The organism is Pseudomonas sp. (assembly GCF_050739775.1).
Classification (GTDB): Bacteria; Pseudomonadota; Gammaproteobacteria; order Pseudomonadales; family Pseudomonadaceae; genus Aquipseudomonas.
Genome location: NZ_JBOICA010000003.1, coordinates 1 through 57671, shown reverse-complemented (window position 1 = coordinate 57671; position 57671 = coordinate 1). Strand labels below are relative to the sequence as shown.

The 57671-nt window shown below is 59.9% G+C and carries 49 protein-coding genes, 1 tRNA gene and 4 pseudogenes (1 of these 54 running past the window's edge); 16 read left to right on the top strand and 38 right to left on the bottom strand.

The features are described from left to right. The 4 genes from ACRESH_RS02950 to ACRESH_RS02935 all read right to left on the bottom strand — a co-directional run. Positions 1 to 1411: the 5' portion of a putative 2-aminoethylphosphonate ABC transporter permease subunit gene (locus ACRESH_RS02950; protein ID WP_431740530.1), read on the bottom strand. Its footprint begins 314 nt before the window's first position; only the first 1411 of its 1725 coding nucleotides appear in the window; its start codon is at positions 1409 to 1411; the stop codon falls past the left edge of the window. 1 nt (position 1412) lies between these two features. After that, complete coding sequence (locus ACRESH_RS02945) at positions 1413 to 2477, bottom strand: putative 2-aminoethylphosphonate ABC transporter ATP-binding protein (RefSeq protein WP_431740529.1); 1065 nt, start codon at positions 2475 to 2477, stop codon at positions 1413 to 1415. Between the two features lie 109 nt (positions 2478 to 2586). Beyond that, the gene (locus tag ACRESH_RS02940; protein ID WP_431740528.1) at positions 2587 to 3456 is read right to left on the bottom strand and encodes a LysR family transcriptional regulator; all 870 of its coding nucleotides are present in this window, start codon (positions 3454 to 3456) and stop codon (positions 2587 to 2589) included. 7 nt (positions 3457 to 3463) lie between these two features. Continuing rightward, positions 3464 to 5707: a heavy metal translocating P-type ATPase gene (locus ACRESH_RS02935; RefSeq protein ID WP_431740527.1), complete on the bottom strand. Its 2244-nt coding sequence runs from the start codon at positions 5705 to 5707 to the stop codon at positions 3464 to 3466. 82 nt (positions 5708 to 5789) lie between these two features. Between ACRESH_RS02935 and cadR the strand changes: the two genes are divergently transcribed. After that, positions 5790 to 6233, top strand: a complete 444-nt coding sequence (gene cadR / locus ACRESH_RS02930) for a Cd(II)/Pb(II)-responsive transcriptional regulator (RefSeq protein ID WP_431740526.1) — start codon at positions 5790 to 5792, stop codon at positions 6231 to 6233. 21 nt (positions 6234 to 6254) lie between these two features. Here cadR and ACRESH_RS02925 read toward each other — a convergent pair whose 3' ends face one another. The 3 genes from ACRESH_RS02925 to ACRESH_RS02915 are packed head-to-tail and all read right to left on the bottom strand — an operon-like array spanning position 6255 to position 8880. After that, a complete protein-coding gene (locus ACRESH_RS02925) occupies positions 6255 to 7226 on the bottom strand; it encodes a thymidylate synthase (RefSeq protein WP_431740525.1) in 972 nt (323 codons plus the stop codon). A 47-nt stretch (positions 7227 to 7273) separates the two neighbouring features. Continuing rightward, positions 7274 to 8083 (bottom strand): prolipoprotein diacylglyceryl transferase, encoded by an 810-nt coding sequence (gene lgt, locus ACRESH_RS02920; RefSeq protein ID WP_431740524.1) that lies wholly within the window; start codon positions 8081 to 8083, stop codon positions 7274 to 7276. A gap of 14 nt (positions 8084 to 8097) precedes the next feature. Beyond that, positions 8098 to 8880, bottom strand: coding sequence for a sulfite exporter TauE/SafE family protein (locus ACRESH_RS02915; protein ID WP_431740523.1), 783 nt, complete (start codon positions 8878 to 8880; stop codon positions 8098 to 8100). 127 nt (positions 8881 to 9007) lie between these two features. On the opposite strand from ACRESH_RS02915, the gene ACRESH_RS02910 reads away from it, so the two are divergent. After that, entirely contained in the window at positions 9008 to 9754 is a 747-nt protein-coding gene (locus tag ACRESH_RS02910; protein ID WP_431740522.1) for an NRDE family protein, read from the top strand. Positions 9755 to 9824: 70 nt separating this feature from the next. Here ACRESH_RS02910 and ptsP read toward each other — a convergent pair whose 3' ends face one another. Further along, a complete protein-coding gene (ptsP, locus tag ACRESH_RS02905; protein ID WP_431740521.1) occupies positions 9825 to 12104 on the bottom strand; it encodes a phosphoenolpyruvate--protein phosphotransferase in 2280 nt (759 codons plus the stop codon). A 22-nt stretch (positions 12105 to 12126) separates the two neighbouring features. Next, positions 12127 to 12606 (bottom strand): RNA pyrophosphohydrolase, encoded by a 480-nt coding sequence (locus ACRESH_RS02900; RefSeq protein WP_431740520.1) that lies wholly within the window; start codon positions 12604 to 12606, stop codon positions 12127 to 12129. A 140-nt stretch (positions 12607 to 12746) separates the two neighbouring features. Between ACRESH_RS02900 and ACRESH_RS02895 the strand changes: the two genes are divergently transcribed. Beyond that, on the top strand, positions 12747 to 13403 hold the full coding sequence (locus ACRESH_RS02895; RefSeq protein WP_431740519.1) for an HAD family hydrolase: 657 nt from the start codon (positions 12747 to 12749) through the stop codon (positions 13401 to 13403). Positions 13404 to 13426: 23 nt separating this feature from the next. Here ACRESH_RS02895 and ACRESH_RS02890 read toward each other — a convergent pair whose 3' ends face one another. Both ACRESH_RS02890 and ilvA read right to left on the bottom strand, forming a co-directional pair. Further along, complete coding sequence (locus ACRESH_RS02890) at positions 13427 to 13855, bottom strand: DUF2269 family protein (RefSeq protein ID WP_431740518.1); 429 nt, start codon at positions 13853 to 13855, stop codon at positions 13427 to 13429. A gap of 38 nt (positions 13856 to 13893) precedes the next feature. Further along, a complete protein-coding gene (ilvA, locus tag ACRESH_RS02885) occupies positions 13894 to 15408 on the bottom strand; it encodes a threonine ammonia-lyase, biosynthetic (protein ID WP_431740517.1) in 1515 nt (504 codons plus the stop codon). A 136-nt stretch (positions 15409 to 15544) separates the two neighbouring features. Between ilvA and rpiA the strand changes: the two genes are divergently transcribed. Further along, the gene (gene rpiA / locus ACRESH_RS02880; protein ID WP_431740516.1) at positions 15545 to 16216 is read left to right on the top strand and encodes a ribose-5-phosphate isomerase RpiA; all 672 of its coding nucleotides are present in this window, start codon (positions 15545 to 15547) and stop codon (positions 16214 to 16216) included. A 31-nt stretch (positions 16217 to 16247) separates the two neighbouring features. Here rpiA and ACRESH_RS02875 read toward each other — a convergent pair whose 3' ends face one another. From ACRESH_RS02875 to ACRESH_RS02860, 4 genes are all read right to left on the bottom strand, one after another. Beyond that, positions 16248 to 17159, bottom strand: a complete 912-nt coding sequence (locus ACRESH_RS02875; protein ID WP_431740515.1) for an SdiA-regulated domain-containing protein — start codon at positions 17157 to 17159, stop codon at positions 16248 to 16250. A 68-nt stretch (positions 17160 to 17227) separates the two neighbouring features. Continuing rightward, the gene (locus ACRESH_RS02870; RefSeq protein ID WP_431740514.1) at positions 17228 to 18160 is read right to left on the bottom strand and encodes an SdiA-regulated domain-containing protein; all 933 of its coding nucleotides are present in this window, start codon (positions 18158 to 18160) and stop codon (positions 17228 to 17230) included. A gap of 149 nt (positions 18161 to 18309) precedes the next feature. Continuing rightward, positions 18310 to 18975 carry a fumarylacetoacetate hydrolase family protein gene (locus ACRESH_RS02865; RefSeq protein WP_431740513.1) on the bottom strand — a complete coding sequence of 222 codons (666 nt, stop codon included), beginning with the start codon at positions 18973 to 18975 and terminating at the stop codon, positions 18310 to 18312. Positions 18976 to 19016: 41 nt separating this feature from the next. Beyond that, positions 19017 to 20414 (bottom strand): FAD-binding oxidoreductase, encoded by a 1398-nt coding sequence (locus tag ACRESH_RS02860; protein WP_431740512.1) that lies wholly within the window; start codon positions 20412 to 20414, stop codon positions 19017 to 19019. Positions 20415 to 20586: 172 nt separating this feature from the next. On the opposite strand from ACRESH_RS02860, the gene serA reads away from it, so the two are divergent. After that, a complete protein-coding gene (gene serA, locus ACRESH_RS02855; protein ID WP_431740511.1) occupies positions 20587 to 21816 on the top strand; it encodes a phosphoglycerate dehydrogenase in 1230 nt (409 codons plus the stop codon). A gap of 59 nt (positions 21817 to 21875) precedes the next feature. Here the strand turns inward: serA and ACRESH_RS02850 are convergent, their stop codons facing one another. Next, on the bottom strand, positions 21876 to 22265 hold the full coding sequence (locus ACRESH_RS02850) for a DUF4399 domain-containing protein (protein ID WP_431740510.1): 390 nt from the start codon (positions 22263 to 22265) through the stop codon (positions 21876 to 21878). A gap of 245 nt (positions 22266 to 22510) precedes the next feature. Here ACRESH_RS02850 and ACRESH_RS02845 point away from each other — a divergent pair, with 245 nt between their 5' ends. Then, on the top strand, positions 22511 to 23278 hold the full coding sequence (locus ACRESH_RS02845; protein ID WP_431740509.1) for a transporter substrate-binding domain-containing protein: 768 nt from the start codon (positions 22511 to 22513) through the stop codon (positions 23276 to 23278). Positions 23279 to 23301: 23 nt separating this feature from the next. On the opposite strand, the gene ACRESH_RS02840 is transcribed toward ACRESH_RS02845, so the two are convergent. After that, positions 23302 to 23808 carry a DUF523 domain-containing protein gene (locus ACRESH_RS02840; RefSeq protein ID WP_431740508.1) on the bottom strand — a complete coding sequence of 169 codons (507 nt, stop codon included), beginning with the start codon at positions 23806 to 23808 and terminating at the stop codon, positions 23302 to 23304. Then, complete coding sequence (locus tag ACRESH_RS02835) at positions 23789 to 24421, bottom strand: 2OG-Fe(II) oxygenase (protein ID WP_431740507.1); 633 nt, start codon at positions 24419 to 24421, stop codon at positions 23789 to 23791. Before ACRESH_RS02835 ends, ACRESH_RS02840 begins: the two co-directional genes overlap by 20 nt. A 113-nt stretch (positions 24422 to 24534) precedes the next feature. Here ACRESH_RS02835 and ACRESH_RS02830 point away from each other — a divergent pair, with 113 nt between their 5' ends. Then, entirely contained in the window at positions 24535 to 25284 is a 750-nt protein-coding gene (locus ACRESH_RS02830) for a DUF2059 domain-containing protein (RefSeq protein ID WP_431740506.1), read from the top strand. On the opposite strand, the gene ACRESH_RS02825 is transcribed toward ACRESH_RS02830, so the two are convergent. Continuing rightward, complete coding sequence (locus ACRESH_RS02825; protein WP_431740505.1) at positions 25285 to 26226, bottom strand: alpha/beta hydrolase; 942 nt, start codon at positions 26224 to 26226, stop codon at positions 25285 to 25287. Between the two features lie 100 nt (positions 26227 to 26326). On the opposite strand from ACRESH_RS02825, the gene ACRESH_RS02820 reads away from it, so the two are divergent. Together ACRESH_RS02820 and ACRESH_RS02815 are read left to right on the top strand one after the other, a co-directional pair. Beyond that, positions 26327 to 26896: a DUF6436 domain-containing protein gene (locus ACRESH_RS02820; protein ID WP_431740504.1), complete on the top strand. Its 570-nt coding sequence runs from the start codon at positions 26327 to 26329 to the stop codon at positions 26894 to 26896. A gap of 83 nt (positions 26897 to 26979) precedes the next feature. Next, positions 26980 to 29349: a penicillin acylase family protein gene (locus ACRESH_RS02815; protein ID WP_431740503.1), complete on the top strand. Its 2370-nt coding sequence runs from the start codon at positions 26980 to 26982 to the stop codon at positions 29347 to 29349. A gap of 123 nt (positions 29350 to 29472) precedes the next feature. On the opposite strand, the pseudogene ACRESH_RS02810 reads toward ACRESH_RS02815, so the two are convergent. From ACRESH_RS02810 to dibA, 15 genes and pseudogenes are all read right to left on the bottom strand, one after another. Then, positions 29473 to 29691, bottom strand: a pseudogene (locus ACRESH_RS02810) (glutamine ABC transporter substrate-binding protein); the annotation flags it as partial. A gap of 5 nt (positions 29692 to 29696) precedes the next feature. Next, a pseudogene (locus ACRESH_RS02805) lies at positions 29697 to 29840 on the bottom strand (amino acid ABC transporter permease); the annotation flags it as partial. Positions 29841 to 30077: 237 nt separating this feature from the next. Beyond that, positions 30078 to 30863 carry a MetQ/NlpA family ABC transporter substrate-binding protein gene (locus tag ACRESH_RS02800; protein ID WP_431740502.1) on the bottom strand — a complete coding sequence of 262 codons (786 nt, stop codon included), beginning with the start codon at positions 30861 to 30863 and terminating at the stop codon, positions 30078 to 30080. 161 nt (positions 30864 to 31024) lie between these two features. Continuing rightward, on the bottom strand, positions 31025 to 31966 hold the full coding sequence (locus ACRESH_RS02795) for a sigma 54-interacting transcriptional regulator (RefSeq protein ID WP_431740501.1): 942 nt from the start codon (positions 31964 to 31966) through the stop codon (positions 31025 to 31027). Between the two features lie 65 nt (positions 31967 to 32031). Further along, on the bottom strand, positions 32032 to 32613 hold the full coding sequence (locus ACRESH_RS02790; RefSeq protein ID WP_431740500.1) for an alpha/beta hydrolase: 582 nt from the start codon (positions 32611 to 32613) through the stop codon (positions 32032 to 32034). A 182-nt stretch (positions 32614 to 32795) separates the two neighbouring features. Beyond that, the gene (locus ACRESH_RS02785) at positions 32796 to 33197 is read right to left on the bottom strand and encodes an ExbD/TolR family protein (protein ID WP_431740499.1); all 402 of its coding nucleotides are present in this window, start codon (positions 33195 to 33197) and stop codon (positions 32796 to 32798) included. A gap of 1 nt (position 33198) precedes the next feature. Continuing rightward, positions 33199 to 33921 (bottom strand): MotA/TolQ/ExbB proton channel family protein, encoded by a 723-nt coding sequence (locus ACRESH_RS02780; RefSeq protein ID WP_431740498.1) that lies wholly within the window; start codon positions 33919 to 33921, stop codon positions 33199 to 33201. Positions 33922 to 33948: 27 nt separating this feature from the next. Next, positions 33949 to 34730, bottom strand: a pseudogene (locus ACRESH_RS02775) (energy transducer TonB). Between the two features lie 245 nt (positions 34731 to 34975). Further along, positions 34976 to 37318, bottom strand: a complete 2343-nt coding sequence (locus ACRESH_RS02770) for a TonB-dependent receptor (protein WP_431740497.1) — start codon at positions 37316 to 37318, stop codon at positions 34976 to 34978. A gap of 301 nt (positions 37319 to 37619) precedes the next feature. Next, on the bottom strand, positions 37620 to 38609 hold the full coding sequence (locus ACRESH_RS02765) for a sulfate/molybdate ABC transporter ATP-binding protein (RefSeq protein ID WP_431740496.1): 990 nt from the start codon (positions 38607 to 38609) through the stop codon (positions 37620 to 37622). A gap of 3 nt (positions 38610 to 38612) precedes the next feature. Then, a complete protein-coding gene (cysW, locus tag ACRESH_RS02760) occupies positions 38613 to 39485 on the bottom strand; it encodes a sulfate ABC transporter permease subunit CysW (protein ID WP_431740495.1) in 873 nt (290 codons plus the stop codon). Positions 39486 to 39499: 14 nt separating this feature from the next. Further along, positions 39500 to 40318 (bottom strand): sulfate ABC transporter permease subunit CysT, encoded by an 819-nt coding sequence (gene cysT / locus ACRESH_RS02755; RefSeq protein ID WP_431740494.1) that lies wholly within the window; start codon positions 40316 to 40318, stop codon positions 39500 to 39502. 87 nt (positions 40319 to 40405) lie between these two features. Next, the gene (locus ACRESH_RS02750) at positions 40406 to 41413 is read right to left on the bottom strand and encodes a sulfate ABC transporter substrate-binding protein (protein WP_431740493.1); all 1008 of its coding nucleotides are present in this window, start codon (positions 41411 to 41413) and stop codon (positions 40406 to 40408) included. A 40-nt stretch (positions 41414 to 41453) separates the two neighbouring features. Beyond that, on the bottom strand, positions 41454 to 41636 hold the full coding sequence (gene oscA / locus ACRESH_RS02745; protein ID WP_007899630.1) for a sulfur starvation response protein OscA: 183 nt from the start codon (positions 41634 to 41636) through the stop codon (positions 41454 to 41456). Between the two features lie 135 nt (positions 41637 to 41771). Next, entirely contained in the window at positions 41772 to 43682 is a 1911-nt protein-coding gene (dibA, locus tag ACRESH_RS02740; protein ID WP_431740492.1) for a phosphodiesterase DibA, read from the bottom strand. 149 nt (positions 43683 to 43831) lie between these two features. On the opposite strand from dibA, the gene desA reads away from it, so the two are divergent. Both desA and ACRESH_RS02730 read left to right on the top strand, forming a co-directional pair. Beyond that, complete coding sequence (gene desA, locus ACRESH_RS02735) at positions 43832 to 45016, top strand: delta-9 fatty acid desaturase DesA (protein WP_431740491.1); 1185 nt, start codon at positions 43832 to 43834, stop codon at positions 45014 to 45016. Positions 45017 to 45151: 135 nt separating this feature from the next. Next, a complete protein-coding gene (locus ACRESH_RS02730; RefSeq protein WP_431740490.1) occupies positions 45152 to 46141 on the top strand; it encodes a GGDEF domain-containing protein in 990 nt (329 codons plus the stop codon). Positions 46142 to 46168: 27 nt separating this feature from the next. Here ACRESH_RS02730 and ACRESH_RS02725 read toward each other — a convergent pair. The 3 genes and pseudogenes from ACRESH_RS02725 to gabD form a co-directional block, all read right to left on the bottom strand. Continuing rightward, positions 46169 to 47378, bottom strand: a pseudogene (locus ACRESH_RS02725) (HDOD domain-containing protein). 139 nt (positions 47379 to 47517) lie between these two features. Further along, a complete protein-coding gene (gene gabT / locus ACRESH_RS02720) occupies positions 47518 to 48798 on the bottom strand; it encodes a 4-aminobutyrate--2-oxoglutarate transaminase (protein WP_431740489.1) in 1281 nt (426 codons plus the stop codon). A 183-nt stretch (positions 48799 to 48981) separates the two neighbouring features. Then, a complete protein-coding gene (gene gabD, locus ACRESH_RS02715) occupies positions 48982 to 50424 on the bottom strand; it encodes an NADP-dependent succinate-semialdehyde dehydrogenase (protein ID WP_431740488.1) in 1443 nt (480 codons plus the stop codon). 260 nt (positions 50425 to 50684) lie between these two features. Between gabD and ACRESH_RS02710 the strand changes: the two genes are divergently transcribed. Then, positions 50685 to 50761, top strand: a tRNA-Arg gene (locus ACRESH_RS02710). Continuing rightward, positions 50734 to 51948 (top strand): site-specific integrase, encoded by a 1215-nt coding sequence (locus tag ACRESH_RS02705; RefSeq protein WP_431740487.1) that lies wholly within the window; start codon positions 50734 to 50736, stop codon positions 51946 to 51948. Before ACRESH_RS02710 ends, ACRESH_RS02705 begins: the two co-directional genes overlap by 28 nt. A 1730-nt stretch (positions 51949 to 53678) precedes the next feature. Here ACRESH_RS02705 and ACRESH_RS02700 read toward each other — a convergent pair. Beyond that, entirely contained in the window at positions 53679 to 54314 is a 636-nt protein-coding gene (locus tag ACRESH_RS02700; RefSeq protein WP_431740486.1) for a DUF262 domain-containing protein, read from the bottom strand. Positions 54315 to 54749: 435 nt separating this feature from the next. Here ACRESH_RS02700 and ACRESH_RS02695 point away from each other — a divergent pair, with 435 nt between their 5' ends. The 3 genes from ACRESH_RS02695 (at position 54750) to ACRESH_RS02685 (ending at position 57499) form a co-directional block, all read left to right on the top strand. Further along, a complete protein-coding gene (locus tag ACRESH_RS02695; protein ID WP_431740485.1) occupies positions 54750 to 55322 on the top strand; it encodes a recombinase family protein in 573 nt (190 codons plus the stop codon). Between the two features lie 133 nt (positions 55323 to 55455). Next, on the top strand, positions 55456 to 56085 hold the full coding sequence (locus tag ACRESH_RS02690; RefSeq protein ID WP_431740484.1) for a helix-turn-helix domain-containing protein: 630 nt from the start codon (positions 55456 to 55458) through the stop codon (positions 56083 to 56085). A 142-nt stretch (positions 56086 to 56227) separates the two neighbouring features. Beyond that, positions 56228 to 57499 (top strand): hypothetical protein, encoded by a 1272-nt coding sequence (locus ACRESH_RS02685; RefSeq protein WP_431740483.1) that lies wholly within the window; start codon positions 56228 to 56230, stop codon positions 57497 to 57499. Positions 57500 to 57671: the final 172 nt, after the last annotated feature.

Sequence of the window (57671 nt, the reverse complement as noted above, 5' to 3'; positions counted from 1 at the left end):
TGAGCGACAGCGCAGCGGCTTCGAACTCGCCGTCGAGCTGGCGCAAGGCGGTGGTTGCAGTCATTTGCGCAGTGGTCAGATAGTGAGCAATGGTGCACACCACCAGCAACGCCATGCTGCCGTAGAACACATGCAGGGGGTTGCTGGTCAGGTTGAAGAAGAACACGTAGCCCAGGCCCAGGACCAGACCAGGTACCGCCATCGGCACAAAGCTGAGCAGGCGCAACACCAGGTTGAGTGCGCGCTGGCCCTTGGTTTTTTCCATCAGGTAGGCGCCGGTGAAGATCACTGCACTGCCGATCAACGCAGTGCCCAGGGCCATGGTCAGGCTGTTGCGGTAGGCCAGCCAACCACCACCGGCGGTTTCATCGAACTGATAGTGCTTGAGCGACAAGGTCATGTTGTAGGGCCAGAACGTCACCAGCGACGAGTACACCGCCATACCCACCACCAGCAACAGCACCGCGCAGACCATCAGCACCAAGGCCAGGAACCAGGCATCACGACGGCGTGACGGCTGCGGCAGGAACACTTGGGCACGGCCACTCATGGCATCGCCCTGGCGACGACGCAACCAGGCATCGACAGCAAAACTGAGCAAAGCTGGCACCAGCAGGACCATGCCGATCAATGCACCGCGACCGAACTGCTGCTGGCCGACCACGGCCTTGTAGGCTTCCAGTGCCAACACCTGATAGTCGCCACCCACCACCACGGGCACACCGAAATCGGTGATGGTCAGGGTGAACACCAGGCAGAACGCGGCGAACACAGCCTGACGAGTGGCCGGCCAGGTAATGCTGTGGAAGGCGCGCCATGAACCGGCACCCATGCTCGAAGCGGCATCGAACAAGCGTGCGTCGGCCAACGATAGCGCCGAGAGGAGGATCATCAGGGCATGGGGAAAGGTGTAGATGGCTTCACCGAGGACAATGCCCCAGAAACCATAGATATTGTCGCTCAGCAGACCGCGCAGCAGCCCCTGGTTGCCGACCAGGTAGACCAGGGCAATGGCTGGCAGCATCGAAGGTGCCAGCAACGGGAGCAGTGAGATACCGCGCCAGATACGCTTGGCGGGGATCAGCGTGCGCTGCAAGGCGTAGGCGAACAGGTAGGCCAGGGGCACGACAATCGCGGCGACGCTGAGCGAAACTTTGAGGCTATTGCCTAGCAGCCAGTGAAAGTTGGCGCTGGCAAACAACTCACGTGCGGCGACCAGCCCACCGCCCTGCCCGGCATCACTGCTGAAACCACGCCAGAAGATCGCCAACAGAGGCATCAACACCGCAGCAGTCAGCAGGAGCAGCAGCAACCATTTACCGCCGACCACGAACAGTCGATCACCCAGTGACACGCCGGAGCGCTGTGCTGCCTTCGCGTGCGCGATCGGCATGGTCATTGGCGCGGCCATCTCAGGCAAACACCTGCAGGCTGCGCGGTGGCAGGGCTACCCAGATGTCCTGGGAGCCCAGGCGCGGCATCGACTCGGGCGCGACTTCAGCCAACAGGGCGTGGCCGGGCAGCGCGTTGAACTCGAAACTCATCCGGCAGCGGTTGCCGAGGAAGGTAATCTCGCGCACCCGCGCCGGGAACAGGTTTTCTTCATGCACCGGCGGGTTGACACTGATCGCTTCAGGGCGACAAAACAAACGACCGCTGCGAGCCTGGCCAGCACCGTCGGCCAAGCGCATGTTCAGGGCACCGACCTGAGCATGGCTGTCAGTGTGACGCTGGAACGGCAGCCAGTTGCCCTGGCCGACGAACTCGGCCACGAACGGCGTGGCCGGTTTGTCGTAGATTTCCTGGGGCGTGGCGTATTGCTCGACCTGACCGTTATTCATCACCGCGATGCGGTCGGCCATGAGCATCGCCTCGTCCTGGTTGTGGGTCACCATCAGGGTGGTAATGCCCAGCTGGCGTTGCAGCTGGCGCAGCTCGGTACACAGGTGTTCGCGAACCCGGGCATCGAGGGCCGACATCGGCTCATCGAGCAGCAGCAACGAAGGTGCCGGGGCCAAGGCGCGAGCCAGGGCTACCCGCTGCTGCTGACCACCGGAAAGCTGGCCGGGGTACTTTTTCTCGCTGCCGGTCAGACCGACCAGCTCAAGCATCTGCGCCACGCGCTGGCGTACCTCGTCACGACCGCTGCCGGCCAGGCCGTAGGCGATGTTGGCCTCGACGGTCAGGTTCGGAAACAGCGCATAGGACTGAAACAGGATGCCGTAGTCACGGGCCTGGGGCGGCAACTCGGAGATGTCACGATCGCCGATGTACAGGCTGCCACGGTCCTGGCGTTCGAGGCCGGCGATGCAGCGCAGCAACGTGGTCTTGCCACAGCCGGACGGGCCCAGCAGACACACCAGCTCACCGGCGGCGATGTCCAGGGAGACATCCTGCAGGGCGGTAAAGGCGCCGAAGCGCTTGTGGATACCGCGCACTTTCATCTGTGCGCCCGGGTTTGCGACTGGCGTGTTCATGGCAGGACCTCATCGAACGAATGAGGGCCATGCTAGGGGGGTAATGCGAAGGTTCTGTGGCTGGGAGGCAAAAGATGGCGATAGTGATATAGGCAGATTTGGGTGTCAGCTAGATCTCCAGCGCCGACACTTCCTGCACCAACCCCAGGAAAGCCGCAGGCAAGCGCGCCTGCTTCCGCTCTTTCAGGCAATACAGGTACTCATGCATCACCGGTGCATTCTCCAGGCTCAACACCCGCAACTCGGGGTTATGCGGCACCTCATGACGGGCGATGAGGCTGATGCCGATGTTGCGCAACACCGCTTCACGGATCGACTCGCGGCTGCCGATTTCCAGGATCGAACCCACCTTGACCCCAGCCTCTTCAAGCATCTGCTCGGTCAATTTGCGGGTTGTCGAACCTTGCTCACGTACCAGCAGGCAGTGCCCAGCCAGTGCCGACAGCGGCAGTGATTCGCGACTGGCCAGTGGATGATTGCGATGCACCGCCACCACCAACGGATCGGTACCCAGCACCCGCCGCACCAGTCGCGCGTCTTCAAGCAACTGCGACGAAGCCGCAAGGTCCACACGATAGTCCTCTAACAACTCCAGCACCTGTTGGGAGTTGCCAATTTCCACCGAGACTTCAACCTGAGGCAAACGCTCGCGAAAGATCTTCACCAGATCGAGGATGTAGTACGGCGCGGTCGCCGCAATGCGCAAACTGCCCTGGGCCTGGCCACTGTTGCGCAGGAAGAACTCGATATCGGCCTCCTGCTGCAACAGGGTCTTGACCATCGGCAGCAGCCGCGCGCCGTCATCGCTGAGAGTCAGGCGCCGGCCGCCACGGTAGAACAGCTCCACCGCGTACTGGCTTTCCAGGTTGCGGATCTGCGTGGTCACCGTCGGTTGGCTGAGCCCGAGTTTCTTCGCCGCCAGGGTAATGCTGCCCAGGCGGGCAACCATGTAGAAGGCTTTCAACTCGGAACTCAACATACATCCTCTATTTTCGCAGCAGGCGCAGGCCGTTGAAGACCACCAACAAGCTCACGCCCATATCGGCGAACACCGCCATCCACATGGTTGCCATACCGGCGAAAGTGATCGCCAGAAAGATCGCCTTGATGCCCAGCGCCAGCACGATGTTCTGGGTCAGGATCGTCGCGGTCTGACGCGAGAGCCTGACGAAGGCCGGGATTTTGCGCAAGTCATCATCCATCAGCGCCACGTCGGCGGTCTCGATCGCCGTGTCAGTACCGGCCGCAGCCATGGCAAAGCCGATCTCCGAACGTGCCAGCGCCGGGGCGTCATTGATACCGTCACCCACCATGCCGACCCGATGCCCTTGGGCGTACAGATCCTCGATGGTCTTGAGCTTGTCGGCCGGCAGCAGGTTGCCATGGGCCTGGTCGATACCCACCTGGACGGCAATGGCTTGAGCGGTGTGAGGATTGTCGCCGGTGAGCATGACAGTCTTGATACCCAACTCATGCAGTTCGGCAATCGCCTTGCGGCTGCTGTCCTTGACCGTGTCAGCCACCGCAAACAGCGCCAGCGGGCCGGACTTGTCGAGCAGCAACACCACGGTCTTGCCCTGACTTTCCAGAGCGTCGAGCTGTGCCTCAAGCTGTGGTGAGCACAGGCCCAGCTCTTCGACCAGGCGATGGTTGCCCAGATGATACAGCTCACCGTCGACTTCGCCGCGCACGCCCCGCCCCGCCAGGGCTTCGAACGCCGAGACGTCACTCAGGCCCAGGTGCTGCTCTGCGGCAAATACGGCAATGGCACGGGACACCGGGTGGTCGGAACGCTCGGCGAGGCTTGCCGCCAGCGCCTGGGCGCGACCTTCGAACAGCGGATCGAGAACGACATGATCGGTCTGAACCGGCTTGCCGTGGGTGATGGTGCCGGTCTTGTCCAGGGCCAGGAAATCGAGTTTGCGCCCGCCTTCCAGGTACACCCCACCCTTGACCAGAATGCCTTTGCGCGCCGCAGCCGCCAGGCCGCTGACGATGGTCACCGGAGTGGAAATCACCAGGGCGCAAGGGCAGGCAACCACCAGCAACACCAAGGCCCGGTAGATCCAGTCGAACCAGGCACCGGCCATGAACAGCGGTGGAATCACCGCTACCGCCAAGGCAAAGGCGAACACCGCCGGGGTATAAATCCGCGAGAACTGGTCAACGAAGCGCTGGGTTGGCGCGCGAGCGCCCTGGGCTTCTTCCACGGCCTTGATGATCCGTGCCAGGGTCGATTGTCCGGCAGCCGCCGTCACCCGGTATTCCAGGGCGCCGGCCTGGTTGATGGTACCGGCGAAGACCTTGTCGCCCGGGCCTTTTTCCACCGGCAGGCTCTCACCGGTAATCGGCGCCTGGTCGATGCTTGACTGGCCACTGACCACCTCGCCATCCAGGCCGATGCGCTCACCAGGGCGCACCCGTACCAGAGCACCCAACGCCACCTGCTTGACCTCGACCTCACGCCACTGGCCATCGGCCTGTTGCACCGTGGCCATGTCCGGACTCAACTGCATCAGCCCACCAATCGCATTGCGCGCACGGTCCAGCGAGCGCGCTTCGATCAATTCGGCGACAGTAAAGAGGAACATGACCATGGCCGCTTCCGGCCACTGGCCGATCAGCACGGCGCCGGTCACGGCGATGCTCATCAGCGCATTGATGTTCAGGTTGCGGTTCTTCAGGGCGATCCAGCCCTTCTTGTAGGTGCCCAAACCACAGCTGAGGATCGACACTAAAGCAACCAGGGCGACGACCCAGGCAGGCGCCAACTCTGCAAAGTGGATGCCCTCGGCGGCAAGGGCAGCAACCCCCGACAGCGCCAACGGCCACCAATGCTTTTTCCCCGGTGCCGCTGGGGAGGCAGGCTCTTCGCTGGCCTCTGTCAGCGGCTCGGCCTGCATTCCCAGCGAGGCCACGGCCTGCTCGATGGCCAAGGTATCGGCATGGGTATGCCAAACGCCGAGGACACGGTTGATCAGGTTGAACTCCAACTGCTCGACACCCGCCAGCTTGCCCAGTTTGTTCTGGATCAAGGTCTGTTCGGTCGGGCAATCCATGGCCTCGATGCGGAAACGACTGAGGCGCGCATCGCTGCTGGCAGCCTCACTCAGCTGCACCAGCGCTGGTGCGGCATCGTGGGAGCAGCAGCTATGGGCATGCTCGGCGTGGTCATGGCTGGCGTGATCATGGGTGTCTTTACCCGGGGTATGGCTAACAGGCTGGTTCATGGGCTCATCCCTAAATGTCCTGTTGCCAAGTGAACACCCTGTAGCCACTATAGGGTCAAGCAACCTGCCGAGGTATTTTCAGATGAAGATCGGAGAACTGGCCAAAGCCACTGACTGCGCGGTGGAAACCATCCGTTATTACGAGCGGGAAAACCTGCTGCCGGAGCCTGCGCGTAGCGAGGGCAACTACCGGATGTACACCCAGGCCCATGTCGAGCGCCTGACCTTCATCCGCAACTGCCGCACCCTCGACATGACCCTGGAAGAGATCCGCAGCCTGCTGCGCCTGCGCGACAGCCCGGACGACCAGTGTGAAAGCGTCAACGCCCTGATCGATGAGCATATCCAGCACGTCAATGCGCGAATCGATGGATTGCAGGCCTTGCAGGCGCAACTGCTGGAGCTGCGTCAACATTGCCATTCCAAGGAGGTACAGTGCTCGATCCTCCAGCACCTGGAGATCAATGGTGCGGTGACTACGCCAGAGGCGGAGCATTCGCATGTAGGTAGAAGCCACGGGCACTGAAGGCCCGTGGCGAGGTGACACTCAGACTGCCATCGGCGCGGTCATTGGCGCATGGTGCTCGTAACCTTCAAGGCTGAAGTCACTCGGTTCGACCTTCTCCAGCCACTCCGGCTCATACACGCCGGTCTTGGCATACTCAGGTACGCGATCATTGATCACCAGCTTGGGCGCCGCCAGCGGCTTGCGCTTGAGCTGCTCGTTGAGCATGTCCAGGTGGTTCTCATACACATGCGCATCACCGATGAAGTAGGTGAACCAGCGCGGCGTGTAACCGGTCAGGCGACCTACCAGCGACAGCAGTGCGGCGCCTTCGGTGAGGTTGAACGGTGTACCCAGGCCCAGGTCGTTGGAGCGGATGTAGAGGGTCAGGGAGATTTCCCTGGTCTCGACATTCGGGTGGAACTGGTACAGCAGGTGGCACGGCGGCAGGGCCATTTCGTCGAGCTGGGCACAGTTCCAGCCGTGGAACAGGATGCGGCGGCTGCCCGGGTCCTTGTGGATGGTGTCGATGCACTGGCGGATCTGGTCGATGGCCTTGTACAGCACCACAAAGGCTTCGCCGTCTTCTTCGGCTTCGGCAATCTTCTGGAAGCCCTGGCTCTGCGCCAGTTCGATCGCAGCCGGGTTGCTCAGCGGGATGCGCTTGTAGGCCGGCCACTGGCGCCATTGCACGCCGTAGATCTCGCCGAGGTCGTCATGCCCCTGGCGGAACGGGTTGGCCAGCCACTGGGCGTTTTCGTTGGCGTTCTGGTCCCAGACCTTGCAGCCCAGTTCACGGAACTCGCCGGCATTCTTCACACCACGCAGGAAGCCGACCATTTCACCAATGGCCGACTTGAACGCCAGCTTGCGGGTGGTGATGGCCGGAAAGCCTTTCTGCAGGTCGAAGCGCAGCATGGCGCCGGGCAGGCTGATGGTGCGGATACCGGTACGGTTGCCCTGCAGGGTGCCGTTTTCGATCACGTCGCGGACCAGATCTAGATACTGTTTCATGGCTTACCTGTAGCAAAGACGGCAGGGGATCACCCTGCCGTGGAAAATCAAACGGCGGCCTTGGCCGTGGGTTTGCGGTTGTAGGCCCACCAGATCAGGCCGATGCCACCGACGATCATCGGCACGCAAAGCAACTGACCCATGGTCAACCAGCCAAAGGCAATGTAGCCAAGCTGGGCATCGGGTACCCGCACGAATTCCACGATGAAGCGGAAGATCCCGTAGAACAGCGCGAACATGCCGGAAACGGCCATGGTCGGGCGCGGCTTGCGCGAGTACAGCCAGAGAATCAGGAATAATGCCACACCTTCCAGGGCGAACTGGTACAGCTGCGACGGGTGACGTGGCAACTGGGCCGGATCACTGAATGGCGGAAAGACCATGGCCCACGGCACATCAGTGGCCTTGCCCCACAGCTCGGCGTTGATGAAGTTGCCGATGCGTCCGGCACCCAGGCCGATCGGCACCAGCGGCGCGACGAAGTCCATCAACTCGAAGAACGACTTGTTGTTGCGCTTGCCGAACCACAGAGCCGCCAGCATCACACCGATAAAGCCGCCGTGGAACGACATGCCGCCCTTCCAGACCTCGAAGATCAGCGCCGGGTTGGCGAGATAGGCATGCAGATCATAGAACAGCACATAGCCCAGGCGTCCGCCGACGATCACGCCCATGGACAGCCAGAACACCAGGTCCGAGAGCTTTTCGCGGCTCCAGGTCGGATCGAAGCGGTTCAACCGCCGCGAGGCCAGCAGCCAGGCGCCACCGATGCCGATCAGGTACATCAGACCGTACCAATGGATTTTCAGCGGTCCCAGGGCAATGGCCACGGGATCTATCTGCGGGTAAGGCAGCATGGTGACTCCTCTCGTTAAAGCAAAAAGCTTAAGCCCACACAAAACAGCAGCGCGGCGAACAGCCGCTTGAGCAGGCGTGGCGACAGTTTATGCGCCAGACGCGCGCCAAAGCGGGCAAAAAACATACTGGTCAGGGCAATCCCCAGCAGTGCGGGCAGGTAGACAAAACCCAAGCTATGCGCGGGCAAGTGCGGGTCGTGCCAGCCGAGCCAGATGAAACTCAGGGCGCTGGCCAGCGCAATCGGAAAGCCACAAGCCGAGGACGTCGCCACGGCCTGCTGCATGGGCAGGCTGCGCCAGGTCAGGAATGGCACGGTCAACGAGCCGCCACCGATGCCGAAGATCGCCGACGCCCAACCGATCACACTGCCTGCCGCAGTCAATCCTGGCTTGCCGGGAATGTCACGGCTGGCCTTGGGCCTGAGGTCCAGGGCCATCTGCGCGGCAATCACCAGGGCAAATACGCCGATGATTTTCTGCAGCATCGGCCCCTGGATGGCCGAAGCGGTCTTGGCACCGATGCCGGCACCGACCAGGATTCCCAGGGTCATCCAGACAAAGATCGGCCACTGCACCGCCCCCCTGCGATGGTGCTCGCGAATGGCATTGATCGAGGTGAAGACAATGGTCGCCAGGGACGTCCCCACGGCCAGGTGGGTCAGCACCGAGGCATCGAAGCCCTGCAAGGTGAAACTGAACACCAGCACCGGCACGATGATAATGCCACCGCCAACGCCGAACAGCCCAGCCAGCACGCCTGCACAGGCGCCCAACAGCAAATAGAGCACGAATTCCATTGTCGCCCCCGTAAATTCAGTCCGGCATGGTAACGGAAGGTAGGCCTGCGGCTCTAGTGAAGACACATTAAGTCGCTGGATCGTGTCAGACGCTTTGGTAAAGTGGGCAAAAACACAGAGGCATCCTATGTGTCTGATCGTCTTCGCCTGGCGGCCCGGGCATGCCCAGCCGCTGATCGTCGCGGCCAACCGTGATGAGTTCTATGCCCGCCCCAGCCGCATGCTGGGCGCCTGGGACGATGCCTCCGGCGTCTACGCCGGGCGCGACCTGGAAGCAGGCGGCACCTGGCTGGGCGTCGGCCCGGCGGGGCGATTTGCCGCGCTGACCAACATCCGCGACCCACAACAAGCCCAAGGCGCGCGCTCACGAGGCGAGCTGGTGGCGGACTTCCTGCGGGGTGAGGTGGGCGTCGAAGCTTATCTGGACCAGGTCGCCAGCCACAGCCAGCAGTATTCGGGGTTCAACCTGCTGGTGGGCGATAGCGCCACGCTCGGTTACCTGAATGCCCGTGAGGCTCAGGTACAGCGGCTGGGCGAAGGGGTCTACGGCCTGTCCAATGCTGGGCTGGACACACCCTGGCCGAAGCTGCTCAAGGCCCGTACCGGGCTGTCACAGCATCTGGCCGACCCGCAACCCGAAACGTTGCTGGCATTGCTTGGAGACAACCAGCAAGCGGCAGACAGCGAGCTACCGGAAACCGGCGTCGGCTTGAGTACCGAGCGCTTGCTGTCGAGCGTGTTCATTGCCAGCCAGAACTATGGGACACGGGCCAGTACAGTGCTGATTGTTGAAGCGGATGGTCGGCGACGGCTGGTAGAGCGCAGTTTCGGGCCGTTTGGGGGGCATTTGGGGGAAGTGGACCTGCTGGTCTGACGTCATCGCGGGGCACGCCCGCACAGGTTCCAAGCAAACCTGTGGGCGCGGGCGTGCCCCGCGATAAGGCTCACAAATTCTTCGCCGACCCCGGATTGATCATCCGCGCCAGCCCCAGGTTCTTCAGGGCCAGCTGCAGCGAACTGTGGATAACTTGCGGGTTGTCGATGCCCATGGCCTGGGCCAGCAGTTCCTTGGACTTGCTCAGGCTCACCTGACGCAGCATCCATTTCACCTTGGGCAAGTTGGTGGCGTTCATCGACAGGCTGTCAAAACCCATGGCCATCAGCAACACCGCCGCCGCCGGATCACCGGCCATCTCGCCACAGATACTCACCGGCTTGCCTTCGGCATGGGCGTCGCGCACCACGTTCTGCAGGGCTTGCAACACGGCTGGATGCAGGTAGTCGTAGAGGTCGGCTACGCGCGGGTTGTTGCGGTCGACCGCCAACAGGTACTGGGTCAGGTCGTTGGAGCCGACCGAAAGGAAGTCCACCTGGCGGGCCAGCTCGCGCGTCTGGTACACCGCTGCCGGGATCTCGACCATAACGCCCACCGGCGGCATCGGCACGTCAGTGCCTTCATCACGCACTTCACCCCAGGCCCGGTGGATCAGGTGCAGGGCTTCTTCGAGCTCGTGGATACCGGAAATCATCGGCAGCAGAATGCGCAGGTTGTTCAGGCCTTCGCTGGCCTTGAGCATGGCCCGGGTCTGCACCAGGAAGATTTCCGGGTGGTCGAGGGTCACGCGGATACCGCGCCAGCCAAGGAAGGGGTTGTCTTCCTTGATCGGGAAATACGACAGCGCCTTGTCGCCCCCGATGTCCAGGCTACGCATGGTTACCGGCAAGGGGTGGAAGGCCGCCAGTTGCTCGCGGTAAATCGCCAGCTGCTCCTTTTCGCTAGGGAAGCGCTGGTTGATCATGAACGGCACTTCGGTGCGGTACAGCCCGACCCCCTCGGCGCCACGCTGCTGGGCGCGGGCTACATCGGCGAGCAGGCCGGTGTTGACCCACAGCGGCATGCGGTGGCCATCAAGCGTAATGCACGGCAGCTCGCGCAAGGCATCAAGGCCCTGGGCAAGCTGGCGTTCTTCTTCGACCACTTCGGCATACTGCTTGCGCAGCACTTCACTGGGGTTGGTGTAGACATCGCCCTTGTAGCCATCGACGATCATGTCGATGCCGTCGACCTTCGAATACGGCAGGTCGACCAGGCCCATCACGGTCGGAATACCCATGGCCCGGGCCAGGATCGCCACGTGGGAGTTGCCCGAACCCAGTACCGAAACCAGGCCGACCAGCTTGCCTTCCGGCACTTCGCCGAGCATCGCCGGGGTCAGTTCTTCACTGATCAGAATGGAGTTATCGGGATAGACCAGCGTCTGCTGCCTTGCCTCCTGCAGGTAGGCCAGCAGACGCCGGCCCAGATCCTTCACGTCCGATGCCCTCTCACGCAGGTAGGCGTCGTCCATCAGCTCGAAGCGATTGACGTGCTCACCCACCACCTGGCGCAAGGCGCCCTGGGCCCACTGGCCGGTTTTGATCACCTGCACCACTTCGCCGCCCAGGGCCGCGTCTTCGAGCATCATCAGGTAGACGTCGAACAACGCGCGCTCTTCCGGGCGCAGCTGGGTGGCGAGTTTGGCGGACAGGCTGCGCATGTCGGCGCGCACGCCTTCCAGCGCATTGTTGAAAAGTGTCAGCTCGGCGTCGATGTCATCAACAGTCTTGTCCGGCACCACGTCAAGGTCGGCCGGTGGCAGCATGACCACCGCCTTGCCCACAGCCGCGCCAGGCGAACCCGGCACGCCGACGAACTTGGCCTCCTGAATGCCTTTGCCCTGGCGACCCAGACCACGGATCGAGCCGGTGGCTTCGGCATGCGCGATGACCCCGGCCAGCTGCGCGCTCATGGTCACCAGGAAGGCTTCTTCGCCCTCATCGAACTGGCGCCGCTCTTTTTGCTGGATGACCAGCACCCCGACTACCCGCCGATGGTGAATGATCGGCGCACCGAGAAACGAGGCGAAACGCTCTTCACCGGTTTCAGCGAAGTAACGGTAGCGCGGGTGGCCGGCGGCATTTTCCAGGTTAAGCGGCTCTTCACGGGTGCCGACCAGACCGACCAGGCCCTCGTTGGGCGCCATGCTGACCTTGCCGATCGAGCGCTTGTTCAAGCCTTCGGTGGCCATCAGGACGAAGCGGTTGGTCTCGGGGTCAAGCAGGTAGACCGAACAGACCTGACTGCCCATGGCCTCTTTGACGCGCAACACAATGATCCCCAACGCCGTCTTGAGATCCTTGGCGGAGTTAACTTCCTGGACGATCTTGCGCAGCGTATTGAGCATGGCTCGGGGTCGAACTCCGTCGTCAGTCGCGCGCCAGCAGGCGCGGGGCAAGCTCTTTGAGAGCGCGGCGGTAAACCTCGCGCTTGAATGTCACCACCTGGCCCAGCGGATACCAATAACTGACCCAGCGCCAGCCATCGAATTCCGGTTTCCCGGTCAAATCCATCCGCACCCGCTGCTCGTTTGAAACCAGGCGCAGGAGAAACCATTTCTGTTTCTGGCCGATGCACAGCGGTTGGCTGTGGGTCCGGACCAGACGTTGGGGTAAACGATAACGCAACCAGCCGCGGGTGCAGGCAAGAATTTCAACATCATCGCGCTCCAGCCCCACTTCTTCGTTCAGCTCGCGGTACAGGGCATCTTCCGGCGACTCTTCAGGATTGATACCACCCTGGGGAAACTGCCAGGCATCCTGGTTGATCCGCCGAGCCCATAGCACCTGCCCAAGATCATTCGTCAGAATGATCCCGACATTGGGGCGAAAACCATCGGGGTCGATCACGGCAGCAACCTCGCAAACGCATGTCACGGCATTGTTCCACAAAGGTCACAAGGCCAGCAACGCGCCTGTTTACCTTATGTGCACCGATGTGAAAAGTCCGTATTCTGTGGGACTTTTCAGATGTTATGCGAGTGACTTCAATGCGCCTGGCTTTATTCGATCTGGACAACACCCTCCTTGGTGGCGACAGCGACCACGCGTGGGGTGACTACCTCTGCGCTCGCGGGATTCTCGACCCGGTGGCGTATCAGAACCGCAACGACGCTTTCTACCAGGATTACCTGGCCGGCAAGCTGGACCTGGCTGCCTACCTGAACTTCAGCCTGGAAATTCTCGCCGCCACCGAAATGGCGCAACTCGACGAATGGCATCGCGACTTCATGCGCGACTGCGTCGAACCGATCATCCTGCCCAAGTCTCTGGCACTGCTGAAGAAGCACCGCGACGCCGGCGACAAGCTGGTGATCATCACCGCCACCAACCGTTTCATTACCGGACCGATTGCCAAGCGTCTGGAAGTCGACACCCTGCTGGCCACCGAATGCGAAATGGTCGACGGCCGCTACACCGGCCACAGTACCGACGTGCCCTGCTTCCGGGAAGGCAAGGTGACGCGCTTGAATCGCTGGCTGGAAGAAAACGGCTTCAACCTGGAAGGTAGCTATTTTTATAGCGACTCGATGAATGACTTGCCGCTGCTGGAGCAAGTGGCTAATCCGGTCGCCGTCGACCCGGACCCTAACCTGCGCGCCGAAGCCGAGAAACGCGGCTGGCCGGTGATCAGCCTGCGCGACTGATATATATCCCATCGCGGGGCCCGTCAGACCGGCTTGGCGCCCATCAGTCCGGCAATGGCGATGAAACACACACCACTGAACAGCGCCAGCGCCAGGGTGAACTTCGGATTACCCACAGTCGGTGCCGTACGCAGACGATTGACCCGCGCCAGCAGCCAGAACCAGCTGAACGCAGCGAAGGTGTAGATCACGCTGGAGCCCAGCACCCAGGTCTGGCCCAACGGCCAGCCGATCAGGTGCACCAGCCACCAGCCGGTGAATGGCATGCTCACAAGGCTTATGCCCATCAACAGCCAGACGAACACCAGCGGCCGCTGCATCAAACGGCCAGGCGCCGCCGTGTCGCCTTTACGGCGCGCCAACCAGGTCCAGATCGCCAGGCCCAGGGCACTGCCGAGCAACAGTACAGTGGCCGAGATGTGCAGGGCTTTGAGAGTAGTCAGGTATTCCATGTCATTGCTTCCTTGTGAGCTGTCCTGAGCTTAGCTGCTCAGCCCAGGAACAGCCGATACGCTGGATTATCGGTTTCGTCCCAGTACGGATAGCCGATCTTGGCCAGGGCGGCTGGTATCAGGTGGCGCTCATCATCCGGGACTTGCAGGCCGGCCACCACGCGACCATCGGCCGCGCCGTGGTTGCGGTAATGGAACATCGAAATGTTCCAGCGCCCACCGAGCTTGTTGAGGAAGTTGAACAATGCCCCCGGACGCTCCGGGAACTCAAAGCGCAGCACCATCTCGTGACTGACCCGCGCCGCATGGCCACCGACCATGTGACGGATATGCAACTTGGCCAGTTCGTTGTCGGTCAGGTCGAGTACCGGAAAACCTTGCTCGGTCAGGCTCTGGATCAAGGCGCTGCGCGGATCGGTGTCCGGATGGGTCTGCACGCCGACGAAGATATGCGCCTCACCATCGGCATGGTAACGGTAGTTGAACTCGGTGATCTGGCGTTTGCCGATGGCCTCGCAGAAGGCCTTGAAACTGCCCGGTTGCTCGGGGATGGTCACTGCGATGATTGCTTCGCGGCCTTCACCCAGCTCGGCACGCTCGGCAACATGGCGCAGGCGATCAAAGTTGACGTTGGCACCGGAGTCGATCGCCACCAGGGTCTGGCCGCTGACACCGTTCAGTTCGACGTACTTCTTGATCCCGGCGACACCCAACGCGCCGGCAGGTTCGGTGATCGAGCGGGTATCGTCGTAAATATCCTTGATAGCTGCGCAGATCTCGTCAGTGCTGACGGTCACCACCTCATCGACATAGGTCTTGCAGATGTCGAAGGTGTGCTGGCCAATCTGCGCCACCGCCACGCCGTCGGCGAACAACCCGACCTGCGCCAACACCACACGCTCACCCGCGGCCATGGCGGCCTGCAGGCAATTGGAGTCGTCTGGCTCGACGCCGATCACCTTGATCTCCGGGCGCAGGTATTTCACGTAGGCGGCAATGCCTGCGATCAGGCCACCGCCACCCACTGGAACGAAGATCGCGTCCAACTGCCCCGGATGCTGGCGCAGGATCTCCATGGCCACTGTACCCTGACCGGCAATGGTGTGCGGATCGTCGTAAGGGTGGATATAAACAAAGCCCTTTTCGTCCACAAGTTTGAGCGAATAGGCCAGCGCTTCCGGGAACGAGTCACCGTGCAGTACGACCTTGCCACCGCGCGAACGCACGCCTTCGACCTTGATCTCCGGGGTGGTCTTGGGCATGACGATAGTCGCCTTGATCCCCAGCTTCCGCGCCGCCAGGGCCACGCCCTGGGCATGGTTGCCGGCCGAAGCGGTAACCACGCCACGGGCCAGTTCTTCAGGGGTCAGCTGAGCCAGCTTGTTGTAAGCACCGCGAATCTTGAAAGAGAACACCGGCTGCAAGTCTTCGCGCTTGAGCAGGATGTTGTTGCCCAGGCGCTTGCTCAGTTGGCCGGCGGTCTGCAACGGGGTTTCGACGGCAACGTCGTAAACGCGCGAGGTGAGGATCTTCTTGACGTACTGTTCGAGCATCGGGAAAGCATCACTGAGCGGTTGGGCGGGGTTTGCGAGTCTACCCCAGCGCCCTGTCGGGCGACCACAGCAAGTCCGGGGTTTTAGCCGCTATACTACGCGCCTTCACGATACTCCTCCCCGCTTCGGAGCCCGCATGACCCAGGACCAACTCAAACAGGCTGTCGCCCAGGCCGCTGTCGATTTCATTCTGCCCAAGCTCGACGACAAGAGCATTGTCGGCGTCGGCACCGGCTCGACCGCCAACTGCTTCATCGACGCCCTGGCCAAGCACAAGACCGCCTTCGACGGCGCCGTGGCCAGCTCCGAAGCGACCGCCGCACGCCTGAAGGGTCATGGTATTGCGGTGTATGAGCTGAACACCGTCAGCGACCTGGAGTTCTATGTCGACGGCGCCGATGAAAGCGACGAGCACCTGAACCTGATCAAAGGCGGTGGCGCTGCCCTGACCCGCGAGAAAATCGTTGCCGCCGTGGCCAAGACCTTCATCTGCATCGCCGACGCCAGCAAGCTGGTACCGGTACTGGGCGCCTTCCCGCTACCGGTCGAAGTGATCCCGATGGCCCGCAGCCATGTGGCGCGCCAGTTGGTAAAGCTGGGGGGCGACCCGGTTTATCGTGAAGGCGTAATCACCGACAACGGCAACATCATCCTTGATGTGCATAACCTGCAGATCACCAACCCGGTGGAGCTGGAAAGCCAGATCAACGCCATTGTTGGCGTGGTCACCAACGGCTTGTTCGCGGCACGGCCGGCGGATCTGCTGTTGCTCGGCACTTCTGAAGGGGTGAAGAGCCTCAAGGCCTGATAGTTGGGCTGCTTTGCAGCCCCAAGACTTACTACTCGGCCGGTTTCTTGAACACATAAAACAGGTTCGGCTCGCTGACCAGGTAAATGGTCCCGGCATCGTCCATGGCGATGCCTTCAGCCTGGGGCACGCTCTGCTTCAGGCCCTGAAACCCCTTACGTAGCGACAGGCTGCTCAGCGGTTTACCCTTCACATCCAGCTCCAGCACCAATTGCGACTCATCCGACAACGCCAGCAGATGTCCGCTGCGCTCATCGAACTGCAGGCTCGACAGATCACGCACAAACAGCCGCGAATCACGCTTCTGGTCCTGCACCACATGCACCGCATAAGGCTGCTCAGGGTTGTCATGAGGAAAGCCATGCACCTCGTAGATCAGCATCGGATCACGCTCTTTGGCGACGAACAAGCGTTTGCCCGCCGAGTCATAGGCCAAACCTTCGAAACCCTTGTTGCCGTTCAGGCCAATACCCAAGGTCAGTTGCTCGGCATCCTTGGCGTCAAGCAATAGCGTGTTGTTGTTGAGCTGCACACGAATCAGGCGCTGTTCACGTTCATCGGTGATGACATAGCTGCCGGGGCCAACGTACTCAACCGCCTCAGGATCGCCAAAACCGGTGAGCGGTACACGCCGCAGGATGCGCCCGTCCAGTGACAGTTCAATCAACTCCGAACGCTGATTGGTCACGGTGAACAGGCTGTTGCGGTCAGGATCGAAGGTGAGTGCGGAAATATCGTCATCCAGACCTTCGAGGGGCTGCGCCTCGATTATCACCCGGTACTGGCCCAGACCAATACTCTGCTCGGAGGGCTGCCACCATGTCTTGAAATTGAACCAGCCACGCTCGAACAAGCGGTAATGCTGCCCCGCCGCTGCAAGCACAAGTACGGCCAACAGGCTGACAACCAGGAAAATCAGAGGCAGGCGGATATAGCGACGCATTCAGGAGAACTCTATAGATGACAGCCTGAATCTAACCAAACTCAACTGAAGCCAAGCTTAAATCCTGGTCAGGGCTTTTTGAAACGATAGAACAGGTCTGGTTCACTGACGATATACAGGGTGCCCTGCTCGTCCATAGCCACGCCTTCGGCCCGAGGAACACGCTTGTTCAAGCCGTTGAAGCCGCCCAGCAGGGTCATGAAGCTGACCTGCTCGCCGGTCTCATTCAGTTCCAGAAGCATGTTGGAGTCGGCGGACAGCACCAGCATGTGCCCGGTACGTGGGTCGATACCCAGGGCCGAGAGGTTGCGCAGGTCCAGTTCTTTGCTTGGCAACGGCTTTTTGTCACCGGTCAACGGGCTCTGGCCATCGCTGCTCCAGGTAAACAATGCCGGAGGGCGCTCTTCGCCAAGGACAATGCGCTGCTGCCGAGGATCCCAGGCAATCGCTTCGAAAGCCTTGTTCTGGTTCTGCGACGGACCGAGGTCGTATTGCGGGAAGTCAGCAATATTCAGTGAGCGGGTGTCGGCATTCAGGGTGACGATGGTCATTTTGTGATCACGCTCGTCGACAATCGCCAGACGCCCGCCCTCAAGCGCTGCCACACCTTCAGGGTTGCTCCAGCCCAGCAGAGGTATTTTGCGCAGGACATCGCCATCGAGGTTCAGCTCGACCAGGAAGGGGTTCTTGCCCATGACTGCGAACAGCGTTTTGCTGACCGGGCTGTAGGTCAGATCGGAAGCTTCATCATCTTCCATACCCGGCAATACCTTCGCATCGATATCGACCTGGTAGTCCGGCAGCCAGATGCTGGCTTGTTGCTCGACCGGGCTTTGAAAGCGCTCCTGCAACCACAACAGCCCGCGATCATCCCAGTGCATGGCAATCGCCACGCCATAGCCAATGATCGCTGCCGCAGCCAACCAGGTCGACCAACGCAAGGCAAGCCCACGTTTTCGCGCAGACGGCACAGATTTACTGGAAGGAACGGGAGTGGCCATGGGACTGGTGCTCTTTTTTGCCAGTTGATAACACATTACCGGCACGTTCGCAGAGCCAGATCCGCGAGCATTATCCGGATTGATTGTGAAAAAAATGACAAAAGCCGACAGCGCGCAGGGCAGCCAGCGTGACTGGCTGCCCTGGCCGGTTACAACACTGTGCTTTCGAAGCGGCTGACGCCCGGCAGCTCCAGCACCAGCTCATCGCCCGGATTGAGTGGGCCGACACCCACAGGCGTGCCGGTGAGGATTACATCACCAGCCAGCAGCGAGAACTGCGTGGCCATGTGCTGGATCATCGGCACAATCGGGTTGAGCATCAGCGCACTGTTGCCATCCTGACGCACTTCGCCGTTGATGGTCAGGCGAATGCCGATATCGGCGAGGTCCTCGAAAGTGCTACCGGCGACAAAGGGCGGCAGCACGCAAGCGCCATCGAAACACTTGGCGCGCTCCCACGGCAGGCCCTTTTCCTTCAGTTGCGTCTGCAGGTCGCGCAGGGTCAGGTCCAGGGCCGGGGCGAAGCCGGAAATGGCGTCGAGCACTTCTTCTTCGCTGGGCTCGGGCGACAGCGACTTGCCCAACAGCACCGCGATTTCCGCCTCATAGTGCACCGAACCGCGCTCGGCCGGGATCTTGAAGCCGCTGTCCAGCGGCACCACACAGCTGCCCGGCTTGATAAACAGCAGGGGCTCGGTGGGGATCGGGTTGTCCAGTTCCTTGGCGTGCTCGGCATAGTTGCGCCCGATGCACACCACCTTGCCCAGGGGAAAGTGAATACGCGTGCCGTCTACATACTGGTGCTGATAGCTCATTACCGACTCCTGGCGCTATTGGAAGCTCTTATGCCTTTGACTTACTCGATAGCGAAGATCTTGCCCGGGTTCATGATCCCGTTCGGATCGAACACCGCCTTCACCGCTTTCATGTACTGGATTTCCACCGGCGAACGGCTGTAAGTGAGGTAATCACGCTTGGTCATGCCCACCCCGTGTTCGGCAGAAATCGAGCCGTTGTACTGCTGCACGATCTCGAACACCCACTTGTTCACCGTAGCGCACTTGGCAAAGAACTCGTCCTTGCTCAGGGCATCGGGCTTGAGGATGTTCAGGTGCAGGTTGCCGTCACCGATGTGGCCATACCAGACCACCTCGAAATCCGGGTAGTTTTCTTCGACGATCGCATCGATATCGCGCAGAAATGCCGGGACTTTCGATACGGTGACCGAGATATCGTTTTTGTAGGGTGTCCAGTGCGAGATGGTTTCGGAGATGTACTCGCGCAGTTTCCACAGGTTCTGCAGCTGCTGCTCACTCTGGCTCATCACCCCGTCCAGTACCCAACCCTGCTCCACGCAGTGCTCAAAGGTGGCCAGGGCCGCGTTGGCCACCTCTTCGGTGCTGGCTTCGAACTCCAGCAGGGCATAGAACGGGCACGGGGTATCGAATGGTGCGGGAACATCGCCACGGCCCATGATCTTGGCCAGGGCCTTGTCGGAAAAGAACTCGAAGGCGGTCAGGTCGAGCTTGTCGCGAAAGGCGTGCAGCACCGGCATGATCGAGTCGAAATCCGGGGTGCCGAGCACCATGGCGGTGAGGTTGTTCGGCGCGCGATCCAGGCGCATGGTCGCCTCGACCACGAAACCCAGGGTGCCCTCGGCGCCGATGAACAGCTGACGCAGGTCGTAGCCCGTGGCGTTCTTGATCAGGTCCTTGTTCAGCTCCAGCAGGTCGCCCGTACCGGTGACGACCTTCAGGCCAGCCACCCAATTACGGGTCATACCGTAGCGAATGACCTTGATACCACCGGCATTGGTGCCGATATTGCCGCCGATCTGGCTGGAACCTGCAGAGGCGAAGTCGACCGGATAATACAGGCCCTTGTCTTCGGCAAAGTTCTGCAGTTGCTCGGTGATCACACCCGGCTGGCAGACTACGGTACGGTCGAATTCATCGAAAGCCAGGATCTGGTTCATGTAGTCGAAGGACACGACCACTTCGCCATTGGCCGCCACCGCTGCCGCCGAGAGACCTGTACGCCCGCCCGAAGGGACCAGAGCAACCTTGTGCAGGTTGGCCCAGCGGACAATGGCCTGGACCTGCTCGGTGCTCTTGGGAAATACGATGGCCAGCGGCGCCGGGGTAAAATGCTTGGTCCAATCCTTGCCGTAAGTCTCGAGGGAAACCGCATCGGTCAGCATCTTGCCAGGCTCAACCAGGGTCATCAGCTCATCAAGCAACGCAGAATTGGTCATCGACAGAACTCTCGAACTATTCATAGTCACCCTGAGCACTCTTCACGTGCCAGGGATGGGCGTATCAGGGGGTACTCATGCTAGCATACGCCCCCCGCTGATCGAGCTTTAAGCCGATGCTGCGAGAGCTTCACTTCCCTGCCATTTTTCTCCGGGACACAGGTTTACGCAGATGAGCAAGACTTCTCTCGATAAGAGCAAGATCAAGTTCCTTCTTCTCGAAGGCGTCCACCAATCCGCCGTGGACGTCCTCAAGGCCGCCGGGTATACCAACATCGAGTACCTCACCGGTTCTCTGCCCGACGCTGAGTTGAAAGAAAAGATCGCCGACGCCCACTTCATCGGCATCCGCTCGCGCACTCAACTGACCGAAGAGGTTTTCGACTGCGCCAAGAAACTGGTCGCTGTCGGCTGTTTCTGCATCGGTACCAACCAGGTCGACCTGAACGCGGCTCGCGAGCGCGGTATCGCCGTGTTCAACGCGCCGTACTCCAACACCCGTTCGGTAGCCGAGCTGGTGCTGGCCGAAGCAATCCTGCTGCTGCGCGGCATCCCGGAGAAAAACGCTTCCTGCCACCGTGGTGGCTGGATCAAGAGCGCAGCCAACTCCTTCGAGATTCGCGGCAAGAAGCTGGGTATCGTCGGTTACGGCTCGATCGGCACCCAACTGTCGGTCCTGGCCGAAAGCCTTGGTATGCAGGTGTTCTTCTTCGACCCGCTGACCAAGCTGCCACTGGGCAACGCTACCCAGGTCACCAGCCTGAACGAGCTGTTGGGTCTGGCCGACATCGTCTCTCTGCACGTGCCTGAGCTGCCGTCCACCCAATGGATGATCGGCGAGAAAGAAATCCGCGCGATGAAGAAAGGCTCGATCCTGATCAACGCCGCCCGCGGTACCGTGGTCGAGCTGGATCACCTGGCTGCTGCGATCAAGGACAAGCACCTGATCGGTGCCGCTATCGACGTGTTCCCGGTCGAGCCGCGCTCCAACGACGAAGAGTTCGAAAGCCCGCTGCGTGGCCTGGACAACGTGATCCTGACCCCGCACATCGGTGGTTCCACCGCCGAAGCCCAGGCCAACATCGGTTTGGAAGTGGCGGAGAAACTGGTCAAGTACAGCGACAACGGTACTTCGGTTTCGTCGGTCAACTTCCCTGAAGTGGCCTTGCCGGCTCACCCGGGCAAACACCGTCTGCTGCATATTCACGAAAACATTCCAGGCGTACTCAGCGAGATCAACAAAGTCTTCGCCGAAAACGCGATCAACATCTCCGGTCAGTTCCTGCAGACCAACGAGAAAGTCGGTTATGTAGTGATCGACGTTGATGCCGAGTACTCGGATCTGGCGCAAGAAAAACTGCAACAGGTCAAGGGCACTATCCGTTCCCGCGTACTGTTCTAAGTTTTTCCGGTGAAAAACAAGGGAGGCCCTGGTGGCCTCCCTTTTTTATGCTGCGCCGATTACTTCACGTCTACGGTGATTTTCTTCGATTCAACGCTTGGCTTGAACGGCACGTGGAACTTGTCGCCCAATACCAGTTGCAGGGTGTGCTTGCCTGGGGTCAAGCTCAGTTCAACTTCGGTCTGGGCCTTGCCGAAGTGCAGTATTTGCGGACCGGCAGGCAGTGGCGCCTTGTTTTCCGGCAACTGGCTGGCTGGCAACACCTGATCGGCGGCCGGCTCCTTGTCGACATCTACCAGCAAGTGGTGGTGAGCGGTGTGCGGGGTCTGGTCACCCGCTGGCTTGAGCTCCATGCCCTCGATACCGAATTTGACGGTGAGGGGCTTGTCGACCGTCGCGCCATCAGCCGGGGAAACGATGAAAACCTTGGCGTCTTTCGGCGGCTGCACGCGAAACTAGGCTTTTCATTCACTTCTCCGGTGATTTGCTTCTATAACCTTGCCGGTGAAACGAAAGGCAATGGTTTTTCACCATAGATCAATTGGACCAGAACATATCCGAATTTTCTCACAGAAAATATTTCTCCCTGTGGCTAACATCCTTCAACTGATGTTGTCCTAAGTTGCGCTCGACCGTGGCATCATCAGAACGCTACGGCGAACTTTTTCACTGCCAATGATTTCAAGGGACTTCGATGCGTTTGACCATAGGGATACTACTTGCCGCCCTGCTCAGCCCATGGGCACATGCCGAACTGATCGATGATATAAACGACCGTGGCGAGTTGCGCATTGCCGTCGAAGCCAACATGCCACCGTTCAACTTCAAAGATGACGGCAAGCTGACGGGCTTTGAAGTCGAGCTCGGCCAGGCCCTGGCCAACGAACTGGATGTACGCGCCGAGTTCGTGGTGACTACCCGCGACGACTTGCTGCCGGGCGTTGAAAGTGGCAAATACGACATTGCCCTGAACCAGGTTGCTGCCACTCCCGAACTCAAGGAACGCCTGGGTTTCAGCGAGCCCTACAGCTATTCCAGCGCCCAGCTGATCGTGCGCAAGGAAGACAAACGCCCACTGGGCACCCTTGAAGCGCTCAAGGGTCACAGCCTCGGCGTGGTCCAGGGGAGTCAGTTCGCCGAACAAGCGCGTGGGGTTGAAGGCGTCAACCTGCACAGCTATCCAAACGCCACCCAGCCGATCAAGGACGTGGCCAGCGACCAGATCGACGCAGCTATCAGCGACCGTCTGCTGGTGCCCTATGCCATTCGTGACAGCCAGCAGCCGGTGACCGAAGGCGCCACCGTCGGACCGACCCTGAGCCTGGCGATTCCGTTTCAGAAAGGTAACCCGGCGTTCCAAAGCGCTGTGGATAACGCCCTGCAACGCATCAAGGCCGATGGCCGGCTCGAAGCCCTGTCGCAGAAATGGTTCGGGCTGGACGCCAGCAAGCCGCCGAAGTAACCAGAGCATTGCGGGGCCCGCTCCTACAGAAGCTGTTTCAAGGCTTGCTCCGCCGCCTCAAGCTCCAGCTCACTGAACACCTGCACCCCTTCCCGGCGCAGTAATGCCGTGGTCACGCCTTCGCCAGTTACCCTGGTGCCACTGAACGTGCCGTCATAAGTCAGCAGGTTGCCGCACGAAGGGCTACCCGATTTGAGTACTGCGATACGGATGCCATGACGCCGGACCAGTTCCAGCGCCAGCTGCGCACCAAGCAGAAACTGCGCACTGACATCCTCGCCAGCGACCGTCACAACCTTTACTTGGCCATTGAGTACATCACTGCCCTGCCCACCGGGGATCTCGGCCGGTGGCCGTGGTGTTGGCAACCCACCCGCCACTTCCGGGCACAAAGGCACGATCCGGCCTGCGCTTTGCCAACGCTGCAGCAGATCGGGGTGTCCACTGGCGCGCCCGTCATAGCGCACCGGCTGACCCAGCAAGCAGGCACTGACCAGCACTTTGTGCTGCTTAGAACGGCTCGTTGCCACGACGGCGGAACCAACCGGTGACCGACAAACGCTCTCGCCGGGCCGGCAGCACTTCATGGGGAACATCACCGGAAAGGAACACCACCAGGCAGCCACCGACAGGCTGCACGTCGTGCTCCGTGCCATTCTTCAGGCTCATGCGCAACTGCCCGCCGTCGTCGGGCAACCAATCCGGGTTGAGGTAGATCACCGCCGAGACCGTGCGCCGGTCGTTGTCGCGAAAACGGTCGAGGTGCTTGCGATAAAAGGCCCCCGGCGGGTACAGGGCAAAGTGACACTCGAAATCTTCGAGCCCCAGGAACAACCCACGGTTGAGTGCTTCGCGCAGGCCGTCCATCAACTCAAGGTATTGGTCGCAGCACTCGGCCTGGCCGGGCTCCAGCCATTGGATATGGTCGCCGCGAATCCCCTCACGAACCTCTTGGGTCGCTCCCCGTCCTACCGCCGCAGGTGCCAGCTCGCCCTCGGCCGCGCGGGCACGACACTCGGCCGCCAGCGCCAGGGTCAGAGACGCTGGAAGAAAGATGTCCTGCTGTGACCAGCCATGGGTGGCCAGGTCGTCGACAATGCGCAACAGCAGTGGGTGATCAGGAGATAGGGGCATGACGCGCATAGTATCGATCTGCTGCGCAAACCGACAGCGCCACTTGGCCGAGAGTATGCAATGGCTTCTCGACAAAGCCCTGCCAGGCCAAGACAATAGCGCCCTGCCGACAGGAGTCCTGAATGCGCCGTTTGTTTTTTCTGCTGATGATGATCTGCACCACGCCTGTCTGGGCAGACAGCCTCGACCAACTCTACAAGGTCGCCGGCTGGCCCGAGCAGAGCGCCCACTTTACCGATGCCCTCGATGCCGCCCAGCAGCGCTATCGCAACAGCCTGCCGCCCGCCGTTTACCAGGCGCTGGTCAATAACAGCAACCAGCGCTTTCAAGCCCAGGCCATGGACAAGCGTGCGCGGGCACAATTGCGCGCCAACCTGAGCAATCCCAACCCCGCGCTGGCCTTCTTCCAGTCTGCGCTGGGACGCAAGATCGTCGCCGCCGAACTGCTGGCCACCCGTCGCGACCAGTTGGCCAAGAACGCCAAGGGCTTGCCCAAGATCGAGGCCAGCGACAACCGCCTGCTGATTATCGGTCACCTGGCCCAGGCCCTGCCCGCCCGCGAAGCCGGTGCCGAAGTCAGCCTGGCGATTGCCGGGGTCGCGGCCGACAGCCTCAGCCAGATGATCCCTGGCCTGCTCGGCGGTAGCCAGGCCCAGAGCCTGCTTGACGGTCAGCGTCAACGATTGATGCAGCAGATTGGCAGCGAACTGAACAACACCCTGCTCTACGTGTATCGCGACCTGTCTGATGAAGAGCTGGATGAGTTCGCCACCTTTGCCGAATCTGCAGAGGGGCAGACTTACTACAAGGCCGCCCTGGCCGCCATCCGCGCAGGCCTGGCCGTCGGGCAGAACACTTCGGACCTGAAGTGATCAGTCCAGGCGCTGGTCGATGAAATCGAAGTAGCGCTGCCGGATCGCCGGCAGCTCGTTGGCCAGGTGGTGGCGCGCCTCGGGAAGCAGCAGAATGTCGGGCGCAGCGAATTTCTCCTGGAGCACCCTGAGGTTGTGCGGCCAGTCCACAGTCATGTCGGACTCACCCTGAATAATCAGCGGCCGCCGCGCACTGACCGGTGCCGCCTCGATGCGCTTGATCCAGTCCACCAGCGCCCCGACCCAGGCCGTTGGCAATCGTCGCGACTGCAGCGGATCCGCCTGCAGGAACGGCAGGAAGGTCGGATCGTTGCTGTTTTCACTGAAGCGCCGTTCGATGCCTTTTACAAACGGGCGCAACAGGCAATAGCTGAATTTCGACCAACGCCACGAACGTGGCCGCACCAATGGCGCCAGCAGAATCACCTGGCCCTGGGCCGGGCTTTGCGCGCCACCGTGTAGCAAGTGATCAATGACAATCGCACCACCCGTGCTCTGCCCACATAGATGCCAGGGTTGTGGCAGGTCAAGGGCACGGGCCTGCTCGAACAACGCCTGCAACACCTGCTGGTAGGCACCGAAATCGTCGATGCTGGCCCGCTCGCCGCTGGACAAGCCATGCCCCGGCAAGTCGCAGGCGATCACTGCGTAATCCTGGTCCAGCGCCCAGTCGACCACATGACGGTACAAGCCCATGTGGTCATAGAAACCATGCAACAATACCAGTGTCGCCACCGGGGCCGCTGGCACCCAGGCCTGCCCGACCAATTCGAATCCCGCCGCCTCGAAACGCCCCAGCCAGCGCTGCGGCGCGACCTTGCGCGCCGGCAGGTCCAGCCCGTAGTAACGCTGATAGGCCTGGGCCTGGGTCGACAACGGCTGGCGCGCAGTCATTGGGGGCAGGCTGGCGCGTAACGAGTCGGGCTGAAATGACGCAGGCATAGAGGATTTCCACACAGCAAAAGCAGGATATTGACCTGTGATATTCAGCTGTTGCCAGCAGCATGGCAAGCTAGGCGACTTTTTTCCGGATATTGCCCTCATGCTCACGCCTTCCACCCGCACCCTGCTTGGCCTGCTGATCGCTGCCCTTTGCGTTGCCGGCTTGTGGTGGGCCTACGACAGTTTCCAGAGTCGCTATCTTCGCCCCTTCGACAACCAGACCGCGCTGTTTTCCGGTGACCGTCTGCAGCTACCCACCGCCATCGCCGGTCCCGGGCCGATTCGCCTGGTGCACTTCTGGGACCCGGCCTGCCCATGTAACGTTGGCAATCAGCAGCACTTGGCTGAGCTGATCGGGCATTTCGCAGCGCAGGGTGTGGAGTTCTATGTCGTACAAAAACCTGGCAGCCGTGGACAGTTGCCAAGCACGCTCAGCGCACTCAAGCCGCTGACTGAGCTGCCCGGAGCCGAACACCTGCCGGCCAGCCCTGGCGTAGCAATCTGGGACCGCCAGGGCAAGCTGGCCTATTTCGGCCCCTACAGCGAAGGGGCGACCTGCAATTCGAGCAACAGCTTTATCGAGCCGATTCTGCTGGCCTTGAGTCAGGGCCGGGCGGTCAGCGCTACCCACACCATGGCAGTGGGCTGCTATTGTCCCTGGCAGCCCTAGCGCACCCACGCCAGAGCGGCCTCCACGATTCACGGCCCCGGCTTTGGGGCTATGCTATTGGCAAAAAAGCACAAGGAGTCCTGATGAAGCGCAGCCTGACCTTCCTCGCTGTGGTCATTGCCGCAGCAGCCGGCGGCGGCTACTGGTATGTGCAAGGCAAGTTGCCGCAGCGCGAGGGCGAGGTAGTTCTGGCCAGCCTGCAAGCCCCGGTCAGTGTGCGTTATGACGCCCGTGGCGTACCGCACATCCAGGCCCGCAACGAGATCGACCTGTACCACGCCTTGGGCTACGTACATGCCCAGGACCGATTATTCCAGATGGAGACCATCCGCCGCCTGGCCCGTGGCGAGCTGGCCGAAGTACTCGGCAGCAAGCTGGTGCCCACCGATACCCTGTTCCGCAGCCTGCGTATTCGTGAGCAGGCCGAGCGTTACGTCGAGCGCCAGGACAAACAAGCACCCGCCTGGCTTGCCCTGCAGGCTTACCTCGATGGCGTCAATGCCTGGCAGGACAGCCACCCCAAACCCATGGAGTTCGATGTGCTCGGCATCACGCCGCGGCCTTTCACTGCCCAGGACACGCTGAGCATTGCCGGTTACATGGCCTACAGCTTTGCCGCCGCCTTTCGCACCGAGCCGGCATTGACCTATGTGCGCGACCAGCTGGGTAGCGAGTACCTGAAGATCTTCGACCTCGACTGGAACCCTGAGGGTGCGTTGCACAGCAGCCCGCCGCTGACCGCCGCTGACTGGAAAAGCCTGGAACACCTGGCCCGAGTCAGCCAGCACGCCCTGAGCGAGGCTGGCATTCCCCAGTACGAAGGTAGCAACGCCTGGGCCGTATCCGGCAGCCGTACACGCAGTGGCAAGCCGCTGCTGGCCGGAGACCCGCATATCAGCTTTGCCGTGCCCGCCGTCTGGTACGAGGCCGAGCTGTCGTCACCCGGCTTCAACCTCTATGGCTATCATCAGGCGCTCAACCCCTTTGCTTCACTGGGGCACAACCGCGCCTTCGGCTGGAGCCTGACCATGTTCCAGAACGACGATGTCGACTTGATCGCAGAACAGGTCAATCCCGACAATCCCGATCAGGTACGCATCAACGGCCAGTGGCGCTCCTTGACCGTCACCCAGGACACCATCGCCGTGAAGGGCAAGGAGCCGTTGACCATCACCCTGCGCCGCTCGCCTCACGGCCCGATCGTCAACAAGGTGATCGGCGCTAACGCCGGGCCCACACCGATTGCCATGTGGTGGGCGTTCCTGGAAACCGAGAACCCGATCCTCGAGGGTTTCTACCAGATCAATCGCGCCGACACTCTGGACAAGATGCGCAGCGCCGCAGCGAAGATCCAGGCGCCCGGACTCAACCTGGTATGGGCCAATGCCCGCGGCGATATCGGCTGGTGGGCGGCGGCGCAGTTGCCGATTCGCCCAGACGGGGTAAACCCGGCGTTTATCCTCGACGGCAGCACTGCCCAGGCTGACAAGCTCGGCTTCTACCCCTTCAGCGCCAACCCGCAGCAGGAAAACCCGGCCAGCGGCTACATCGTCTCGGCCAACCATCAGCCGCCCGCGGCCATGCCGATTCCGGGCTACTACAACCTCCCCGACCGCGGCAAGCAGCTGGACCGCCATCTAGCCGCCTCGCAGCCCAAATGGGATACGCAAAACAGCCAAGCACTGCAGCTCGACACCGCCACCGACTATGGCCCACGCACCCTGGCGCCGTTACTGGGGATCCTGCGAGAAGTGGCCACGGGCGACCAGGAGAAGGAGCTGGTCGAACAGTTGGCGAGCTGGAATGGCGACTACCCGCTGGACTCGGTCAGTGCCACGCTGTTCAACCAGTTCCTCTACGACCTGGCTTACGCGGCCATGCATGACGAGCTGGGCGATGCCTGGTTCCGGACCCTGATCAACACCCGGGTCATCGATGCGGCCTTGCCGCGCCTGGCCGCCGACGCCGAGTCCCCTTGGTGGGACCAGCATGGCAGCAGCGAGCATGGCAGCCGCAGCAAGGCGGTAAAACGGGCCTGGCAGGCCAGCCTGGCACACCTGCGCAAGACGTTGGGCAATGACCCCGCCGCCTGGCAATGGGGCAAGGCGCATACCCTGACCCACAATCATCCGCTGGGGCTACAGAAGCCGCTGAACCTACTGTTCAATGTCGGCGCATTCGCAGCGCCGGGCGCTCATGAGGTGCCGAACAACCTGTCGGCGAAGATCGGTCCGGCCCCTTGGCCGGTCACCTATGGTCCTTCGACCCGGCGCCTGATCGATTTCGCCGATGCCGGGCAGGCCCTGACCATCAACCCGGTCGGACAAAGTGGTGTGCTGTTCGACCGGCACTATGCCGATCAGTCCAAGGACTACATCGAGGGGCAGTATCACAAGGCACAGATGGGGGTGATTCCGGCGCAGAGTACCTTGAGGCTGGTGCCTGCAGACTAGCATTGGGATGCAGCTCGTGAGAGCGGATTTATCCGCGAAGGACTGCATAGCAGTCCCATCTTTGGGGCGTGTTGCGCCCCTTCGCGGATAAATCCTCTACACAAGTGGTTGCGATGGGGCCTGTCAGCCTTGCCACTTACCGCCTTCGACAATCACGCTCTCAGGCTTGGTGTCATCGCTCAGCTCTTTACGGACGTACTGGTCATACAGTTTGAGCAGGTATTTCTGCTCACCCAGACGTGCCAGCTCGGCGTTGACCCAGTCACGCAACTCGATATTGCCCTTCTTCACTGCCGGCGCAATCGGTGCTTCCTCGCCCAGTTTTTCTTCCAGCACGCGATAGGCATCGTACGGAACACCAGGATCGCCGCGTTGATCAGTGCCACCAGCAGTGAGGTGGCAATCGCGATCAGGCCTACCTGCAAGGTGACCCCGACGGCCTTCAGGAAAGCCGGTAGTGCGCCAAGGATAAAAGCGACATCAAAGCTCATTGCAGAATCTAGGATTGGCCCGAGGGTAAACAGGCCGCTCTACACAGGGTTGTCAGTGCGGGTGAGCACAATGACTAAGACTCTAAAGGCATAAAAATATTTATTTAAATACCTTTATTGCATATTGATATCACCCAAACAGCTAACCTGCGAAATCCTTGAACGCTATGCGCAAAAACGCCGACGCGGCGAGGCCGGCGTCGGCGTTGAGTGAGGCGGGTCGAGGGACTGGGGCGATCAGAACGCCGGCAGTACCGCACCGCTGTACTTCTTCTCGATGAAGGTTTTCACTTCAGGGCTGGTCAAGGCCTTGGCCAGCTTCTGGATCGCCTCGCTGTCCTTGTTGTCTGGGCGGGCCACCAGGAAGTTCACGTACGGCGAGTCGGAGCCTTCAATCACCAGGGCGTCTTTGGCTGGGTTCAGACCCGCTTCCAGCGCGTAGTTGGTGTTGATCATGTCCAGGTCGACCTGGTCCAGCACGCGCGGCAGCATGGCCGACTCAAGCTCGCGGAACTTCAGCTTCTTCGGGTTTTCGGCGATGTCTTTTGGCGTTGCCAGGGCGTTCTTCGGATCCTTCAGGGTGATCAGGCCAGCTTTCTGCAACAGCAGCAGGGCACGGCCACTGTTACTGCCTTCGTTAGGGATGGCAACAGTCGCGCCGTCCTTCAGTTCGCTCAGGCTCTTGATCTTCTTCGAGTAACCACCGAAGGGCTCGACGTGTACGCCAATCACGGTTTCCAGATGCGTGCCTTTGCCTTCGTTGAAGTTCTTCAGGTACGGCAGGGTCTGGAAGTAGTTGGCGTCCAGGCGCTTCTGGTCGACCTGCACGTTAGGCTGCACATAGTCGGTGAACACCTTGATCTCCAGGTCCACACCTTCTTTGGCCAGGGTCGGCTTGATCAGCTCGAGGATTTCGGCGTGGGGCACAGGGGTGGCGGCAACCACCAGTTTCTCGCCGGCGTGGGCGAAACCTGCAACCGACAGAGCGGCCGTCAGAGCAGTCAACAACAGAGCCTTTTTCATGCGCAGTCCTTATTCGAATACATGGCCATCAGTCGACGGCGAAATTAGGTTGCCAGCACTTTGCTAGCTGGCTTGGAGCGGACAATACCGAGATTTTTTATGCCGGAACAATATCTTTTATTTCGCTGCTTATTCCATTTTAACCATGAAGCTGCATAGGGTTACACGGCACCTTGGGCAAGACGCAACAAGGACTGCTCCAGCAAGCCCTGCAAAGCACTGCGCTCACCAGCAACCGCCCGCTGGCACAACTGATCGAGCTGACTGGCCAGAGCTTGCAGTGGCGTGGGCAGGTTCAAGTGCTGGGGCAGAATTTCTTCACCGCTGCTGACCAGCAACGCAAAGTGAATGACGTTTTCCAACTCTCGTGTGTTGCCCGGCCAGCTGTGCAGTTCCAGCACACGCTGGGCCGCTTCACTGATCAACGGCACCGGCAGATTCAGCCGCGGGCTGTAGGTACCGACGAAGTACTCGGCCAGCGGCAGGATATCGCCGATCCGATCGCGTAAGGCTGGCAACTCCAGATGACCTTCGTGCAGATAGTGGTAGAGCCGTTCATGGAACTTGCCGGCGCTGACCGCTTCGCCCAGGTCGATGCTCGACGCGGCGACCAGGCGCACGTCCACAGGGTTGGGTTGCTGGGCGCCGACCCGGGTGACTTCGCGGTTTTCCAGGGCGGCGAGCAACTTGACCTGGATTGCCAGCGGCAAGTCGGCGATTTCGTCCAGGTACAAGGTGCCGCCATTGGCCGAGCCGAACCAACCGGCGCGGCTGCTGGCCGCACCACTGTGGGCGCCGGCGCTGTAGCCAAACAGCTCGGCATCGGCATAGGTCGGGCTGATCGCCGCGCAGTTGACCGAAACGAACAGACCAGCGCGATCACTGGCGCGATGAATCTGCCGGGCCAGCAGTTCCTTGCCGGTGCCGGTCTCGCCGCGAATCAGCACCGGCAGCGCCAATGGCGCCAGCAACTCCAGCTCCTCGCGCAATTGCCGCGAGCGCGGGTCGACGAATACCAGCGCCTTGGCGCGGATACTCAGTGGGCTCTTGTCCAGTTCAGGAAAGGTCAGCAGCGGCTGACCGAAGGTGTCGTGAATACTCATGGCAAACTCCCGCCCTCAGCACCTGGGGCCGGGCGTTGAATCTGGAGAAAAGTCTGCGCCTGAGGTCAGGCGCGGCGAAGGGCGTGCTGTTCCAGGCGGTTCTGCAGGCGGTACAGGTAGGCAAACCCCTGCTCCCAGCGACGGTGCCCGGACTTGACGTTGATATGCCCGGCCCCGGCCAGAAAGCCCACCTCGGCGCCCCAGGCGCGTGCCAGTTGCATGGCCCGCGGGGCGCTGATCGCCGGATCGTTGTCGGAGCTGACCACTTGGCTTGGGAACGGCAACAACTGCTGGGCAATCGGCGCGAAGTTACGCAAGGCTGGCGAGCACGTTGGGCGCTCGACATCAGCCGGCGCCACCAGCAAAGCGCCGCGCACACGATGCAGCAGGCTGACACTGGCTTGTGCAGCCCAATGAGCGACGGTGATGCAGCCCAGGCTGTGGGCAATCAGGATCACCGGCGAATCGTCGGCGGCCACTGCCTGTTCCAGAGCAGCCACCCATTCGTGGCGCTGGGGCGTCAGCCAGTCGAGCTGCTCGACCCGCGCACTGTTGGGCAGCACTTGCTGCCAGTGACTCTGCCAATGATCTTCTGGCGAACCTTGCCAGCCCGGCACAATCAGGTAACGGATCGACGTGTTGCGCATGGGGACGCCTCCTGTTGGGTTTGCGTGCTTGAGGCTAAGTATAGGGAAGTGGTTATATTCGCAAAGGAATAAGAAGGTATTTATTAATAACCAAAATGAAAAATCACCAACCCACAGAAATAAAAAAAGGGACCACCCCCTGCCCAGGAATGGCCCCTGAAGACTTGCCTGAGGTGTGTTGCTCAGCGGGCGGTGATCACCGACAACTTGGTAATCCCCGCACGTTCGATCGAGGCCATGGCCCGTGCCACCTCCCCATAATTCACGCCATCGTCCGCCTGAAGCTGCACACGCACTTGCGGGTCCTTGGCCTTGGCTGTCTGAAGGCTGGTTTCCAGCAGGTCGGGCTGGATTTCATCCTTGTTGATGAACAACTTGCCATCACCATCGATGCTCACCACCAACGGGTCTTTCTGCTCCACCGGGGCCACGGCCTCGGTCTTGGGCAGGTTGATGGGGATGGCGTTGGTCAAAAGCGGCGCGGTGACGATGAACACCACCAGCAGCACCAGCATCACGTCCACCAGCGGCGTTACGTTGATCTCGCTGAGTACTTCGTCACTGTCCTGGGTCGAGAAGGCCATATCAGGAGGCCTCCTTCACTTTTTGCGGGCTGCTGCCAGCTGGTTTGTAGACCGTCGGATGCACCAACACACGGAAGGCACTCTTCTGCGCCAGGCTGTAGAAGTCGTGGGCAAAGTCATCGAGGTCGGCAGCGGTCAGTTTCAGGCGGCGCAGGAAGTAGTTGTAAACCAGCACCGCCGGTACTGCGACGGCGATCCCCACACCGGTGGCGACCAGCGCTGCACCAATAGGGCCAGCAACGGTTTCAAGGCTGGCGGAACCGGCAGCGCTGATGCCCTTGAGTGCCTCCATGATGCCCCAGACCGTACCGAACAGACCGATGAATGGCGAGGTGCTGCCGATACTAGCGACCACCGCCAGGCCGGTTTCCAGGGAGCGCCGCTCACGTACGATCTGCTGGCGCAGGGCACGCTCCAGGCGATCCTGATGGTTGATGGCCTGGCTCAGGTCGCTGGCCTGACCGGGCTCACCCACGGCAATGGCGGCGTAACCGGCCTGGGCCACCCGGGCGGCCGCGCCGGGCTGGGTTTCGCTCAGTTCTGCAGCAGCATCCAGACTGGATGCCGCCCAGAACTGCTGGTGGAAACGCTTGTCCTGATTCTTCAAGCGCACGAACTGCACACCCTTGACCAGGGCCAGGCCCCAGGTGATGACAGAGAAGCCCACCAGCAGCCAGATCACCGCGCTTTCGATGGATTCGAGGGGGGATGCCAATAACGTCATGATCAATACTCTCTCTGTTAGCGCGAATTAGTGGATCTTGAATTCGATGGGTACGCTGACCCAACCGTCCACGGCCACCTCACCCTGCTTGGCCGGGACGAAACTCCAGCGCTTGACCGCTGCCAGGGCTGCGTCGTCGAGCTGCTGGCGACCACTGCTGTTCTGCAGCTGAATCTCGCCTGGCTTGCCACTGGCCAACACATGCACCCGCAACAACACCGTGCCTTCCCAACCGCGCCTGTGGGCCAGTGCCGGATACTCCGGCGCAGGGTTCTTCAGGTACCCGGCGCTGGCCGAAGCTGGCGTCACTGGTGCTGGCACAGGCGGTGTCGGCGCGGCAACGGGTTTAGGTGGCGCGGGCGGTTGCTCGACCGCCTTGGGTGCAGGGGTTCGGGCTTGGGCACCGGTTTTGGCTTGGGTTTGGGCACAGGCTTAGGTGCCGGCTTGGCCGCCAGCTCATCGACTACAGGTGGCGGTGGCTCAACCACAGCCGGCGGTGGTGCAGGCTCGACTACAGGCGGCGCCGGCTGCGAGAACTCGATAGTCATCGGTGGAATTTCCGGCGGCACCACCGGCAGCACTGGCGTTGGCGTCTGGCTGATCCAGTACGCCACGGCTCCATGCAGGGCCAGGGCAAAGATCCCCAGGACGATTTTTTCCCGGCGACCCAAGGCGCTTTTCGGGGTGCGCTGCAGACGCTGATACCCCAGGGGTACACGGTGCGGTCGGCCAAGATCGACCAGCTCGCCGCTCGGCGTCTGGCGCCAAAGCACATCGAGCGCGGTGGCGGCGGTCTGGACATTACCCATTGATCAGCTCCTGGGATCTCTATGTGTTTCACTGAAGGCAGCTCAATTGCCTTCGCTGTGTGGATCATCACTGCATGTTGCTTATTTCTTAAAGCAATCTTTGAAGTTATGTATAGAATTTAAACGAATAATAAAATTCAACGCTCCGCGCTATGCCCCGCCACTCAAGGCCTCGGGCCAATCGTTGAATTGGCGATGCCTGCCGCGCATGAAAAGTATTCAAAGCAGGCATGCAAAAACCGCCATCAGAAGTCGTAGCGACCGGTCAGACCGAGGGTTCTCGGCGTGCCCACCAACCCCTCGTAACCACCGTTGGCAGCGCTCCAAAGGGTGGTGTAGTAGGTCTTGTCGAAGGCGTTTTTCAGCCATAGCGAGACATCCCACTGCCCCTGGCCGAGATCGCCGCGCAAGCCTGTGGACAGGTTGACCACGGCGTAGCTGGGAATCTGCGCGAAGTCGGAGTCCTCGACCGTGCCTACCGCCTTGGAGCGGAATGCGTAGCTGGCGGTAACGTAGGGCTGCAGGCCGTTGTCCAGGCCCCACTGGTACTGGCCGTTGGCGTTGCCGATCCACTTCGAGGCGCCGACCACCTGGTGACCGGTCAGATCACAGGCTGCGGGCGCACCTGGCTGCAGGGCGACTTCCGGGGCGCATGGCGCATCCTTGTAGGAGAGGTAGCGGACATCGTTGTAGGAGCCGTTGAGGTTCAAGGTCAGGCCGCGTAGCGGCACCAGGGTACTTTCCACTTCCACCCCACGGGAGCGCACGGAGCCGGCGTTGGTCAGGTACTGCACACGGTTGGCTTCGTCGTAGGCGTTGGTCTGGTAGCCATGCACCTCAGTCCAGAACAGGTTGGCATTGAGTTGCAGGCGTCGATCCCAGAGGGTGCTCTTGAGACCCAGCTCGGCGTTGTTGGCGCGCTCGGTGCCAATCAATAGCGAGTCAGCACCCGCCACCGGCGCGGTCGCCACTGTCAGGTTGACCCCCCCGGACTTCTCGCCATGGGACAAGGTGGCATACCCCAACAGATCATCGGTAAAGCGATAACTCAGGTTCAGCAGGCCCGACGGGCTGAACGTGTATTGGTTCAGGCCGCCCGACTCATAAGCACCGACCCGCCCCTGTCGGGCAGCGGCCGCAGCGCCAGTGACAGCGGCACCGCCAACGGGGGCGGCACGATCGACCCAGGCGCTTTTTTCTTCATAGGTGCCACGAATACCGGCAGTGAAGTCCAGGCGCTCGGTCAGGTGCCAGGTGCCTTGGGCGAACAGGGCAAAACTGTCGGTACTGATATGGCCCTTGCCGAGGGTGGTGACATTGGCCAGGGCGCCGGCCGGGGTGCCGTTCCAGATATCCGCCTGGGGCCCGTAGTAGACGAAGGATTTGTTATCCAGGTCGGAGCCGAAGTAATAGGCGCCCAGTACATAGTCGAAGAAGCCACCGGTGGGCGACGCCAGGCGAAATTCCTGCGAGTACTGCTTGTCACGCACCGAAACCCCGGAGTTGTACGCCGCCGGCACATTCAGGCCCTCGTCGTTGCGCGGGGTGAAGTCCCACCAGCGGTAAGAACTGACGGAGGTCAGGGTGAAATCGTTATCCAGGGTCCAGTTGGCTTCCAGCGAGGTGCCGCCCTGGAACACGGTAACTTGTTGGTCGCTGTCCAGGTTGACCTTGCGCTTACTGCCATCGATCAGCGTGGCACCTGCCGCCCTGGCCCGGGCTTCGTAGCGGTTGACGCCATTGATGGTCGGTCCGATGCTGTACAGCAAACGGGTCCCGGCACTGGAATCCTCTTCGTTGTAATCGCCGATCCAGCGCAGGTTGAACTGCTCGCTGGGCTTGTACAGCAACTGACCACGAAAGCCCTGGCGCGAACCGCCATTGAGGGTGTGACCGTCGTACTCGTTCTTGATGTCGCCATCGCTGCGGGTGCGGTAGGCCGAAATACGTCCGGCCAGGGTCTCGGTCAAAGGTCCGGACAAGGTGCCCTTGGTCTGGAAATAGCCATCCTCACCCACCGAGGTTTCGAGGCTGCGCTCCGGGGTAAAGCTCGGCGCCCGGGTGCTGATGTTGATCACCCCGGCGGTGGTGTTCTTGCCGAACAAGGTGCCTTGCGGACCGCGCAGCACCTCCAGTTGCTCGATGTCCATCAGGTCGAATACGGCCATACCCGGACGGCCGAGGTAAACGTTGTCCAGATAGAGGCCAACGCTGCCTTCCAGACCATCGCTGGCGGGGTTGTTGCCCAAGCCGCGGATCGACACGCTGGACTGGCGGGCGTGCATGTAGGCAACGTTGACGCTCGGCACCAGTTGCTGCAGATCCTGGATGCGGTAGATGCGCTGGCTTTCCAGCGCCTGCCCATCGAGCACGCTCATCGGTGTCGGCACGTCCTGGGCGCTTTCCTCCCGGCGTCGGGCGGTCACGGTGACGGTCTTGAGCTGGCTGTCGCTGGCCTTCACCGCAGCCTGCTCCGGCTCAGCGGCATGAGCCGGCAACCAGTGCGCACTACCGGCCAGCAGCAGGGCCAGGGGCAGGCGCTGGAGCCGCCGTGAAGAGAGAGGTGCAAGACGATGGGTCGGGCTCATGGGCGGCTCCTGGCCAGGAATGCATATTCCTGATAGCTATTTATTTATTAGTTGAAATATATTTATCGAATAAGAGATAGCCTTTATAAGGAGTGCAGCCGAGGTAGAGCAAATGCCTTTGCCCGATACTTTTTATGAGAAAAATGCATATAGCACGCAGGCGCGAACGAGCAGCTACAACGCGCTAGGCGTGGTGCTTGATTCGCAGGACGGGAGGGGAAATACGATCGCGGGGCAGGGCCGCCCCACAGGTTTTCACTCACCCTGTGGGAACGGCCTTGCCCCGCGATTGGAGGGGTACTCAGATATTGGCGACTTTCTGCCAGACCTTGGGCTTAAAGAACAGCGTCTCGCCACGGGCCAGCCCAGTCAGGCTGTCATGGTCCTTGACCACTTCAGCTTCGATCAGCTCGCTCTGCCCTTCGACCTTCAAGGTCACCCGGGTAGTCGCGCCCAGCGGCCGAATATCACGCACTTCAGCCGCATGGTGCCCCTCGACTTCATGCCGCGACAGCGACACTTCATGAGGGCGGAACAGCACGTGGTGACCTTCGCTCAGGTGCAAGCGGTTGGAATCGCCAAGGAAGTGGTAAACGAAATCACTGGCCGGATTCTCGTAAACCTCGCCCGGTGAGCCAATCTGCTCGATCACACCCTTGTTCATCACCACGATGCGGTCGGCGACTTCCATCGCCTCTTCCTGGTCGTGGGTGACGAACACCGAGGTCAGGTTGATATCCTCATGCAGGCGCGCCAGCCAGCGGCGCAGCTCTTTACGCACCTTGGCATCAAGGGCACCGAAAGGCTCGTCGAGCAGCAGCACCTTGGGCTCCACCGCCAAGGCGCGGGCCAAGGCGATACGCTGGCGCTGGCCACCGGAAAGCTGTTCGGGATATCGGTCGCTGAGCCAATCGAGCTGGACCATGTTCAGCAATTCATGGACCTTTTCGGCAATCTTGCTCTCGCTCGGCCGCTCGCCCTTGGGCTTCATGCGCAGGCCGAAGGCGACGTTGTCGAATACGCTCATGTGGCGGAACAGGGCATAGTGCTGGAACACGAAACCGACGTTGCGATCACGCACGTCATGACCGGAAACGTCTTCGCCATGGAAGACGATGCTGCCCTGGTCGGGGGTTTCCAGCCCGGCGATGATCCGCAGCAGGGTGGTCTTGCCGCAGCCGGACGGGCCGAGCAATGCCACCAGCTCGCCGCTGTGGATATCCAGGTTGATGCTGTCCAGGGCCTGGAAAGCGTTGAAGCGCTTGCTGACGTTACGAACTTCGATCGACATGAATTATTCCTCCGCTGCGCTGTGGCGCAGACGGTTAATGCGGGACTCGCTCCACTGCTTGAGCAGCAGGATGAAGAGCGCCAGGATCAGCAACAGGCTGGCCACGCTGAAGGCCGCGACATGGTTGTATTCGTTGTAGAGGATCTCGACATGCAGCGGCAAGGTGTTGGTCACCCCGCGAATGTGCCCGGAGACCACCGACACCGCACCGAACTCACCCATCGCCCGCGCGGTACACAGCACCACGCCGTAGATCAGGCCCCATTTGATGTTGGGCAGGGTCACGTGCCAGAACATCTGCCAGCCGTTGGCCCCCAGCAGGCGCGCGGCCTCCTCTTCCTGGGTGCCCTGCTCCTGCATCAGCGGGATCAGCTCACGGGCGACGAAGGGCACGGTGACGAAGATGGTCGCCAGAACGATGCCCGGCAAGGCGAAGACGATCTGGATATCGTGATCCTGCAGCCACGGCCCGAAAAGGCCCTGAGCGCCGAACATCAACACATAGACCAGACCGGCAATCACCGGTGAGACCGAGAATGGCAAGTCGATCAGCGTGACCAGGATGCTCTTGCCGCGGAAGTTGTACTTGCTCACGCACCAGGCGGCGCTGACGCCAAACACCAGGTTGAGCGGCACTGAGATGGCCACGGCGATCAGGGTCAACTTCAGGGCCGACAGCGCGTCAGGCTCGAAGATCGCCTCAAAGAACGTCCCCAAGCCCATTTTCAGGCCTTGGGACACCACGATGACCAGCGGCAGCAGCAGGAACAGGGCAAAGATCAACCAACCGAGACTGATCAGGATCCGCCGCGAGGTCGAGCTGCCACGGCGGGCGGCGTTGGCCGATGCGGCCGCGCCAAGGGTAGATGCAGACATGGACGTGGCCTCCTTCAAGGGGTTTCGATGCGCCGCTGCAGCAGGTTGATCAGCAGCAACAGGACGAAGGAAACCACCAGCATCAACACGCCGATGGCAGTGGCGCCGGTGTAGTCATACTGGTCGAGTTTGACCATGATCAGCAACGGCAGGATCTCGGTTTTCATCGGCATGTTACCGGCGATGAAAATCACCGAGCCGTACTCACCGACACCACGGGCAAAGGCCAGGGCAAAACCGGTCAGCCAGGCGGGCAACAGCGCCGGCAACAGCACATAGCGAAACACCTGCAGCGGTTTGGCGCCCAGGCAGGCAGCGGCTTCTTCGACTTCCCGAGGGATGTCAGCCAATACCGGCTGCACCGTACGCACCACGAACGGCAAGGTCACGAAGGTCAGCGCCAAGGTAATACCCAGGGGGGTGTAGGCGATCTTGAAACCCAGGTCGGTCGCAAACTGGCCAACCAGGCCCGCTGGCGCGTACAGCGCCGTCAGGGCGATACCGGCCACGGCCGTGGGCAGGGCGAACGGCAAATCGATCATCGCCTCGATGATCTTGCGCCCCGGGAAGGTGTAACGCACCAGCACCCAGGCCAGCAAGGTGCCGATGATGCCGTTGACGATGGCGGCGCAGAGGGCAGTGCCGAAGCTCAGCTTGAGTGCAGCGAGTACCCGCGGTGCACTGATGATGGCCCAGAACTGCTCCCAGGTGAGCTGGGCGGCATGCACGAACATGGCCCCCAGCGGTATGAGCACAATCAGACTGAGGTACACCAAGGTGTAGCCCAGCGTCAGCCCGAAGCCGGGTATGACGGGGGAGATACGACGTGACATAAAGGTCCCTGGTTGAACGCACGAAGCCCGGGACGAATCCCGGGCCCATGCTGGCTACTGAACGGCGATTATCCTGACGGCCATGTATCACTGCGCCGTATAGATCTGGTCGAACACACCACCATCGTTGAAGAACTTGGGTTGGGCAGTCTTCCAGCCACCGAAGTCTTTGTCGATAGTCACCAGGTCCAGTTTCGGGAACTGCTTGGCGTATTCGGCAGCAACTTTCGGGTCACGCGGACGGTAGAAGTTCTCGGCGGCGATCTTCTGCCCGACCGGGCTGTACAGGTGCTTGAGGTATGCCTCGGCGATCTGCTCGTTGCCCTTCTTCTGTGCATTCTTGTCGACCACGGCCACCGGCGGCTCAGCGAGGATCGACAGCGACGGCACGACGATTTCGAACTTGTCGTTGCCACCGTCTTCCTTGAGGGCCAGGAAGGCTTCGTTTTCCCAGGCCAGCAACACGTCACCCTGACCATTGTTGACAAAGGTGATGGTCGAGCCACGGGCACCGGTATCGAGCACCGGTACGTGCTTGAACAGCGCCTGCACGTATTCCTGAGCCTTGGCTTCACTGCCACCGGCCTTCAGGCCGTAGGCCCAGGCGGCGAGGAAGTTCCAGCGGGCGCCACCGGAGGTTTTCGGGTTCGGGGTGATCACCGAAACGTCTTTCTTGATCAGGTCGCCCCAGTCCTTGATGCCCTTGGGGTTGCCTTTGCGCACCAGGAACACGATGGTCGAGGTGTATGGCGTGCTGGCGTCCGGCAGGCGGGTCTGCCAGTTGTCCGGCAGGCTCTTGCCGAGCTTGGCCACTTCGTCGATGTCGCCGGCCAGGGCCAGGGTCACCACGTCGGCGCGCAGGCCGTCGATCACCGCTCGGGCCTGCTTGCCCGAACCACCGTGGGACTGCTGGATCTTCACCTTGTCGTCCGGGTGAGCCTGCTGCCAGTGCTTGATGAACTCGGCGTTGTACTGCTGATACAGCTCACGGGTCGGATCATAGGACACGTTCAACAACTCGTAGTCCTTGGCGATGGCGGAACCGGCAAACACGGCGCTGGCGAGTGCAGCCAGGGCATAACGGCGGATGGACATGGTGAAGCTCCCGATTGGCTATTTTTTCTAATTAGGGGTATCAGCTGGGCTTGTTGCCGGGGCTCTGCAGGCGGAACTTTTCCTTGCGCTCGATCTGCACGACCTGAGCGTTGTGCACGGTGATTTCCACCGCGCCGAACCGCAGGTCGCGCAGGGCGCTCTGGATCTCGCGCAGAATAGTGGCTTCGTCCTGACCGTCAACGCTACGCAGAGATGCGCTCATGCTCGTGCTCCTGTGAATAAGGGTGCCGTGCAGTTGCGTCGTTGAGGGCGACTGCGCCTGGCTTGAGGGCAATCTTAGGGGGAGCTAAATATTCTTAAAAATACTATTTAAGAATTTTTATATAACTAAAAATAGTTATGCACTTGAGGCTGCTCCACAGCGCAATTGCTGCGCCGGAACCGGCCGGCCAAAAAAGTACCCCTGCCCCAGCTGGCACTGATGCTCGAGCAAAAACTGCGCTTGCTCGGCCTGCTCGATACCTTCAGCAAGTACCTGCATGCCCATGCTCTGGCCCAGGGCAATTATTACCCGGACAATCGCCGCATCGTCTTCATCGCAAGGCAAGCCCGCGACAAAACCCTGGTCGATCTTGAGCTTTTGCACCGGCAGGCGCTTGAGCCGCAACAGTGAAGAGTAACCCGTGCCGAAGTCATCGATGGCCAGGCGCAGCCCCAATTCGCGCAAGCGGTGCAGTTGCTCCAGCGCGACCTCGGGATCCTCCATCACCGCGCTTTCCGTAACCTCCAGTTCCAGCATCGCCGGGGCTAAACCCGTGTCATGCAGCACCTTGGCAACCTGCTGGTAAAGGTCGCGATGGCCAAACAAACGACTGGAAATGTTCACCGCCACGAACTGCAGCGGCCGCCCACTGGCCTGCCACTGCACCATCTGCGCACAGGCCTGGTGCAAGACCCAGGTGTCAATATCAGCAATCAGACCGGTGCGTTCGGCGATCGCAATGAACTCACCGGGAGCCACCAGCCCACGCTGAGGATGCTGCCAGCGCACCAGCGCCTCGACACCCATCATCGCGCCGCTGCACAGGTCATGCACCGGTTGGTAGTAAACCCGCAGTTCTTCCTGCTCCAACGCCCGGCGCAGCTCTGCGGCGGTCTCGACGCGCTGCTGGGCATGGGCCGTCAATTCCTCGGTATACAGGGCATAGCCTGCACGACCACTGGCCTTGGCCTTGAACAGGGCCGAGTCGGCATTGCGCAACAGTTGCTCGGCACTCAGGGCATCACTGGGAAACAGGCTGATACCAATGCTGACGCTGACGAACAGGCGCTGGTTATCGAGCTCGAAGGGTTGTCTCATCTCATCGATGACACTTTGTGCCAGCGCCGCGGCCTGGCCGACCTGCGGGCATTGCTCGGTCAGCACGGCAAACTCGTCGCCACCCAAACGGGCCAGGGTCACGCCACTGCCCAGCAACGCCTTGAGCCGCTCGCCGACCATTTTGAGCAACTGGTCACCGACATTGTGCCCAAGACCGTCGTTGATGCTCTGGAAGTGATCCAGGTCCAGCAACAGCAGGGCACAACCGCGCTTGTTGGCTTGAGCAGCAGTCAGCGCCTGCTCGGCACGGTCGTTGAACAGCAGGCGATTGGGCAAATCCGTGAGCGGGTCATGATGGGCCAGGTGGGCAAGCTCGCGCTCAGTATGCTTGATCGCGCTGATATCGCTGAACACTGCCACATAGTGACTCAGCTCGCCGCTGTCATCGCGGATAGAGCAAATGGTCTGCCACTGTGGGTACACCTCGCCACTCTTGCGCCGGTTCCAGACCTCACCGCTCCACTCACCTTTTTCGGCCAGGGCCGCGTAGATCTCCTGATAGAACGCCGGTCCATGACGTCCGGACTTGAACTTGTTCGGCCGCTGGCCGATGACTTCATCCTTTTCGTAGCCGGTGATCTGCATGAACGCACGGTTCACATGCACGATCACCCCGTTACTATCGGTCACCAGCACGCCTTCGAGGGTGCTGTCGAACACCGCCGCGGCCATGCGCAACCGTTCGCGGTCCTCGCGGCGCAGGCGCGCGCCGACACCGATGAAATTCAACAGACGGGCACGGGACGTGAAGATCAGTACTGCGCTGCACAGCACCCAGACATGGGCACTGAGCAATTGCCAACGGGCCAGCTGCTGAGGATTATCGAAAAAACTGCTCAATAATTGATCAGACAGCGCCAACCAGAGCACAGACAACACCAGATAGAGCGCAGCCATGCGCATGGCGTCTCGAATGGAAGCAGACATAAGGTCCTGACAAGCCCACAAAAAATGATGGGGGATTATAGGGTAGAAACATCCCGTGACCTCCTATCTAAAAGGCCGACTGGTTTTATTTGCCCGCGCAGGGATAATGCTTGCCGCTGTTCCTTATGTTCTAGAGGGCCCTATCGCCTATGTGGTACCAAGGTTTGCTCAACTTGTCGGTCTGGCAGCTGCTGGCAGTTACCCTGGTCATGACCCATGTGACCATCGTCAGTGTCACCGTCTACCTGCACCGATATTCAGCCCACCGCTCGCTGGAACTGAACGCCGGGCTCAAGCACTTTTTCCGTTTCTGGCTGTGGTTGACCACGGCGCAGAACACCCGCGAGTGGACGGCCATCCACCGCAAGCACCACGCCAAATGCGAGACCGTCGACGATCCGCACAGCCCGGTAATCAAGGGGCTGTCCACTGTCCTGCGCAAGGGCGCCGAGCTGTACCGCGAAGAAGCGCGCAACCCGGAAACCCTGCGGATCTACGGCAAGAACTGCCCGGAAGACTGGATCGAGCGCAACCTCTACTCGCGCTACAAACTGGGCGGCATCGTCCTGATGGCGGTGATCGACCTGCTGTTGTTCGGCACCATCGGCATCACCATCTGGGCCGTGCAGATGATGTGGATTCCGTTCTGGGCCGCCGGCGTCATCAATGGCCTTGGGCATGCCGTGGGTTACCGCAACTTCGAGTGCCGCGACGCAGCCACCAACCTGGTGCCCTGGGGCATCATCGTCGGCGGCGAAGAGCTGCACAACAACCACCATACCTACCCCAATTCGGCCAAGCTGTCGGTCAAGCGCTGGGAGTTCGACATGGGTTGGGCCTGGATCCAGCTGTTCTGCTTCCTGCGCCTGGCCAAGGTGCAGCGCGTCGCGCCCATCGCCCATCGGGTCGAAGGCAAGGGCCAGCTGGACATGGACACCGCCATGGCGATCCTCAACAACCGTTTCCAGATCATGGCCCAGTACCGCAAACTGGTGATCGCGCCGCTGGTCAAACAGGAACTGGCACGGGTCGATGACTCGGTCCGCCATCAGTTCCGGCGCGCCAAGCGCCTGCTGTCGCGGGAAACCAGCCTGCTTGAAGACCGTCATCACCAGCGCATCCAGACCATGCTCGAACACAGCCAGGCACTCAAGACCATCTATGAGAAGCGCCTGGCCCTGCAGCATATCTGGCTACGCACCAGCGCTAACGGTCACGACATGCTGGCCGCAATGAAAGACTGGGTACACGAGGCCGAGGCCAGCGGTATCCAATCCCTGCGCGATTTCGCCGCTCAGCTGAAAACCTACTCACTGCGTCCTGCCCTGAGCTGATGCCGTTGATCGGCGCGCTCCTTAACCGGGCGCGCCATCCGGAACTTCACCACCTATCCTCACTCTGACTGGCATAACGCCCGCGTGGCGGGCCGGGTCATGACCGCCCGCCTCTGTGTGAGAAGTTCCGCGCAAATGGTCAATAAAAAACTCTCGTCTCACCCCCACAGTCCGCCCCCTGAAGCGACCCAGACCCTCTTGGCGTTGATGCACGCCCAAGGCGAAGTGGCACGCCTGAGCGAGCGCGAGCAGCTGTTCAGCTCGTTGCTCGACAGCGTCAACGCCGTGCTTTGGGCGTTCGACTGGGAATCGCGCCAGGTGCTCTATGTAAGCCCCGCCTATGAACGAATCTTTGGCCGCCCGGCGAGCCTGCTACTGGCCGACTTCAATGAATGGCGCGACAGCATCTACCCCGACGACCTGGACTATGCCGAGCGCAGCCTGGCCGAAGTGCTGGTCAAAGGCGCTGTGGAAGACCGCGAGTACCGCATCATCGACGCCGATGGACAAGTCCGCTGGCTCAGTGACAAGTGCTTTATCAACCAGCAGGCCGACAGCGACCATCGGGTGATCGTGGTCGGCATGGCCGAAGACATCACCGAAAAGAAACGACTCGAAGTCGAACTGCAGCATATGGCCACTACTGACGTCCTGACCCAAAGCAGCAACCGCCGGCACTTCTTCGACTGTGCTCAACAAGCCTTCGAAACCGCCCGGCGGGAGCAAACACCCTTGGCCTTTCTGCTGCTGGATATCGATGACTTCAAACTGATCAACGACACCTACGGTCATCAGCAAGGCGATTATGTGCTGCAGCGCATCGCCGACACCGGCAAGGCTGTGCTACGCCGTGGCGATCTGTTCGGGCGTATAGGCGGTGAGGAGTTTGCGGCAGTATTTCCCGGTTGTACGCCGCAAATCGCCCAGCAGATTGCCGAGCGTTTGCAGCGGGAAATTCAGCGTTTAGGTTTCAGTCATGATGAGCGGGAGTTCGGGGTTACGGTGAGTCAGGGGCTGACGGCTATCACCAAGGCGGATGAATCGCTGGACAGCCTGTTTGCCCGGGCGGATGCGGCGATGTACCAGGCCAAGCGCCAGGGCAAGAATCAGATTGTGATTGGCTGAAAGACTGACGAACCTGTGGTAGCGGACTCAAACCTTGCGCAACCGCCCCAACTCCACCATCCCCACCTTCAACAACCGCGCCGCCTTGCCCTCGGCCAACGCCTCCAACCCCTGATCCGCCGGCAACCGCGCCAACTGCCCGGCCAGGTTCATCACCAGCGCTTCACGCGAATACACCCCGCCGCCCAACTGGTAGATCGCTGCAATCAGCTCCCGTAGCTCCAGCGGTAAGCGCCAGCGGGTGCGCAATGCCGACCCAAAAGCCGCGCCAAACTTATTGAGCGACAGCTCCACCGAATCCTCATCCAGCTCACCTCCGGCCTGCTGCCACTCCTGCAAACAACGCAGCAGCGCCAGATCGCCCAGGCAATGCAGCAACCCGGCGCAATAGCAGCGCTCCTGGTCCAGCTCAAGCATGCGCGCCAAGCTCCTCGCGTACTCCGCCATGTGCAGCGACAGCGCCCAGAAGTGCTCGGCATGCCGGGAAAGCATTGGATCGCGCAGCTTGGCACTGCGCTTGAGCGCCAGCCCCAGGATCAGATTCATGCTCTGGGTCGTGCCCAGCTTGTTCAGCGCCTGCAACAGGCTTTGCACCGTACCATCGCGATGCAGCGCCGCGCTGTTGGCAGCGGCGATCAGTACGGCGGCGATTTGCGGGTCATTGCGAATCTCGGCTTCCAGCACTTTGAGGTCCAGCCCCTGAGGCTGCAGGCTGCGCTTGATCGCCAGCTTCACGTCGGCAAGCAGCGGGCCGCCATCGGAGGTGGCCCGGCGCCCTTCGAGAAACCGCGGTAAGGTCGAACCCGGCTGCAGCAGCGGCACCGGACAGGCCACTTCCTCACCGCCGCTAAGCAACAGGTCCTCCAGGCGCTGGCGCAAGGAGTCCATGTTCAACGGCTTGCTCAGGTAGGCAGTCGGCGCGAACGGCAACACTTCACGCACACTGGCAGCATCGCTGCGATTGCTCATGAGAATGAATGGCAACGCGGGTTGGCGACCCTTGGCCCGCACATTGCGCAGCAGGTCGAGGCCATCACCACCGGGCAGCTCGCGCGCAGCGATAATCAGGTCGGGCTTGCTGGCCAACGCCGCCAATGCTTGCGAGCCATCGGCACAGACCTGCAAGCGCGCATCGCAGCGCACGCTGAGGAGCGTCTGACTCAGCATGTTCCGTACCCAGGGGTTCCCCTTCGGCAATCAACACGCAAGGTGCCTGGGCGGGCTCTACAACGCTCATACTCGACTCTCCGATATTTCGCTACACGCAATCCAGTGCACCCTCCAAGGTGTCTCCTTACCGGCAACCTTTGCCCCCTGGCCTTCCTTTAGGCGAAAAAAACCCGCCGAAGCGGGCTTTTCTTCTAATGCGTCACAGTTTACGCGAGTTCTGCGAAGCACTCTTCGATGATTGCCAGACCTTTGTCCAGTTGCTCATCAGGCGAGGTCAGCGGAACCAGGATACGCAGGACGTTGCCATAGGTGCCGCACGACAGCAGGATCAGACCCTTGTCGCGAGCCTTGGCCACAACCGAGGCTACCGCGGCGGCGTTCGGGGTGTGGGAACCGGCTTTGTCGAAGACTTCAACAGCGATCATCGAGCCCAGAGCACGCACGTCACCGATGATTGGGTGCTTGTCCTGGATCTTGCGCAGGCCAGCGACCAGACGCTCGCCAACAGCCAGGCTACGCTCCAGCAGTTTTTCTTCTTCAAATACTTCCATGACGGCCAGGGCCGCGGCGCAAGCGATCGGGCTACCGGCATAGGTGCCGCCCAAGCCGCCTGGAGCGATAGCGTCCATGTACTCGGCCTTACCGCACACACCGGCCAGTGGGAAGCCACCGGCGATGGATTTGGCGAAGGTGGTCAGGTCTGGGGCAACACCCATTTGCTCCATGGCGAAGAAGGTACCAGTACGGCCAGCACCGGTCTGCACTTCGTCAGCGATCAGCAGGATGCCGTGCAGGTCGCACAGATCACGCAGACGCTTCATGAACGCTTTAGGCGCAACGTAGAAACCGCCTTCGCCCTGAACTGGCTCGAGGATGATCGCGGCGATGTCGCGTGGTTCAGCGTCGTTCTTGAAGATGCGCTCGATCGAAGCGATCGAGTCGTCAACGCTGACACCATGCAGTTCGTTCGGGTACAGAGCGCGGAAGATACCGCCTGGCATCAGGCCCATGCCTGCCGAGTAAGGCACGACTTTACCGGTCAGGCCCAGGGTCATCATGGTACGACCGTGGTAAGCGCCGGTGAAGGCGATCACGCCGGCACGGCCAGTGGCGGCACGGGCGATCTTGATGGCGTTTTCAACGGCTTCGGAACCGGTGGTGACCAGCAGGGTTTTCTTGGCGAAATCGCCTGGCACCTTGGCGTTGATCTTCTCGCACAGCTCGACGTAAGGCTCGTAGGCCAGGACCTGGAAGCATGTGTGGGTCAGCTTGTGCAGTTGGGCTTCAACGGCAGCGATGATCTTCGGGTGCAGGTGACCGGTGTTCAGTACCGCAATACCGCCGGCGAAGTCGATGAACTCGCGGCCTTCGACGTCAATGACGGTGGCGTTTTTTGCCGACTCGGCGAAGATCGGGTGGATCTGGCCAACACCGCGTGGAACAGCGGCGACACGACGTTGCATCAAAGATTCGTTGGTCTTGCTCATAGTGTCCTCAATTCACCACACACAAGGTGGCGCGATTCAAGTCAGAGTGGCCGGTATTCAACTGCGGGCAGCATGCGTTGATCGACTGCTGCAGGGGCCCAGGCCACTGGGTGTACGGTGTAAAAAGGCCAGCGAGACGTCGCTCTCGCGCCCCGCTGGCAGAGGTAAAGCCTTACGCTGCGATCAGACGCTGATGCACAGGTATTTGATTTCCAGGTAGTCTTCGATGCCGTACTTGGAACCTTCGCGGCCCAGGCCCGAGGCCTTGATACCGCCAAACGGCGCGACTTCGTTGGAGATCAGACCGGTGTTGATACCGACCATGCCGTACTCCAGCGCTTCGGCAACACGGAACACACGGCTCATGTCACGGGCATAGAAGTATGAGGCCAGACCGAACTCGGTATCGTTGGACATGGCAATGACTTCAGCCTCGTCCTTGAAACGGAACAGTGGCGCCAGCGGGCCGAAGGTTTCTTCCTTGGCCACGGCAGCGTTCTTCGGCACGTTGACCAGAACGGTCGGCTCGAAGAAGTTGCCTTCGATGATCTTGCCACCGGTCAGCACCTGGGCGCCTTTGCCAACAGCGTCAGCAATATGCTCCTGGACCTTGGCCACGGCTTTCTCGTCGATCAGCGGGCCAGTGGTGGTGCCGTCTTCCAGGCCGTTGCCGATCTTCAGCTTGGCCACAGCAGCCTTGAGCTTCTCGGCGAAGACATCGTAGACGCCGTCCTGAACGTAGATACGGTTGGCACAGACGCAGGTCTGGCCGTTGTTGCGGTACTTGGAGATGATCGCGCCTTCGACGGCCTTGTCCAGGTCAGCGTCGTCGAACACGATGAACGGTGCGTTACCGCCCAGCTCCAGGGAAACTTTCTTGATGTCCTTGGCGCATTCAGCCATCAGCTGGCGACCGATTTCGGTCGAGCCGGTGAAGGACAGCTTGCGCACGATCGGGTTACCGGTCAGCTCGCTGCCGATGTCGCCAGCGCTGCCGGTGACTACGCTCAGTACGCCAGCCGGGATACCGGCACGGTGGGCCAGCTCGACCAGTGCCAGAGCGGAGTACGGGGTTTGCGACGCAGGCTTGAGGACCATGGTGCAGCCAGCGGCCAGGGCCGGGCCGGCTTTACGGGTGATCATCGCGGCCGGGAAGTTCCACGGGGTGATCGCGGCGGTTACACCGATTGGCTGCTTGATCACGATCAGGCGCTTGTCTGGCTGGTGGCCAGGAATGGTGTCACCGTAAACGCGCTTGGCTTCTTCAGCGAACCACTCGATAAAGGAAGCGGCGTAGACGATTTCGCCTTTGGCTTCAGCCAGAGGCTTACCCTGCTCGGTGGTCATCAGGCGGGCCAGGTCGTCCTGGTGCTCGATCATCAATTCGAACCAACGACGCAGCTTGCCAGCACGCTCTTTGGCGGTCAGCGCGCGCCAGGCCGGCAGCGCCTTGTCGGCGGCCTCGATGGCGCGACGGGTTTCGGCCGCGCCCATCTTCGGCACAGTGCCGATGATCTCGCCGGTGGCCGGGTTGTTGACCTTGATGGTCTGACCGTTGTCCGCGTCCAACCACACGCCATCGATGAAGGCTTGCTGGCGGAACAACTGAGCGTCTTTAAGCTGCATGTCGGCTTCCTTAACGGCACCGTACAGACACGGCGCGAATTATTGATTGTAGAAAAAGGAGAGCGTTTGAAATCTCAAACGAATCCTAGGAGCAACGAGGAAAAAGGACAATAGGGTGTTCGAAAAAAAGAACAAAAAGCGCTATACGGCGACCTTTTTCAGATCAACGTCACTTATAGACCCGCGTGTGTGCAAAATCGAACACAGCCATTCTGGCGATGGACGCCGACAGTCTAGATGGGTATCATGGCGCCCGCGTTGCACTCGTAGCTCAGCTGGATAGAGTACTGCCCTCCGAAGGCAGGGGTCGTGGGTTCGAATCCCGCCGAGTGCGCCATCTTCTTTCCCTTTGATTCCAAGGGGTTGGCGCTTCTGCCGAAAACCTGTCCTAGTCCTGAAAGTCGTTTTTGCCACAAATTTGCCACACTTAATGTGGCGGGAATGGTCGAAATGGCAACAATCAGGAATCGCGGCGAGTATCAGTGGGAAGCGCAAATTCGTCGTAAGGGCTATCCAGCCCAGCGCAAAACCTTCGAAACCAAAGCCGACGCCCAAGCCTGGGCCCGCATGATCGAAAGCGAAATCGACCGAGGCATTTTTGTCTCTCGTGTCGAGGCCGAGCGCACCGCCTTTCATCAACTCATTGATCGCTACATCTCCGAGATCGCTCCGAAGCACAAAGGCGCCTATTCAGAAATCAAACGCCTGGAAGCGCTCAAGCGCCATCCGCTGGCAACACGCATCGTCGCCACACTCACCTCCTCCGATTTTGCCCGCTACCGTGATGAACGCCTGAAGATCCGCAAGGGCAACACGGTTAAGCGCGAACTCGCATTGTTTCAGTGTGTGATCGAGGTTGCTCGCCGCGAGTGGGGAATTCATCTTGCCGAGAACCCAGTCAGGATGGTCAGCCGTCCCAGCTACAACGACGAACGCTCGCGGCGGCTCGACCCAATTGAAGAGGAATACATCCTCAACGCACTGGAGCTTCGTGAGCGCCGTGCTGACGGCACCTATGCCGACGCCTCACACAATCCATGGATACGGCCCATCGTCCAACTGGCGATTGAGACAGCCATGCGCCGTGGCGAAATTTTCGAGCTGCGCTGGAAGCATGTGAACCTAGATCGCAGGACCGCGCATCTTCCAGCGACTAAGAACGGACTGCCCAGAACCGTTCCGCTTTCACCAAAGGCTATTCATCTGCTGAAGGGCTTGCCGCGCTCGCTGTGCGGTCGAGTCTTCCCCACCACCGCCGACGCTCTCAAGAAGGCCTTTGTGCGAGGCCTGGAGCGAGCGAGGCTGAAATACCTGGGGGATTGCGGGGCGGCGCAGGTAACGCCTCAGGAAGACTTCCTGATCAATCTACGCTTTCACGATCTGCGGCATGAAGCGACATGTCGGCTTGCGACCAAGCTGCCGAATTTGATCGAGCTTGCCAGCGTGACGGGACATCGGGAGGTGAACATGCTGAAGCGTTACTACAACATCACCGCAGAAGAGCTTGCGGCAAAGCTGGCTTGATCAGACCTATGGCTACTTCTCAGTGGTCAGCTTAGAGCTGACCACTGATCTTGCAAGACGCCCGCGCGAACTCAGCATAGGTCTACGAGGCACTGTTGCCGGATCAGCAATCGCCTCTTATTGCGGCCCCTTCCTTCAGAAAACCGTTCATCTGTTAAAAAGCTGTCCTAGTGATTGAGCGTCTGATTGGCAAAAGCTGGCCTCACCAGATCAATCGAGCGATAAAGCGATGACAGTAGATTATGAAACTATCCAGAAAATACAGAAGCTTGGCGACGACGTTCTGATTGGCGTGGTTGAAGTTGCGGCGCTGACAGGCTTCAGCGTGCTTACGGTCCGTCAGCGCAAATTGCCGGGGCTTGAGCCTGTACCGGGGCTGTCAAGGTTGAGATGGAGACTGGGTGATCTGAGAACTTGGATGCGCACCGGCAACACCGAGAGTCGAGATTCAGCCACCGTCATCGCACCTTTTTCACATCCGAAACGTACAGGGAGGCCCACAAAGAAAGCACAGGTGGAGGCGCGACAATGACCTGTCCTGGCTCAATTCATCTCCTTTGCACCGAGAGCAGTGAGCATGAGTAGACAACGAACCATTCGGGACCAGAATTTTTGGCGCTCCCCACGCTTACTGAATTGCACCACCGAGGACAAAGTTGCTTTGCTGCACTTGTTAACTGCTCCTGACAGCAACATTACGGGCGTATACCCACTTGTTCCACGCATTGCCGGAGCAGAAATTGGATGGACGGCGGATCAGTGGTTGCAGGTCATCCACCGCCTCCAGGATGAAGACCTAGCCAGGTATGACAACGTGAGACTCATCGTTTGGGTAAGAATCTGGTGGGATCACCACTCTGCTACTCAAGTGACAGGGCCAAAACTACGAGCCAGAGCGTTGGAAGAAATTCGCCGTATCCCAAGCGAGTGGCTAGACGACTTTCTGAATGACTTCAAAGAAAGGCTGAGCGACGACCAGCAGGATTGGATAGACGAATCCCTCCGACCGCGCTCAAACCGATACGTAGAAGAGGACTCGATATCACACGGATACCATATCGATACCGTATCAGCCAATGTCATACATAACACTAAACCTCAACCCAAACTCTCAACCAAAACACCAACGTCTTTGCCCACCTCTTACGAATTGGATATGTCAGGAATCCCTCCTGAACATCGGACGGATGTCCACCGAGCGCTTGTGAAGGCGAAGGTAAGCGGAAAACTTAGGCATAGGCCGCAACTAGTAGTCAACGCGATGGCAGAAAATTACCGATCTGCTTCAGGTAAACCGCATAACGCCATGGCCTTAACTCTGTATCTGTCCGAGAATCTGAATGGCGGTAACGAAGTGAACTAGGTTTGTCTGAAGCCAACTCAAACGAAGAGGATGAATGCCATGGCTAGAAGGCGTCGTGCCGCCGTTGAGCGAATAATCCTCCAAGCTCGGATATGGGGGTGGGATATGTCCTGGTCGTTCAGCATGGCCACGCGGACCGATACAAGGCCAATCGGCCACCATTATTCAGAGCATACTGCGATCAAGCTTTACGGCTCCGTTCGATACCCCGAAGCATTCAAATACCCGACCCTAGAATGCTACCTATACGTTGATCCACTGCTCCTAAGCGACAAGTCGGTTCCTCTCTGCATCGGCTCCATGCAGGCGATAGGTTGGAGGCTTACCGCATATATCGCCGTTCACAATGATCGTTTCAACAGCTTGGTCACCACTGCAAGTCGACTTGTTGCCCTTGAATCGCATCCAGATCGACAATGTCAGTGTGCGAAGCATCTCCACGGATGTAGGTAGCGCAGCGACGAACAAGCTGTGGGAACTCCGCAATCGCCCCGGCCTGGCGAACCTCATGGCGAGAAAGCCGTACCCCGCCCGTATTTATACGGCGAAACGTCTCATCGACGTTATTTACAGAAGTATAAGCAGATGTGGATATAGGTAACGGGTAATTCAAGATCGTATTGCATAACTCGAACGATAACTTAGGCTCATTCTGCTTTAGCTTACCCTCATTGAGAAGTTTGTTGGTTTCTCCAACGATAGAAAGATCAAAGTAATGCCCTTGTACGGGGAAATCGCCCTCGATAAATGTTGTAATAGCCTCTAAACGCTGCATCCCATCCAATATTTCGAAGCATGCCCCCCGAACAGGGTGATTAAAGCTTACACCGAGAAACAGCGGGACCGGGTATTCATTCATTAGCGAGTCTATAAACCTCTGCTTTTCCGCAAGAGTCCATACTAGCTTCCGCTGATACCGTCTATTTACAATAAACCGCCCCTGGCGAAATCCAGTATAAATTGACTGTACCGGCTCGCCGCGAATATTCAGATTGTTTTGCATTAATAATCTTCCATAACATTTTTCAAAAGCAAATATCAGGGTGAAAACATTTTATATGCCACAACCATAAAAGCTCTTTACGTATACGGAGCTTCTCCTGAGTACGGCTGTCAAGATCCCCACAATTGATCATCATGAATTGGCTTGAGGCTAGCAAAATGCCACCATGACTGCCAGGCCGATTTACCCACAATCTAGACGATAGTGTTCATTACGGAAGAGGAGGGGCCGCTGCGGCTAGCCAACTGGAGAGACGCCTATCGTTAGCACAAGCCTTCTCAAGGCTAAATACTCTTCACATAAAGCATCAAAAAACGACTGTTAAATGATGCCAGTGAAATCCGGGTAAAACCTTAACAACAAATTAGCCTTGAAGGCTTTCTGATACCAGCCTATAGTGATACCACCTTATCTGATACCACCTAGGTAGCCGTGATGTCTCGAACCTTCATCTATGCCCGAGTCTCAACCGAAAGCCAAACCACCACCAATCAGGTGCAGGAGATTAAATCCGCTGGGTTCGACGTACATCCTCAGCGAGTCATCGAGGAGGTAATTTCCGGTAGCGTCGCCACAAAAGAACGGCCAGGGTTCCAGAAACTCATGGAGCGCCTCGAATCATCTGATGTGCTGGTTGTGACAAAGCTTGATCGCTTAGGAAGAAATGCAATGGATGTGCGCGCCACAGTGGAATTGCTCGCTTCTGCTGGCATCCGGGTGCACTGCCTCGCTTTGGGCGGGGTTGACCTCACCTCATCCACTGGAAAGATGACAATGCAGATTCTAGGCGCAGTTGCGGAATTCGAGCGTGACCTTCTTATTGAAAGGACTCAGTCAGGCTTGAAGCGAGCAAAAGCAGAGGGCAAACGCCTCGGAAGGCCTGAAGCGGTTAAGACAACGGCAGAAGTCCAACGGCTAAAAGCACAAATGCTGAGTCAGGCTGAGGTGTCTCAACAGACAGGCCTAGGTATTGCCACAGTCAAGCGTCACTGGAACAAAAATGTATAAAACGCTTGCAAAGCGCAAATTATTATGATCCTGGGGCGTGGACACTAAGCATTAAGCCAATTAAGATTGCTGCACTGCTCGTGCCGGACGTCCTCCGGTGCCGACAGTGCCCCCACTGATCGAGGACTGAGCCATGCCGGGCAAAAAATCAACGCCGGATCAGAGCATGCAAGCTGTCGTGCTTAGAGAAGCTGGTTGGACCATCCCAGCCATCGCCGAAAGGCTGGAAATGAGTATCAGCACTGTGCAGCGATTGCTTAAGAAAAATCACGCGGTTGCTGGCGCTACCTCGCAAGCGTTGATTGAAAAGGCCAGGGAGGAAATGCTGAACACTGCTTTCGTTCTGGAAAATGTTCAGCAGATTGCCGCCTCACTTGTGCTTGATGACTTGGCTATCAGTCAGCAGATCCGGCTGAAACTTGCCGAAGCCATGGACTTGCTTGACCCCGCTAATCCAACAGTCTTCCGTGCGCTCGCTGCAAGCGCTACTACTCTCAAGCTCACGCAAGACGTCGGACGACGTGCGCTCCCCCTCGATAAACTCAATGAATCCTTGGAGGTGGAGCAACTGCCAGAGCTTCACATCCGACTCATGACGGAAGACGACGTAGACGAAATCAGAGCACAGCAACGCCTTGAAGAGGCTGAGATTAACGGGGATCGGGATGGAGTTGAGGACGAGCTCGAAACCATACGCTGGTTGAAAGATCAGAGAGCTCTAAAAAAACGCCACCCTGACGATGACATCGTGATGGAAGGATGAGAGGACCTTGACCTCAGCTTGACCATGCAAGATCGTCAAACCCTTAGACTGTGTAAGTTAGCTACACCCCCCTGGCGCCATCCAGCGGAGACCGGTTTTGAAAATCGGTACTCCGTAGGGTAGGTACAACAGAGCGATGATCATGACGGACAATCAGAAATCCTTGTTCGGCCCAGAAAATGTGGTTGGGGTGCAGCAGCGGCTACAAGAGAGCTTCAACCGACAACAGGTGGAACGCCGCGAAGAGCAAACGAATTTTAAGTCCCAATGGCGCAAAGCTATGGATGATTGCAGCTCCGAGCTGACCGGGACCACGGAAAAGGATTTTCCAGAGCTCGATGAATTACTGGCGCCCACTCAGAGCAGCGCCAGCTGCCATGTCGAGCAGCGGATTTTCTCGGCACAGCAGAGACAGATTTTGCCGGAGGAAGTCGGACTGTTCGCTACGGTAAAATCAATCGATGCGGAGTATTCACCACTAGAAAAAGAGCGCATCACCCCGGCCTCCTCTCCGTCGAGTTTCACGGAATCCTACAAATTTGGAACGGTTAGAAAGAGAACCGCGAAGCTCCACAGCCCGCAAAATGCTTGGACTCTAGCTGCTATCACCGGGTTGCTGAGTACTGGGTTTGGAGCTATTAGCCATTATCCCTTTAGTCAATACCAACAGCAGCTTGCTCGGTCATGGCTGAGATCCAGATACTGGGGACAGGCAATCATCCTGAACCCTCCCCAGGTTGATGACCTTCCTGAGTGGGATGATTTGCCTGCCGATGTGAAGCATTTTTTCAAGCTTTCGTACCTGCTCAGCCAACCCGGAGCGCAGTTCATCACTATTCGGCTTTCCCCTCAGATCGGGGAGAAAGCATTGGCAGCGCCACGCGGCCCTGCTGATTGGTTGGCTAACAAAATCAAGCGCGCCCTCAAATCTGTGGGCATCCCGGCTGACCACATCGCCTTCGCCCTAGAGTTCGCTCCGAAACAGGCTAAAACGCTGCACAAGCTCCATATTCACGGCGCCGCCTGCATACCAGTCGAAATGCGTAGACAGGTCTCAGAAGCGCTCACAGATGCCTTGGCGCCAGACTACAAACAACACGGCACAAACGAGGCGGTAAGGCTTGAGGCACCGGAGAAGGCCGGTGACGTTGCCAAGTATGTGGTGAAGGAATCCAAAATAACCAAAAACAGGATTATCCGGCTTCTGAATCAGAACCGCTCCAACAACCATGGCAATGGAGCCAGCCCACACCGGGCATCAGAACTTGCGACAGCTGGCGGGCGGGCTATCTATAACGACCTCCGGGGTTCCTTGTTCGGCAACCAGGAAGCCTTCAACCAGGCTTTCCACCCGGCGATCAAGGAAATTCTGGAGGGGGGTGTAGTGAGCTTCGTACTCCCCAAAAGGAATTAGCATGAGGATGGCGAAACTCAAACTCAGAAGAGGGTCCAAAAAATTTAGGGAAACTCTGAAGAAGACTTCCAGATTTGGCAGAATGCTTAACCTCAAACGCCGAGACACCTGATGAAGCAGATGACCTTCGCCGACGCCGAGTACGCCGGCAAGCGCAAGCAGACCCGCAAGG

Bases quoted from the DNA above. Each gene is read 5' to 3' on its own strand.
- ACRESH_RS02945 (WP_431740529.1), bottom strand. From the start codon at position 2,477: ATGAACACGCCAGTCGCAAACCCGGGCGCACAGATGAAAGTGCGCGGT.
- ACRESH_RS02940 (WP_431740528.1), bottom strand. From the start codon at position 3,456: ATGTTGAGTTCCGAGTTGAAAGCCTTCTACATGGTTGCCCGCCTGGGC.
- ACRESH_RS02935 (WP_431740527.1), bottom strand. From the start codon at position 5,707: ATGAACCAGCCTGTTAGCCATACCCCGGGTAAAGACACCCATGATCAC.
- cadR (WP_431740526.1), top strand. From the start codon at position 5,790: ATGAAGATCGGAGAACTGGCCAAAGCCACTGACTGCGCGGTGGAAACC.
- ACRESH_RS02925 (WP_431740525.1), bottom strand. From the start codon at position 7,226: ATGAAACAGTATCTAGATCTGGTCCGCGACGTGATCGAAAACGGCACC.
- lgt (WP_431740524.1), bottom strand. From the start codon at position 8,083: ATGCTGCCTTACCCGCAGATAGATCCCGTGGCCATTGCCCTGGGACCG.
- ACRESH_RS02915 (WP_431740523.1), bottom strand. From the start codon at position 8,880: ATGGAATTCGTGCTCTATTTGCTGTTGGGCGCCTGTGCAGGCGTGCTG.
- ACRESH_RS02910 (WP_431740522.1), top strand. From the start codon at position 9,008: ATGTGTCTGATCGTCTTCGCCTGGCGGCCCGGGCATGCCCAGCCGCTG.
- ptsP (WP_431740521.1), bottom strand. From the start codon at position 12,104: ATGCTCAATACGCTGCGCAAGATCGTCCAGGAAGTTAACTCCGCCAAG.
- ACRESH_RS02895 (WP_431740519.1), top strand. From the start codon at position 12,747: ATGCGCCTGGCTTTATTCGATCTGGACAACACCCTCCTTGGTGGCGAC.
- ACRESH_RS02890 (WP_431740518.1), bottom strand. From the start codon at position 13,855: ATGGAATACCTGACTACTCTCAAAGCCCTGCACATCTCGGCCACTGTA.
- ilvA (WP_431740517.1), bottom strand. From the start codon at position 15,408: ATGCTCGAACAGTACGTCAAGAAGATCCTCACCTCGCGCGTTTACGAC.
- rpiA (WP_431740516.1), top strand. From the start codon at position 15,545: ATGACCCAGGACCAACTCAAACAGGCTGTCGCCCAGGCCGCTGTCGAT.
- ACRESH_RS02875 (WP_431740515.1), bottom strand. From the start codon at position 17,159: ATGCGTCGCTATATCCGCCTGCCTCTGATTTTCCTGGTTGTCAGCCTG.
- ACRESH_RS02870 (WP_431740514.1), bottom strand. From the start codon at position 18,160: ATGGCCACTCCCGTTCCTTCCAGTAAATCTGTGCCGTCTGCGCGAAAA.
- ACRESH_RS02865 (WP_431740513.1), bottom strand. From the start codon at position 18,975: ATGAGCTATCAGCACCAGTATGTAGACGGCACGCGTATTCACTTTCCC.
- ACRESH_RS02860 (WP_431740512.1), bottom strand. From the start codon at position 20,414: ATGACCAATTCTGCGTTGCTTGATGAGCTGATGACCCTGGTTGAGCCT.
- serA (WP_431740511.1), top strand. From the start codon at position 20,587: ATGAGCAAGACTTCTCTCGATAAGAGCAAGATCAAGTTCCTTCTTCTC.
- ACRESH_RS02845 (WP_431740509.1), top strand. From the start codon at position 22,511: ATGCGTTTGACCATAGGGATACTACTTGCCGCCCTGCTCAGCCCATGG.
- ACRESH_RS02835 (WP_431740507.1), bottom strand. From the start codon at position 24,421: ATGCGCGTCATGCCCCTATCTCCTGATCACCCACTGCTGTTGCGCATT.
- ACRESH_RS02830 (WP_431740506.1), top strand. From the start codon at position 24,535: ATGCGCCGTTTGTTTTTTCTGCTGATGATGATCTGCACCACGCCTGTC.
- ACRESH_RS02825 (WP_431740505.1), bottom strand. From the start codon at position 26,226: ATGCCTGCGTCATTTCAGCCCGACTCGTTACGCGCCAGCCTGCCCCCA.
- ACRESH_RS02820 (WP_431740504.1), top strand. From the start codon at position 26,327: ATGCTCACGCCTTCCACCCGCACCCTGCTTGGCCTGCTGATCGCTGCC.
- ACRESH_RS02815 (WP_431740503.1), top strand. From the start codon at position 26,980: ATGAAGCGCAGCCTGACCTTCCTCGCTGTGGTCATTGCCGCAGCAGCC.
- ACRESH_RS02800 (WP_431740502.1), bottom strand. From the start codon at position 30,863: ATGAAAAAGGCTCTGTTGTTGACTGCTCTGACGGCCGCTCTGTCGGTT.
- ACRESH_RS02795 (WP_431740501.1), bottom strand. From the start codon at position 31,966: ATGAGTATTCACGACACCTTCGGTCAGCCGCTGCTGACCTTTCCTGAA.
- ACRESH_RS02790 (WP_431740500.1), bottom strand. From the start codon at position 32,613: ATGCGCAACACGTCGATCCGTTACCTGATTGTGCCGGGCTGGCAAGGT.
- ACRESH_RS02785 (WP_431740499.1), bottom strand. From the start codon at position 33,197: ATGGCCTTCTCGACCCAGGACAGTGACGAAGTACTCAGCGAGATCAAC.
- ACRESH_RS02780 (WP_431740498.1), bottom strand. From the start codon at position 33,921: ATGACGTTATTGGCATCCCCCCTCGAATCCATCGAAAGCGCGGTGATC.
- ACRESH_RS02770 (WP_431740497.1), bottom strand. From the start codon at position 37,318: ATGAGCCCGACCCATCGTCTTGCACCTCTCTCTTCACGGCGGCTCCAG.
- ACRESH_RS02765 (WP_431740496.1), bottom strand. From the start codon at position 38,609: ATGTCGATCGAAGTTCGTAACGTCAGCAAGCGCTTCAACGCTTTCCAG.
- cysW (WP_431740495.1), bottom strand. From the start codon at position 39,485: ATGTCTGCATCTACCCTTGGCGCGGCCGCATCGGCCAACGCCGCCCGC.
- cysT (WP_431740494.1), bottom strand. From the start codon at position 40,318: ATGTCACGTCGTATCTCCCCCGTCATACCCGGCTTCGGGCTGACGCTG.
- ACRESH_RS02750 (WP_431740493.1), bottom strand. From the start codon at position 41,413: ATGTCCATCCGCCGTTATGCCCTGGCTGCACTCGCCAGCGCCGTGTTT.
- oscA (WP_007899630.1), bottom strand. From the start codon at position 41,636: ATGAGCGCATCTCTGCGTAGCGTTGACGGTCAGGACGAAGCCACTATT.
- dibA (WP_431740492.1), bottom strand. From the start codon at position 43,682: ATGTCTGCTTCCATTCGAGACGCCATGCGCATGGCTGCGCTCTATCTG.
- desA (WP_431740491.1), top strand. From the start codon at position 43,832: ATGTGGTACCAAGGTTTGCTCAACTTGTCGGTCTGGCAGCTGCTGGCA.
- ACRESH_RS02730 (WP_431740490.1), top strand. From the start codon at position 45,152: ATGGTCAATAAAAAACTCTCGTCTCACCCCCACAGTCCGCCCCCTGAA.
- gabT (WP_431740489.1), bottom strand. From the start codon at position 48,798: ATGAGCAAGACCAACGAATCTTTGATGCAACGTCGTGTCGCCGCTGTT.
- gabD (WP_431740488.1), bottom strand. From the start codon at position 50,424: ATGCAGCTTAAAGACGCTCAGTTGTTCCGCCAGCAAGCCTTCATCGAT.
- ACRESH_RS02700 (WP_431740486.1), bottom strand. From the start codon at position 54,314: ATGCAAAACAATCTGAATATTCGCGGCGAGCCGGTACAGTCAATTTAT.
- ACRESH_RS02695 (WP_431740485.1), top strand. From the start codon at position 54,750: ATGTCTCGAACCTTCATCTATGCCCGAGTCTCAACCGAAAGCCAAACC.
- ACRESH_RS02690 (WP_431740484.1), top strand. From the start codon at position 55,456: ATGCCGGGCAAAAAATCAACGCCGGATCAGAGCATGCAAGCTGTCGTG.
- ACRESH_RS02685 (WP_431740483.1), top strand. From the start codon at position 56,228: ATGACGGACAATCAGAAATCCTTGTTCGGCCCAGAAAATGTGGTTGGG.